General features: G+C 52.4%; 53 protein-coding genes (2 of these 53 running past the window's edge). 22 read left to right on the top strand and 31 right to left on the bottom strand.

The features are described 5' to 3' along the window. On the top strand, positions 1-1574 hold the 3' portion of the coding sequence (locus BN8_RS12275; protein ID WP_229367940.1) for a PAS domain-containing sensor histidine kinase. Its footprint begins 988 nt before the window's first position; only the last 1574 of its 2562 coding nucleotides appear in the window; the start codon falls outside the window, past its left edge; the stop codon is at positions 1572-1574. Between the two features lie 35 nt (positions 1575-1609). Here the strand turns inward: BN8_RS12275 and BN8_RS12270 are convergent, their stop codons facing one another. Continuing rightward, on the bottom strand, positions 1610-3409 hold the full coding sequence (locus BN8_RS12270; protein ID WP_009282192.1) for an IPT/TIG domain-containing protein: 1800 nt from the start codon (positions 3407-3409) through the stop codon (positions 1610-1612). Positions 3410-3593: 184 nt separating this feature from the next. Here BN8_RS12270 and BN8_RS12265 point away from each other — a divergent pair, with 184 nt between their 5' ends. Together BN8_RS12265 and hisS are read left to right on the top strand one after the other, a co-directional pair. After that, positions 3594-5123, top strand: coding sequence for a P-loop NTPase family protein (locus tag BN8_RS12265; RefSeq protein WP_009282191.1), 1530 nt, complete (start codon positions 3594-3596; stop codon positions 5121-5123). Between the two features lie 687 nt (positions 5124-5810). Beyond that, the gene (hisS, locus tag BN8_RS12260; RefSeq protein ID WP_009282190.1) at positions 5811-7172 is read left to right on the top strand and encodes a histidine--tRNA ligase; all 1362 of its coding nucleotides are present in this window, start codon (positions 5811-5813) and stop codon (positions 7170-7172) included. 107 nt (positions 7173-7279) lie between these two features. Here the strand turns inward: hisS and BN8_RS12255 are convergent, their stop codons facing one another. The 4 genes from BN8_RS12255 to BN8_RS12240 all read right to left on the bottom strand — a co-directional run bounded on the left by BN8_RS12255 (position 7280) and on the right by BN8_RS12240 (position 10887). Next, a complete protein-coding gene (locus BN8_RS12255; protein WP_009282189.1) occupies positions 7280-8041 on the bottom strand; it encodes an FkbM family methyltransferase in 762 nt (253 codons plus the stop codon). 323 nt (positions 8042-8364) lie between these two features. Next, positions 8365-9327: an NAD(P)-dependent alcohol dehydrogenase gene (locus BN8_RS12250; protein ID WP_009282188.1), complete on the bottom strand. Its 963-nt coding sequence runs from the start codon at positions 9325-9327 to the stop codon at positions 8365-8367. Between the two features lie 3 nt (positions 9328-9330). Continuing rightward, the gene (locus BN8_RS12245) at positions 9331-9852 is read right to left on the bottom strand and encodes a GNAT family N-acetyltransferase (RefSeq protein ID WP_009282187.1); all 522 of its coding nucleotides are present in this window, start codon (positions 9850-9852) and stop codon (positions 9331-9333) included. A gap of 111 nt (positions 9853-9963) precedes the next feature. Beyond that, complete coding sequence (locus BN8_RS12240; RefSeq protein WP_009282186.1) at positions 9964-10887, bottom strand: LysR family transcriptional regulator; 924 nt, start codon at positions 10885-10887, stop codon at positions 9964-9966. Positions 10888-10979: 92 nt separating this feature from the next. Here BN8_RS12240 and BN8_RS12235 point away from each other — a divergent pair, with 92 nt between their 5' ends. The 4 genes from BN8_RS12235 (at position 10980) to BN8_RS12220 (ending at position 14182) form a co-directional block, all read left to right on the top strand. Continuing rightward, positions 10980-12416 carry an NADP-dependent isocitrate dehydrogenase gene (locus BN8_RS12235; protein WP_009282185.1) on the top strand — a complete coding sequence of 479 codons (1437 nt, stop codon included), beginning with the start codon at positions 10980-10982 and terminating at the stop codon, positions 12414-12416. 187 nt (positions 12417-12603) lie between these two features. After that, positions 12604-12876, top strand: coding sequence for a hypothetical protein (locus BN8_RS12230; protein ID WP_009282183.1), 273 nt, complete (start codon positions 12604-12606; stop codon positions 12874-12876). A gap of 11 nt (positions 12877-12887) precedes the next feature. Next, a complete protein-coding gene (locus tag BN8_RS12225; protein WP_009282182.1) occupies positions 12888-13733 on the top strand; it encodes a DUF6671 family protein in 846 nt (281 codons plus the stop codon). A gap of 95 nt (positions 13734-13828) precedes the next feature. Next, positions 13829-14182, top strand: a complete 354-nt coding sequence (locus BN8_RS12220) for a tellurite resistance TerB family protein (protein ID WP_009282181.1) — start codon at positions 13829-13831, stop codon at positions 14180-14182. Between the two features lie 14 nt (positions 14183-14196). Here the strand turns inward: BN8_RS12220 and BN8_RS12215 are convergent, their stop codons facing one another. The 15 genes from BN8_RS12215 to BN8_RS12145 all read right to left on the bottom strand — a co-directional run bounded on the left by BN8_RS12215 (position 14197) and on the right by BN8_RS12145 (position 28875). Then, complete coding sequence (locus tag BN8_RS12215) at positions 14197-14469, bottom strand: hypothetical protein (RefSeq protein ID WP_009282180.1); 273 nt, start codon at positions 14467-14469, stop codon at positions 14197-14199. Positions 14470-14486: 17 nt separating this feature from the next. Beyond that, a complete protein-coding gene (locus BN8_RS12210) occupies positions 14487-15449 on the bottom strand; it encodes an ATP-grasp domain-containing protein (protein ID WP_009282179.1) in 963 nt (320 codons plus the stop codon). Further along, entirely contained in the window at positions 15394-16164 is a 771-nt protein-coding gene (locus tag BN8_RS12205; RefSeq protein ID WP_009282178.1) for a hypothetical protein, read from the bottom strand. The genes BN8_RS12210 and BN8_RS12205 overlap by 56 nt, the downstream gene beginning before the upstream one ends. Positions 16165-16221: 57 nt before the next feature. Next, entirely contained in the window at positions 16222-18009 is a 1788-nt protein-coding gene (locus BN8_RS12200) for a S8 family peptidase (RefSeq protein WP_009282177.1), read from the bottom strand. A gap of 315 nt (positions 18010-18324) precedes the next feature. Next, on the bottom strand, positions 18325-19323 hold the full coding sequence (locus BN8_RS31695) for an alpha/beta hydrolase (RefSeq protein ID WP_009282176.1): 999 nt from the start codon (positions 19321-19323) through the stop codon (positions 18325-18327). 70 nt (positions 19324-19393) lie between these two features. Then, on the bottom strand, positions 19394-20236 hold the full coding sequence (locus tag BN8_RS12190; protein ID WP_009282175.1) for a helix-turn-helix domain-containing protein: 843 nt from the start codon (positions 20234-20236) through the stop codon (positions 19394-19396). Positions 20237-20332: 96 nt separating this feature from the next. Beyond that, positions 20333-20731: a ribosomal maturation YjgA family protein gene (locus tag BN8_RS12185; RefSeq protein WP_009282174.1), complete on the bottom strand. Its 399-nt coding sequence runs from the start codon at positions 20729-20731 to the stop codon at positions 20333-20335. Positions 20732-20795: 64 nt separating this feature from the next. Further along, positions 20796-21887: a glycoside hydrolase family 43 protein gene (locus tag BN8_RS12180; RefSeq protein WP_009282173.1), complete on the bottom strand. Its 1092-nt coding sequence runs from the start codon at positions 21885-21887 to the stop codon at positions 20796-20798. Positions 21888-22049: 162 nt separating this feature from the next. Further along, positions 22050-22787, bottom strand: coding sequence for an SDR family oxidoreductase (locus tag BN8_RS12175; protein ID WP_009282172.1), 738 nt, complete (start codon positions 22785-22787; stop codon positions 22050-22052). Between the two features lie 78 nt (positions 22788-22865). Continuing rightward, positions 22866-23423, bottom strand: coding sequence for a Crp/Fnr family transcriptional regulator (locus BN8_RS12170; protein WP_009282171.1), 558 nt, complete (start codon positions 23421-23423; stop codon positions 22866-22868). 153 nt (positions 23424-23576) lie between these two features. Next, entirely contained in the window at positions 23577-26210 is a 2634-nt protein-coding gene (ppsA, locus tag BN8_RS12165) for a phosphoenolpyruvate synthase (RefSeq protein ID WP_009282170.1), read from the bottom strand. A gap of 8 nt (positions 26211-26218) precedes the next feature. After that, the gene (locus BN8_RS12160) at positions 26219-26674 is read right to left on the bottom strand and encodes a MarR family winged helix-turn-helix transcriptional regulator (RefSeq protein ID WP_009282169.1); all 456 of its coding nucleotides are present in this window, start codon (positions 26672-26674) and stop codon (positions 26219-26221) included. A 229-nt stretch (positions 26675-26903) separates the two neighbouring features. Further along, complete coding sequence (locus tag BN8_RS12155; RefSeq protein ID WP_009282168.1) at positions 26904-27251, bottom strand: nuclear transport factor 2 family protein; 348 nt, start codon at positions 27249-27251, stop codon at positions 26904-26906. A 155-nt stretch (positions 27252-27406) separates the two neighbouring features. Beyond that, positions 27407-28264: a DUF5694 domain-containing protein gene (locus tag BN8_RS12150; RefSeq protein ID WP_040005766.1), complete on the bottom strand. Its 858-nt coding sequence runs from the start codon at positions 28262-28264 to the stop codon at positions 27407-27409. A gap of 245 nt (positions 28265-28509) precedes the next feature. Continuing rightward, the gene (locus tag BN8_RS12145) at positions 28510-28875 is read right to left on the bottom strand and encodes a DUF2200 domain-containing protein (RefSeq protein ID WP_009282166.1); all 366 of its coding nucleotides are present in this window, start codon (positions 28873-28875) and stop codon (positions 28510-28512) included. 425 nt (positions 28876-29300) lie between these two features. Between BN8_RS12145 and BN8_RS12140 the strand changes: the two genes are divergently transcribed. Next, entirely contained in the window at positions 29301-30347 is a 1047-nt protein-coding gene (locus tag BN8_RS12140) for an LLM class flavin-dependent oxidoreductase (protein WP_040005765.1), read from the top strand. 44 nt (positions 30348-30391) lie between these two features. Here BN8_RS12140 and BN8_RS12135 read toward each other — a convergent pair whose 3' ends face one another. Both BN8_RS12135 and BN8_RS33265 read right to left on the bottom strand, forming a co-directional pair. Further along, positions 30392-31312: an NmrA family NAD(P)-binding protein gene (locus BN8_RS12135; protein WP_009282164.1), complete on the bottom strand. Its 921-nt coding sequence runs from the start codon at positions 31310-31312 to the stop codon at positions 30392-30394. A gap of 27 nt (positions 31313-31339) precedes the next feature. Beyond that, positions 31340-31501 (bottom strand): hypothetical protein, encoded by a 162-nt coding sequence (locus tag BN8_RS33265; RefSeq protein ID WP_009282163.1) that lies wholly within the window; start codon positions 31499-31501, stop codon positions 31340-31342. A 35-nt stretch (positions 31502-31536) separates the two neighbouring features. Here BN8_RS33265 and BN8_RS12130 point away from each other — a divergent pair, with 35 nt between their 5' ends. Next, on the top strand, positions 31537-33951 hold the full coding sequence (locus BN8_RS12130; RefSeq protein ID WP_009282162.1) for an outer membrane beta-barrel protein: 2415 nt from the start codon (positions 31537-31539) through the stop codon (positions 33949-33951). Positions 33952-33969: 18 nt separating this feature from the next. Here the strand turns inward: BN8_RS12130 and BN8_RS12125 are convergent, their stop codons facing one another. The 4 genes from BN8_RS12125 to BN8_RS12110 are packed head-to-tail and all read right to left on the bottom strand — an operon-like array spanning position 33970 to position 36639. Continuing rightward, positions 33970-34644 (bottom strand): putative outer membrane beta-barrel protein, encoded by a 675-nt coding sequence (locus BN8_RS12125; protein ID WP_009282161.1) that lies wholly within the window; start codon positions 34642-34644, stop codon positions 33970-33972. A 54-nt stretch (positions 34645-34698) separates the two neighbouring features. Next, entirely contained in the window at positions 34699-35466 is a 768-nt protein-coding gene (locus BN8_RS12120) for an endonuclease III domain-containing protein (protein ID WP_009282160.1), read from the bottom strand. 55 nt (positions 35467-35521) lie between these two features. Next, entirely contained in the window at positions 35522-35935 is a 414-nt protein-coding gene (locus BN8_RS12115; protein WP_009282159.1) for a rhodanese-like domain-containing protein, read from the bottom strand. Beyond that, on the bottom strand, positions 35932-36639 hold the full coding sequence (locus BN8_RS12110) for an SIR2 family NAD-dependent protein deacylase (protein ID WP_009282158.1): 708 nt from the start codon (positions 36637-36639) through the stop codon (positions 35932-35934). The genes BN8_RS12115 and BN8_RS12110 overlap by 4 nt, the downstream gene beginning before the upstream one ends. Before the next feature lie 241 nt (positions 36640-36880). Between BN8_RS12110 and BN8_RS12105 the strand changes: the two genes are divergently transcribed. Further along, on the top strand, positions 36881-38704 hold the full coding sequence (locus BN8_RS12105) for an AMP-dependent synthetase/ligase (RefSeq protein WP_009282157.1): 1824 nt from the start codon (positions 36881-36883) through the stop codon (positions 38702-38704). 99 nt (positions 38705-38803) lie between these two features. Here the strand turns inward: BN8_RS12105 and BN8_RS12100 are convergent, their stop codons facing one another. Further along, positions 38804-39349, bottom strand: a complete 546-nt coding sequence (locus BN8_RS12100; protein ID WP_040005764.1) for a hypothetical protein — start codon at positions 39347-39349, stop codon at positions 38804-38806. 276 nt (positions 39350-39625) lie between these two features. On the opposite strand from BN8_RS12100, the gene BN8_RS12095 reads away from it, so the two are divergent. The 6 genes from BN8_RS12095 (at position 39626) to BN8_RS12070 (ending at position 47191) form a co-directional block, all read left to right on the top strand. After that, a complete protein-coding gene (locus tag BN8_RS12095; protein WP_009282155.1) occupies positions 39626-40453 on the top strand; it encodes an alpha/beta fold hydrolase in 828 nt (275 codons plus the stop codon). A 133-nt stretch (positions 40454-40586) separates the two neighbouring features. Beyond that, complete coding sequence (locus tag BN8_RS12090) at positions 40587-41375, top strand: alpha/beta hydrolase (RefSeq protein ID WP_009282154.1); 789 nt, start codon at positions 40587-40589, stop codon at positions 41373-41375. Positions 41376-41734: 359 nt separating this feature from the next. Further along, positions 41735-42676, top strand: coding sequence for a ring-cleaving dioxygenase (locus BN8_RS12085; RefSeq protein WP_009282153.1), 942 nt, complete (start codon positions 41735-41737; stop codon positions 42674-42676). Between the two features lie 148 nt (positions 42677-42824). After that, on the top strand, positions 42825-45194 hold the full coding sequence (locus tag BN8_RS12080) for a tetratricopeptide repeat-containing sensor histidine kinase (protein WP_009282152.1): 2370 nt from the start codon (positions 42825-42827) through the stop codon (positions 45192-45194). Positions 45195-45409: 215 nt separating this feature from the next. Next, positions 45410-46399 (top strand): helix-turn-helix domain-containing protein, encoded by a 990-nt coding sequence (locus tag BN8_RS12075; protein ID WP_009282151.1) that lies wholly within the window; start codon positions 45410-45412, stop codon positions 46397-46399. A gap of 39 nt (positions 46400-46438) precedes the next feature. Beyond that, positions 46439-47191 carry an SDR family NAD(P)-dependent oxidoreductase gene (locus BN8_RS12070; RefSeq protein ID WP_040005763.1) on the top strand — a complete coding sequence of 251 codons (753 nt, stop codon included), beginning with the start codon at positions 46439-46441 and terminating at the stop codon, positions 47189-47191. A 63-nt stretch (positions 47192-47254) separates the two neighbouring features. On the opposite strand, the gene BN8_RS12065 is transcribed toward BN8_RS12070, so the two are convergent. After that, positions 47255-49822: a sigma 54-interacting transcriptional regulator gene (locus tag BN8_RS12065; RefSeq protein ID WP_229367934.1), complete on the bottom strand. Its 2568-nt coding sequence runs from the start codon at positions 49820-49822 to the stop codon at positions 47255-47257. A 206-nt stretch (positions 49823-50028) separates the two neighbouring features. Between BN8_RS12065 and BN8_RS12060 the strand changes: the two genes are divergently transcribed. Further along, the gene (locus BN8_RS12060) at positions 50029-50883 is read left to right on the top strand and encodes an AraC family transcriptional regulator (RefSeq protein ID WP_009282148.1); all 855 of its coding nucleotides are present in this window, start codon (positions 50029-50031) and stop codon (positions 50881-50883) included. A gap of 32 nt (positions 50884-50915) precedes the next feature. On the opposite strand, the gene BN8_RS12055 is transcribed toward BN8_RS12060, so the two are convergent. Continuing rightward, entirely contained in the window at positions 50916-51923 is a 1008-nt protein-coding gene (locus BN8_RS12055) for a cation diffusion facilitator family transporter (protein WP_009282147.1), read from the bottom strand. Positions 51924-52092: 169 nt separating this feature from the next. On the opposite strand from BN8_RS12055, the gene BN8_RS12050 reads away from it, so the two are divergent. Then, positions 52093-52641: an NUDIX domain-containing protein gene (locus tag BN8_RS12050; RefSeq protein ID WP_009282146.1), complete on the top strand. Its 549-nt coding sequence runs from the start codon at positions 52093-52095 to the stop codon at positions 52639-52641. A gap of 64 nt (positions 52642-52705) precedes the next feature. Then, entirely contained in the window at positions 52706-53344 is a 639-nt protein-coding gene (locus tag BN8_RS12045) for a LysE family translocator (RefSeq protein WP_040006017.1), read from the top strand. Between the two features lie 28 nt (positions 53345-53372). Here BN8_RS12045 and BN8_RS12040 read toward each other — a convergent pair whose 3' ends face one another. Both BN8_RS12040 and surE read right to left on the bottom strand, forming a co-directional pair. Then, positions 53373-54938, bottom strand: coding sequence for a GH3 auxin-responsive promoter family protein (locus BN8_RS12040; RefSeq protein ID WP_009282144.1), 1566 nt, complete (start codon positions 54936-54938; stop codon positions 53373-53375). Positions 54939-55016: 78 nt separating this feature from the next. Next, on the bottom strand, positions 55017-55793 hold the full coding sequence (gene surE / locus BN8_RS12035; protein ID WP_009282143.1) for a 5'/3'-nucleotidase SurE: 777 nt from the start codon (positions 55791-55793) through the stop codon (positions 55017-55019). Between the two features lie 54 nt (positions 55794-55847). On the opposite strand from surE, the gene BN8_RS12030 reads away from it, so the two are divergent. The 3 genes from BN8_RS12030 to BN8_RS12020 all read left to right on the top strand — a co-directional run. Further along, positions 55848-56354 (top strand): GNAT family N-acetyltransferase, encoded by a 507-nt coding sequence (locus tag BN8_RS12030; RefSeq protein WP_009282142.1) that lies wholly within the window; start codon positions 55848-55850, stop codon positions 56352-56354. Between the two features lie 200 nt (positions 56355-56554). After that, complete coding sequence (locus BN8_RS12025; protein ID WP_040005761.1) at positions 56555-56998, top strand: cold shock domain-containing protein; 444 nt, start codon at positions 56555-56557, stop codon at positions 56996-56998. Positions 56999-57189: 191 nt separating this feature from the next. Next, a protein-coding gene (locus BN8_RS12020; RefSeq protein ID WP_009282140.1) for a glycosyltransferase family 2 protein crosses the window boundary here: on the top strand, positions 57190-57553 show its start. Its footprint extends 731 nt past the window's final position; 364 of the gene's 1095 nt are visible here — the first part of the coding sequence; its start codon is at positions 57190-57192; its stop codon lies beyond the right edge, outside the window.

Raw genomic sequence — 57553 nt, 5'->3', positions numbered from 1 at the left:
CACGCACAGTTGCCGAGCAGTCGTTGCGGGAACGTGAAATTTTTCTGGCCAACATAAGCCACGACGTCCGGACACCCCTGAATGCTATTTTAGGGTTCAGCGAATTGATAAGCCAGAAGCAACTGCCCCCCGAAGAACAGGAGTACCTGGATAACATTAAGCTGTCGGGGAATAACGTACTGGCCCTTATCAACGAGCTGCTTGATATTTCCAGTCTTGAATCGGGTCAGTTAACCCTACAGCCCGAACCGATCAACATCAATGAACTCATACAGGCCGTTGAGGTCGATCTGGGGGCAAAGGCGACCGGAAAGGGCCTTCGGTACGAGGTACAGGTGGCCCCGGCCGTTCCGGTCGTGTTGGTGGCCGATCCCATCCGACTGGTTCAAATTCTGCTGAATCTGGGTAGCAATGCCGTGAAGTTCACGAAAGAAGGCTTTGTAAAGTTAACTGTCTACGCTGAAGCCTCGAACCGCCCCGGGCATGTGAACCTTGTGTTCAGGATGGAGGATTCGGGCGTGGGTTTCCCCGAAAATGATCTCGACCGGATCTTCAACCGGTTTAGTCAGATTTCGTCGGATACGCTGTTCCGATCGGCAGGTACAGGCTTGGGGTTAAACATTGCCAAGAGCCTGGTTGCGTTGATGAACGGGACGATCGATGTGCAAAGCCGCGTGGGACAAGGGACTACGTTTACCGTTACGATTCCGTTTGGTGTTCCGGATTCGGGGGCTGTGCCGGTTCGGTCGGGTAACCCATTGGTATTTCTCAACCCGTCGATACCCGCTCCCGAGGCCACGCCGGATCGTTCCTTAATGCGAATTCTGATTGTTGAAGACAATGAAATGAACCAGAAGGTGCTGGAAGGGTTTCTGATGCGCTTTAAGCTGAAGCCAACCAAGGCCAATAACGGGCTGGAGGCCGTGGAAATTCTGAAGCAGCAGCAGTTTGACCTGATCCTGATGGATATTCAGATGCCCGAGATGGATGGATATACGGCCACGCAGACCATTCGCCAGCAATTGTCAATAACCACGCCCATTGTCGCCATGACCGCCTACACCATGCCTGGTGAGCGTGAGCGCTGTCTGGCTGTGGGCATGAACGAGTACCTAACTAAACCGCTCCGGATCGAGCAGATTGGCGAAGTTATCTCCCGATTTGCGCCGGTCCAGTTGGCACAGGTGGTTCATAACAAGCTGTCGGCTGAGGTCGAAAGTGAACAGGAACTGGTGAATCTGAAATACCTGACAGAGGTAACCGACGATGACGCCGAGTTACTGGCTGAGCTTGTGGCGTTGTTTGTCGGGGATCTGCCTCAATTCCGAGAGAAGTTATTCGTTGCCGTTGACGAAAACGATCGACCCGCCTTTAACCAGGCTACCCACAAATTTCGATCGTCGCTCAATTCACTGGCTATGTTGAGCATAGCCGCTCGCCTTAAAGCATTTGAGGGTGAGAGCGTACCGTTCGACAGCACCATGAAAGACAAGCTGACCGCCTTGTTCGACGACATCAACCGTAGTCTGTCCATTCTGGAGAAAAAGCTCGACGGTAACGTAACAGACTTGTGATTTTCCCAGATTAGCGGCTATTGCTCTGCTGACGGTCACTTAGTCACCGTAAACGTGGCGGTACTACAATACGTCCCCAGATCATTAACAAGACATATGGACCCAGTGGTAACACCCGCAGGGACAGTAACTTTTAACGAGTTACCGTCTATAACGAATGTCCCCAGTTCGCCTAGTCCGTTCCCAAAAATTACCTTTGTAACTGTAGTGAGGTTCTGTCCGGTGATGACAATTTCGCTACCTGCTTTACCCATTTTGGGGGTAAAATCTATGTTAGCAATGGGGCGTTGTACGGTGAAAGGCTCTGTAGATGTATCTTGGCCAGACGCATTCGTTATCCGAATCGGACCGGTTTGCGCGTCATTAGGAATGGTTATCCACCGTTCAGTGTCCTCGTTTTTACCGGCATCAGGAGCGAACGTAGCAGCACCCGTAAAGAAAATTTGTGCATTCAGCAGAAAATCGCCTTTCAGAACGACTCTATCCCCAGGTTTGCCCTTGCGGGGGGTGACATCGGTGACGACGGGTTTTTGCACAACTGTTAATGGCCGGGTGGATGTATTTGCCCCGGCTCGGTTTGTGACCGTGATGGTACCCGATACAGCGTCGTTAGGGACAAGGATTCGGAGTTCTGAACCTTCCGTGCGGCTACTAATGGGGGCGGGGCGGTCGCCAATGCGTGCTTCAGTGATGCGGAATAGATTCTGACCCGTAACGCTCACCTCCTGACCACGTACCTGCCGGGGTGGACTAAAGGTTATATTGCTGGGAGCCTGATAAAATAGAAACGATCGGGGGCTGTTGGCATTACCACCAATACCACTCACCGAAACGATCACCTCACCGGATTGAGCAATGGCGGGAACCGTGACATCGATCTGTGTATTACTTATAATTTGAAAGGATGCTGCGATGTTGCCAAATAATACACTGGATACGTCGCGAAAGTTTTGTCCGGCCAGCGTGAGCCTATCTCCTCTGATCCCCTCTGCACTACTAATAGCCGTAACGACTGGAGCCTGAGCAATGTACAGGCTATCCGCACTGATCGTCGTTAAGCGGTCGAACACCGTAACGCTGACCGGCCCTGACGTACTCATTGCCGGTATAATCGTTCTAATTTCGGTGTCCTGCACCCGGGTCTGGTTTCGGTCGGTCAACTGGCCGTTGATGCGCACTACGCCGTCGAGGAGGTTCACGCCCTGGATAACCAGTTCGGTACCGGCCCGGGCTCGCTTGGGCGAAATACCCGTAATCTGGGGAGTACCCGCTACCAGAAAATCGCCTGTCAGGCTACCGCCCTGGGTCTCGACGGTTATGAGTTGCGGACCACGTGGTACGTTGTTGGGCACAATGACCGTAACCTGCTGCGCCGTGCTGTCGCGGATGATGGCCGTAGCCTGCCCAAACCGGACGCTTTTAAGCTGGTCCAGAAAATCTCCCTTTAAAACGACTGACGTACCGGGCAGGCCGTTGGTCGGGGCAACGGTAGTGAGCGTCGGGGCGGGTTGCAGGATGAGAAAGGGCAGCGGATCAGACGTTCCTTCTGCCGTAACGACTCGTACCTGAGTTCGGCCGGTTGTCATGCGCGGTACAATAGCCTTGATGGCTTCTTCCGTGCTATTGGTAATGGTGGCCGTTACGAACGTGCCCGAATGCCCGAAACTGACGATGGGTTCCGGGCCGAACTGATAGCCGGTCAGCGTAATTTCCTGCCCGATAAAGCCCTGCGGAGGCAGCGTATTTGACAGTTCCGGCGGGGAATTTTTGATTCGGCAACCCGAAATAGTGATAAGCAGGAAAAAACTAACGTAACGGAGTAATATTGATTTCATACACGGCAGAGAACGGCTGCACCCTCGGTCAGACTGGTAAAATTAACCATTTTCAGTATCGAAAAACCATTTGTTCCAAAAGCCTGTTATCCGGATGGTGAATACTATATAGCAAACGGCGTACCATCCAAACGCTTCTTGCTGGCCGGGATAGGTATTCACAATGTATTATTAATCACTGCCAATGAACTACCGCAACCTGAAATCAAAGGACTTACTAAAAATTACAACGCTCGGTGACCTAAAAGCCGCCGGGTATGAACCACGCTCTATCAAACAGGAACTTCGGGACAACCTGATTGAGCGTATCAAAGAAAAGGAAGTGGTTTTTCCAGGCATCTGGGGCTATGAAGACACCGTAATTCCGGAAGTAGAGCGGGCTATTCTGTCCATGCACCACATCAACCTGCTGGGGTTGCGTGGTCAGGCAAAAACCCGGATCGCCCGACTGATGATCAATCTGCTCGACGAGTACATTCCGGTCGTGGCCGGTTCTGAACTGAACGATGATCCACTGCAGCCCCTGTCGCGGTATGCCCTTGACCTGATTCAGGAAAAAGGCGATCAGACGCCCATCGGCTGGATGCACCGCAGCGATCGGTATACCGAGAAGCTGGCAACGCCCGACGTATCGGTGGCTGACCTGATCGGCGATGTGGACCCGATTAAAGCCGCTACGTTGAAACTGCCGTATTCCGACGAACGGACTATTCACTTCGGGCTGATTCCCCGGTCGCACCGGTGCATTTTCGTCATCAACGAATTACCCGATTTGCAGGCGCGTATTCAGGTGTCGCTGTTCAATATTCTGCAGGAAGGCGACATTCAGATTCGGGGTTTTAAGCTGCGTCTGCCGCTCGATATTCAGTTTGTGTTCACGGCCAACCCCGAGGACTATACAAACCGGGGCAGCATCGTGACCCCGCTGAAAGACCGGATCGACAGCCAGATTGTGACGCACTACCCGAAATCAATTGAGATCGGGAAGAAAATCACCATGCAGGAGGCCATCGTCAAGACGGAGCAGAAGGGGATGGTGAAAACCAACGACCTGATCGCCGACCTGATTGAACAGATTGCGATCGAAGCCCGCGAAAGCGAGTACGTTGACTCAAAAAGTGGTGTATCGGCCCGGATGACTATTTCGGCCTACGAAAACCTGCTGTCGGCGGCTGAACGACGGGTGCTGCTGAACGGTGAGAAAGAAACGTACGTCCGCATTGCCGATCTGTACGGGGTGGTTCCGGCGATCTGCGGCAAGGTGGAGCTGGTGTACGAAGGCGAGGTCGAAGGGCCGGTCATTGTGGCCCAGAACCTGATCGGTAAAGCCGTCCGTAACCAGTTTTTGCAGTATTTTCCAAATCCGGAAAAGGCCAAGAAAGACAAGCGCGGTAACCCGTATAAGAAGATAACGGACTGGTTCGGGGAGAACAACGTCATGGAGATTCTGAACGACCTGAGCAACCGTGACTACGAAGCCCGGCTCCGGACCATCGACGGTCTGGATGATCTGGTCGATCAGTACCACCCCCGACTCGGCCGTCAGGAGAAGCTGTTCATGATGGAGTTTGCGCTCCACGGCCTGGCCGAACACTCGCTTATCGGCAAGAAAGCCCTCGACACCGGCCAGCAGTTTAAGGACCTGCTGGGATCGATGTTCAGCCCCGGCACCCGCTTTGAGGAAGAAGAGGACGATGACGACGACCGCTTCTAAGCAACCGTATTAAGTATAAAACAAACCCCGGACGACTGTTCGTCCGGGGTTTGTTTTTGTATAACTGGTTAGTTTGATACGGAGCGAATACTGATCTGGGCCGTGTCATCTTCGCCGTTGTCGGGTGTGGAATCAACTGCCCTTTAACAGTAAAAGATGTTATTTCCACCCATAATATGCATAGAGCGTGTTATAGCCGATACGTTGATAGCACTGACCGACTGTTTTTAGAATGATTGTACCACTCATATGATGGCCTCGATGCTAAAATGGACAATATTCGCAACATCTGCGCCGTAAACAGTGAAGAATGTATGCGATAAGTTTGACTCAATCAGAACGGCGTTTGAAGGTAATTATAGAAGAAAACTAGCCTTTATGTCAGTGACGGTGATTCGTGGCGAACCAAACTACGGGCCTGCGGGCTACTGTCAATTGAATGCGGACAATACCTTATTTCTGCGTCGATCCAGTGGCGATCAGGGAGATATGTGGTGCGGATAGCGATTGCGTATAATTTGGATAAGGCAGAGTAGCAGCGTTTTACCACTAACTCTGATCAGATCTGTTACCATAATGATTAGAGAAAAGAGAATGATGCAGTGTCTCCATTGTCAAGGGCATTGGATAATTTCACATATTTTAGTGTTGCGCTAATTCTACCCGCCCGTGCATTAATTTTGCAGCATGCAGAAACCATCGTTGCCGAAAGGCACCCGTGATTTTGGGCCGGACCAGATGCAGAAACGGCTCTTTATTTTCGACACCATCCGCCGGACATTCCAGCGGTTTGGTTTTCAGCCGCTCGAAACCCCCGCCATGGAAAACCTGTCGGTGCTGATGGGGAAATACGGCGAGGAAGGCGATCAGCTTCTTTTTAAAATCCTGAACTCGGGCGATTTTGCCAATGGCCTGACCGACGCTAACCTACAGGAAGGCAGTAAAAAACTAACCCATAAGATTTCCGAAAAAGGCCTGCGCTACGACCTGACGGTGCCGTTTGCCCGCTACGTGGTCATGAACCGGCACGCCCTGGCCATGCCGTTTAAACGGTACCAGATGCAGCCCGTCTGGCGGGCCGACCGACCACAGAAAGGCCGCTACCGGGAGTTCTATCAGTGCGACGCTGATGTAGTGGGTACCGACTCGCTGCTGTGCGAAGCAGAGATCGTACTGATGGTACATGAAGTGTTTCGTAACCTCGGGATCGACAATTTTACATTGAAGATCAACAACCGGAAGGTATTGGCCGGTATTGCCGAAGCGATTGGGGCGGCCGGTCAGGAGGGACCGCTGGCCGTAGCTATCGATAAGCTCGATAAGATTGGTAAAGACAAGGTGCTGGACGAACTGCGTGAGCGGGGTTTTTCAGAGGAGGCCATTGCGAATCTGGAGCCGATGTTCAGCATCAGCGGCCGCCCTACCGATGTACTGCAACAGTTAAAAACCTGGCTGATGGCCTCCGAAACGGCGCAGAAAGGCATTGCCGAACTGGAAGAGGTCTGGCAACTGGTAGATCAATACGGCCTGACCGACTCGCGTTTAGAGTTAGACGTTACGCTCGCACGAGGACTTTCGTATTACACAGGAGCCATCTTTGAAGTGAAAGCTACTAATGTACAGATTGGCAGCGTCAGCGGGGGTGGCCGTTACGATAACCTGACGGGGGCGTTCGGGCAGCCGGGACTCTCGGGGGTGGGTATCTCCTTTGGTGTGGACCGTATCTATGACGTGATGGAGGAACTGAACCTGTTTCCGGAATCGGCGGGGCAGGGGACCCGTGTACTGATCGTGCCGTTTGACCTGGAAGCCCGGGCGGTAGCCTTGCCGTTGCTGACCCAGCTCCGCCAGGCCAACGTAGCTGCCGAAGTGTATCCCGATCTGGCGAAGGTGAAGAAAATGCTGGATTACGCCAATGCTAAAAATATCCCGTACGTCGTGCTGATCGGCTCGGAAGAAGTACAGACCGGGCAGCTTTCGGTAAAAAACATGGTGACCGGCGAACAGCAGAAGCTGAACGCAGAAGAGGTCATCGGGCTGGTACGCTAATGAGCACTCGATCCGGCGAAGTAATACGTACTTCGCCGGATCGAGCCACAATATCAGACCACTTGTGGTCGGAGCATAGTGAAAAAACGTAAAGCCCTGATCGTGTTTCAGGCTCTTGAAAAATCCAGGTCCTTATTTTCGATGATGGTGTTTTCTCCCTTCATATAGTACTTATACCGGGCGAACGTCTGGTTAATAGCCGAAAAAAAAGGTTTTGAGCAATCCTCCTCAAGCCAGTCGTGCAGTTCAATGACGATTGTTTTAACCTTCGGTAACCAGCTTTTGAAATTATCGCGGAAAACGTATTTTTCGCTGGTTTCGATGTCGAGTTTCAGGATGTCGACCTGCCGGATGGCGTACTTTTCGAGTACGGTATTCAGCGTAATGGCAGGAACGTTTCCGTGCTGGCTGTCCTCTTCAACAATCATTTGCCATTTCCCGCCATTGTACTTATCGAAGACCTTCAACACCGTTTCTTTATTCCAGATACCACAGTTCTCGCAGTAAATATCGTCGTAGGCGGCCGTGTTGGCTTGTAGTATACTGAAGTTTTCCTGATCGGGCTCGATGCAGATGATCTTGGCGTCCGGGTATTTATTCTTCATCAATACGGCAAATAGCCCTATGTTGGCACCGCCGTCGATGATGACTTTGGGGGCTGAGACATGCAGGTCATATTCGTTTTGCAGAAACACCTGATTGAACGTCGGCACATCAGATGTGTTAGGCCGCAGGTAAAGAGGATGTTTGATGCGGGGAAGCCGAATCTGGTTAACGTTACCAAACTTAAAAGTGAGATAAAGCTGGAGGCCGCTGAACAACCCAAAATTGGAGCAAAACCGAAAAATCAGAACGAGATCTCTTCTCATAACAAGACGTATAATGTGACATATACTTTGTGTTGTTTTTAGAGAGCGTAGCTGAGATTGGGCTTAAAGATAGCGGTAATATGACCACACTAAAAATTAGAATTTTTTAATGTCTATTTAATCTCAGATTAAATAGACATTAAAAAAAGGTTTATTTACAACGGCTTCGCAAAAAAGAAATCCTCTTCAAATTGATTGCATCCTGATCATTCGGAGGATGAGCAGTCGATCTGATAGAGTTGAGAAATACGTAGTGGGTCAGCTGCGGAAGCTGTCGGCAATAGGTCGAAGAGAACTGTGGAAGTTGGCAGTGGTTTCAGCGCTTACGCCATCGTTATCACGACGTTACCCATCTTCTGGCCGGTTTCCACGTAGCGATAGGCCTCAACGATCTGGTCGAGCGGATACCGCCGGTCGATGACGGGTCGGAACGCTCCGGTTTCCACCAGTTTTTTCAGGAACAGCATATCAGCCTTATTGATGGATGGTATGGGAAACAGCACGTTGGGGCCGCTGGTCAGCGGGGCCGCGATGGCCAGGAATACGTTCTCGCCGTTTTTGCCAAGTTCGGTAGAAATGTATACCCCTGTTTTTTTGAGCACTTGTTTGGCCTGACCGAAGGAACTTTTGCCAACCGCATCAAATACGAAGTCGAAGGTCTGGCCGGTTTGGGTATAGTCCTCGCGGCTATAATCAATCACCCGATCAGCCCCGAGCGACTTTACCAGAGCAACACCATTGGTGGCACAAACAGCCGTCACCGTGGCTCCCAGGTGTTTGAGCAGTTGCACGGCGGCCGAGCCGATTGCACCGGTAGCTCCATAGACCAGTACGGTATGGCCCTGCTGTACCCTGGCCGCACGAATGTCACACAGCGCATAATGACTGCCTTCAACAATCGGTGCCGCTTCCTCGTAGGTCAGCGAATCAGGTATGGTGGCAATGGCGTCACGCTCCGTCATTACCGTATACTCAGCATGACCGCCAAACCGGTAGTCATTATACCCAAACACCCTGTCCCCAATGCTGAACGAGGTTACGTCTTTGCCGATGGCTTCAACTTGGCCGGCAAACTCACAGCCAAGTATCGGAAACTTGGGTTTGAATAACCCACTCCAGAACCTGGAAACGAAGTAGTTTGCGCTGCGGAAGCCACAGTCCGTTCGGTTTACCGTCGACGCGTAGACCTTAATCAGCAGTTCGTTGTCTTTCGGGACGGGCTTGTCGACTTCCCGGACTCTGACCACATCCGGCGGGCCGTATTGGGTATAGATCGCTGCTTTCATGGGCTAACTAAGGGACGTCAGATCGTTCCAGAGGTAGCGGCAGATCCTTGCCTCCGATCCGTCTTCGTTTGTTTTCAGTACTGTCTCCCCCCTGGTGCCTGCCAGTCGTTCGTACGCGTTTATGGCGTTTTGATTGGCCTCAAATACCCACAGATACAGCGTCTTAACCAAGGCTTTTTCCGCCACCAAGCGCATACAGTCTGTCATCAGTAACCGACCAATGCCCGACTTCTGGAAACTGGCCGATACGTGAAGGTTGTCGAGCAATGTGCCAAAAGCCGGGTCGTCGTCCAGATAGAGACACGCGAAACCAATCAGTTTCTCCTGCTCGACGGCCAGCGTTACGTGCTGATTGGCGGCCGGAGCGCTTAACCGCCCCTGCCAGAGAGCCGACCGATTGCGGTCAAGATCATGGTCCAGGAACGTATCGCTGTAAATGCCCCGGTACGTTCGTCGCCAACTGTCGGCGTGAAGGGCTGCGATGGCTGAATAGTCGGTGAGTTGGGCGGGTCGTAGCTCAATCATAGGAAAATGGCTGCTCCATCGGCCTCCTTTCTACTGCCTTGAAGGTACCCGGAGCGGATGGGCGAAAGTTAGGCGTTTGACTGCTTTACTTCAAAACCACTCATACACTGCTTAATACCGTTCGTACCAGCCGAACTGCTGCTGAATGATGTTGTCTTTTTCCTGCCGGATATAATCAAGGTAAGCCTGAGCAACGGGCGAGAACTGCTTGTTTTTCAGCCAGATCAAGTTCCACATACTCGCCATTGGTAAACTCTCGACGGGAATGATCTGCAAGTCCTGGTTGATCATCTCGTTACGCAGGCCGATCAGGGGCATAATGGAATACCCCAGCCGGGCAATCAGCGCCTGTTTCACGGCTTCGTTGGAGGTTAGTTCCATCTTCTTCCGTACGATGATCTGGTTACGGTCGATGAACTGCTCCATCATGTACCGCGTACCGGAACCGGTTTCCCGGTAGATCAACGGCAGGTCTTTCAGCAGGGAAGGCGTATACACTTTGCCGGGTTCCTGCTCAAACCCACGGCCAACCAGATAGAGCTTGTTCGGCATCAGCCCGACGTGGTTGATCTTCAGGTTGTCGGGCAGGATCGATACCAGCGCAAAATCAACTTCATTGCTATCCAGGCTTTCGAGCACCTTCTGGCGGTTGGTTACGTCCATCATCAGGTCAATGCCTTCGTGCTGCCCAATGAACCCCGACAAAAAGTAGGGCATTACGTACTTACCCGTCGATACCACCGAGATCTTCAGCTTACCGGTGAGTAAGCCCTTGTGCGCCAGCGTCCGGTAGTTGATAGCGTAGACCTCATTCAGAATTTTCTCGGCTGCTTCGGCAATTTCCCGCCCAAAATCAGTCAGGTGAATTCGACGGCTGATGACCTCCGTGAGCGGAATGTCAAACTGATCCTGAAAGTTTTTCAACTGAATCGATACCGCCGGCTGTGTCAGATACAGCTCTTCGGCGGCTTTGGTGATGCTCTGCGTCTGTGCGATCTTGTAAAATACCTGTAATTGATGGAGCGTGTAATTCATAAAATAGGCTTATGTATATTATCAAAAGTATAAATTTTTACTTATGAAAACGCCTGCTGATTTTTGCAACGAACAAAAAACACTCACTTATTATGACAAGAATCACTGTTGCAAAAGGCGATGGCATTGGCCCCGAAATTATGGACGCTACCCTGGATATTATTCTGGCTGCGGGCGCTCAACTTGATATTGATGAAATTGAGGTGGGCGAAAAAGTATACCTGGCCGGCAACACGTCGGGTATTTCCAAAGAATCGTGGGACAGCCTCCGGCGCAACAAAGTGTTTCTGAAAGCGCCCATCACTACACCCCAGGGCGGAGGCTATAAGAGCCTGAACGTAACCACCCGTAAAATGCTCGGTCTGTACGCCAACGTGCGGCCGTGCACCAGTCTGCATCCGTTCGTAAAAACCAAGCATCCGGTGATGGATGTGGTGATCATCCGCGAAAACGAGGAGGATCTGTACGCGGGGATTGAACACCAGCAAACCGATGAGGTAGTGCAGTGCCTGAAGCTGATCAGCCGACCCGGTTGCGAGAAGATTGTTCGCTACGCTTTTGAATACGCCCGCCAGTATGGTCGTAAGAAAGTGACCTGCTTCACCAAGGATAACATCATGAAGCAGACCGATGGGATGTTCCACCAGGTGTTTGAAGAAGTGGCAAAAGAATACCCCGACATTGAAAACGAACACTGGATTGTTGATATCGGCGCGGCTAAGCTGGCCGATACGCCCGAAGCGTTCGACGTAATTGTGATGCCGAACCTCTACGGCGATGTGCTATCGGACGTAGCGGCTCAGATTGCGGGGTCGGTGGGACTGGCTGGGTCGGCAAACATCGGCGAAGAATGTGCCATGTTCGAGGCTATTCACGGGTCGGCTCCCCGACGCGCCGGGCAGAATCTGGCTAATCCGTCGGGACTGTTACAAGGGGCCATTATGATGCTCAACCACATCGGGCAGACCGACGTAGCCGAGCGCGTGCAGAATGCCTGGCTCAAAACCATCGAAGACGGTATCCACACCTACGACATCTACAAAGAGGGCGTCAGCAAGCAGAAGGTTGGTACTAAGGAGTTTGCGCAGGCCGTGATCGCCAACCTCGGCCAGCAACCGTCGACACTGAAGCCGGTTTCCTACGCCAAAGGCACTACGCTGAAACTGCCGAAATACCAGCGTAAATCCAATGGGACCAAGGAACTGGTGGGAGTGGATGTGTTCGTACACTGGAAAGGGACTAAGGCCGACGAACTGGCGACCTTGCTCAATCCGGTCAATACGCCCGATCTGAAGCTGAGTATGATCACTAACCGCGGTATCAAAGTGTGGCCCGACGGCTTCGACGAAACGTTCTGCACCGACCACTGGCGCTGCCGGTTTCTACCGGCCAATGGCCACCCGGTCAACAGCCGCCATATCATCGACGTTCTGTCGAAGGCAATTGACGAGCAGATCGATACGATCAAAACGGAAAATCTGTACGCCTTTAACGGCAAACCCGCCTTCTCGATGGGGCAGGGGCAATAGTCAATCCTGTTTGTACCTCACTTATAGATGTTAAAGGGTTTGGGGTTTGTAGTTCGTGGTTTGTGGGTTAAAGTCTACCGATTGTGATTCTGTGCTCTGACTATGAGGAGATCACCTCAAATTCGGACCTGAACAACAAACCACCAACTACAAACAACAAACCACCAACCAATCCAGCTAACTCCGTATGAATATTCAGTTGCTCAATGGTCAGTTCAGCGCCCAGGATGCGCTCAATTTGCTGACCCAGATGGTGTACGTGAAGATACAGTTTCACGAAAGCAAGATCAGCCAGTCCGATAACGAGGAGGATATCAAAGTCCGCGAGAAACGAATCAAGGACCTGCAACGGGAATTATACGACGTTCGGCAGTACATTGAGCGGAATGGTCACGACGGAATCGGTCTGCATGCGGCCGTCTCCGTGACCGTCCCCACTGAATCTGCCGTGGTGTTCTGATCGACGGAAGTATGTCACACTGGTTCGCAGGTCGGCGGTTGGTGGTGGCGACCAAACATCAGAAAGAACGGGTGCTTGCTCCACTGGTCGAATCCGGGTTGGGCGTTCGGTGTCTGCTCGCCGATGCGCTGGATACCGATCAACTGGGTACGTTTACTGGTGAAGTAGAGCGAACACTTGACCCGCTGGGGGCAGCCCGTCAGAAGTGCCGGATGGCGATGGATCTGACGGGCTGCGACCTGGCTATTGCGAGTGAAGGGTCATTTGGGCCGCATCCGCACCTGTTTTTTACCCCTGCCGACGATGAGGTCCTGCTGCTGATGGATCGACAACATGACCTGGAGATTTACGTCCGGGTAATCAGTACGCAGACCAATTTCGCGGGTGCAGCGGTCAACACGGAAGACGAACTGCTACGGTTTGCAGCCATGGCGCGGTTTCCGTCGCACGCGTTGATTTTGCGGAGCGATGCTGGCCAGACAACCGGTCTGCTGAAAGGTATCACTACGTACCGCCAGTTGCTGCCCGCTTTTCACGCGTTGCTGGCTACGTTCGGGTCGGCCTATGTCGAAACGGACATGCGGGCGATGTACAACCCGATGCGAATGCAGGTGATCGAAGCCGCTGCGCAGAAGCTGATCGATCGGGCATTGAGCCATTGCCCTACCTGCAACACGCCGGGCTTTGGCCGGACAGACGTAAAAACCGGATTGCCCTGTGGCCTGTGTGGCCTGCCGACGCGGTCGGTCCTGGCCGATGTGTACCGTTGTCAGCGATGCGGTCATGCCGAAGAGCGGTCGTTTCCGCGCGGTCTGGAAGTGGAAGATCCCATGTACTGTGATTTCTGCAATCCGTAGCGGTTGATAATAAATGATTGATCGGCCATGTGATTTGCACAACTGGCCCTAAAGTTGCTCTGATACGTTACAAAAAACTAACCCACCCAACTATCATGTACTCACCAGATGTATCACTAGGTATCGGCAGTGTTGTCTACGCGCTGACTAAGGTTGACGGTCGTCTGCAACGGGAAGAGATGCAGACTGTTAAGGAAGTGTTTGTTGATGAACCCCATGGCGATCTGGCGCTGTATTCTTTTTTTCTGCGGGAAAACGTAAACGAATCGGTCGAAGACGCGTATACCTTTGGCATGCGCCGGCTGCTTGATAAGCGGGCTGAACTCAACGAACCGCTTAAGAAACGCTTCATTGACATATTGATTCGGGTGGCCCGCGCGCATGATACCGTTTCCAGAGAAGAACGGGAGCTGATCCAGCGTTTTACGGACCAGATCCAGCGGCTCTGAGGTGGCATCCGCTCCTACGACAGCTTACTCATCAGTTCGTTTATGATGGGAGCGTACTTTGCCGGGAAAAATTGCGGTTTAAAAGCAATGTCCTCGTTCTTAACGTGAAGCGAATAGGTTTCCGGGGCGACGTAGATAGTGGCAAATTCCCCGAAATCCGGTGATCCATGCGCTTTGAGGTCGTCGAGGAGTTCGTTCAGTTCCGGCTGGCTCAGATCGACCGTCGTTTCGGAGCGGAGCGTTTGGCCGCCTTCTTTTTTTGTCAGGGTCAGCGTTGTTTGTGCCATGATTATAGTCGATTAACTTATAGTTGCCAGATACGTCGATAGTACTGGTCGTGGCCGCTCAGGTACTCCGCGAGCCGGGCCGCAATCGGCTGATCGGTATGCGACTCGTAGTAAGAATAAGCTGGACACGGGTTAACCTCAAAACAATAAACGGCACCATCTGGCTGTATCCGCAGATCAATTCCCGAAAAATCAAGGCCGAGCGCCTGCGACAGAGCAACGCAGTTGGCCGCTACGTCAGGGTCGAGGTCGTATGGCGTCAGAGTGGCAGCTTCGCCCGTTTGCTGAATAGCGTAGCGGTAGTCGGTAGCGTGGGCCGTAATCCGGGTTGCAATGGCCAGCTCCCCAATGACGTGTACCCGAACATCAAACCCTTCGACCTGCTCCTGAAACTGCACCGGACAATGGCGAATCAGGGCCAGCTTTTCGGCATCGGCAACCGGGTCCCACTGCTGAACGATGGACCGAACCCCACTGATCGATTTATAGATCACGCGGTTGTTGTACTGCCGACAAAAATCCTGGGCCAAATCCGGCTCGTTCGTAATCAGCGTATTGGGTATCCGAAACCCATGTTGCCGGATAAACTGTGCCTGGTAGGGCTTGGAATTATTGGACGTCATCGCCGACATCCGATTCACGACCCGGCTGCCCGACCATTCTGTCCAGAGTGTCAGGTGCTGGATCAGCCGGCGGGCGTGGGTGCGAAGCGGATCGGCCGGAGCCAGGTGCTGAAATTCGGGCAGTACTTCATCATCAACAAGCCGCAGGTAAACGCCCGTCAGCCCGGATAGCGGATACGTCTGACCCTGGTACGTCAGGGTTCCGTCCAGATTCCCGACCGCATCAATGGTGAGGTGCAGGTCCGTTTGGGCAAACTGGCGCTGGCTGACCATGACGTAAGGTTCGCCGAGCTGGTCGAGTTCATCCAGCAACCGCCGGATGGGCGGCTCGCTGGGTATGCCCCAGATTAATATCATGGCTTGTCAGGGTAAGGAGGTGTTGAACAAGTGCGTCGCCGTAGTGGGGGAGGGAGGCAAAGACCGTAGCGCCCACGAACTCAAAACCACCGGCGTATTCGCCGGAGCGTTGGTTAAAGTGCAATTCCAGCAGGTTGGTGCCGCTCACCTGAGCAAGCCGACAGCAGGCGTCAGCGTCGATGCCGGGGGGGCGGGCACCCAGTAGTTCACCCGCCAGGACAAGCAACCGGGCGTCGGGCGGATTGATGACCAACGTTTCCGGCGGGGGCCAGTTCGGAGCAATCGGCAGCCCTACCCGCAGGGCCAGCAACTGCCACTCAGCGGAGGACAGATGACGACCACCCAGCGAAACAGGCGATGGTGGGTTAAAGAGCCGGTCCGGACCAACCGAATGAAGCAGGCTTAGAAACAGCGCGTTAAGTTCCTGCCCAACGTACTGGTACTGCTTCTCACTGACCGATTTCCAGACGATCGGATCGAGGTGATACAGGCGGTTAATCACCACCGAAATCTCGTCGTTCCGGATACAACGTCCGTTTTGCAGTCGGATCAGAAACGTATCGTCGTCGCCCAGGAGCGTTTGCCGGATGCTTTGGGCATAGATCAGTTCGTCGGCGGTGGCGATCAGCAGGGGTTGCTCGGGAGCGGCCTGATGCAGCCGTTCGTAGAGCCAGGCCGCTTCCACGTCGTGCGGATGGCAGAGAATCAGAATCATACAGGAAGGTAGTTAAGCCGGAAACCGAATCCGGTCTCCGGCCGTGACCAAACCGGCTCAGCGGGGCGAGTTGTCGTAGTTCATCTTATTCATCATCGCATCATTGGCCTCTTTTGTCAGTTGCTCGGCCGTACCCTGGCCCGATGGCAGATCGCCTTCGTTCGCCAGCGCCCCCTGGCTCAGATCAGGACGCATATCGGTGCTGATGAACGTATCGAGGGCCTGGATGTACGCTTCGAGCTGGGCCAGCCGACTCTCCAGACTGTTTCCCGCCGACTCGACCGTTTGCCCGGGCTGAATGGGGTTGCGGATGGGCTCCGGAATCGGGATGGGTAGCTCCGGCACCCGCTTGGTCACGTCGCGGAGGTCCTTCAGGCGTTTGCCCTCCAGAATTTCCAGCTTCTGCTCCTTGATTTCAATTTTTTCCTGCTTCTGTTCCTTGATCTCGTTCTTCTCAATCTTGATTTCCTTAATCTCGGATTTCTCGATTTTTTCAACTTTCTCAATTTTAGCTTCCTTGATCAGCAGTTTGGTGAGTCGGTCGTAAGCGCGTTTGCCCTGCACGATCCCTGCGCCGGAATGTTGATCCCAACCCGCCGGACCGATGTTTTTTGCCGTAGCGATGAGCGCGTCCTTGATGCTGTTGTGTGTCGCCGACGGTTTACCCTGCTTCATCAGAGCGCACACACCCGCCACGATGGGGGTTGCGGCCGACGTACCGCTGTCCGAGTTAAAATAGCCGGTGAAGTGCGTAATGCCGCAGAAATCCGGTTTATGCGGGTCCAGCGAAGCCGGGCCCTGGCTGCTGTAGCCGACAAACTGCTCGTCTTTGTTAACGGCTCCGACGGTCATCACACGCGGGTGCCCGTTGGCTCCCCAGATGCTTTGTCCCGGTCCGCTCGTTGCGCAGCGTCCGTCCGGGCAGGTATCCCCGCAGTTACCGGCCGCAAACAGTACGATGATGCCTTCGTCGATAGCCTCGACAACTTTGCGCGTGAAGGGGTGGTTTGGGTTGCTGGCGTAGTCGGGAGCCGAAGCCGTATTGAAAATTCCCCAGCTATTCGTCAGGATGTGGGGCGTACCGTTGGTTCGGTGCTGGTCGATGGCCCACTGAAACGCCTGAAGGGCATTGGAGATTACGCCCGTCGTGGAGCTGGCATCGGCAATCCGGAGGTCGTAGAGTCGGCAGTTAGGGGCCATGCCCAGTACGTCGGTGCCGCACATATTGCCGTGATAACCCCAGCCACTTCCCCGCGTTCCCCAACTGGCAACGGGCCACCCACCGATAACGTTGTTGATCGTACGGGCGGGGGCTTCGCCGGGCGCGAGCGAGCGTCCGGTGGCCGTAATGCCCCCATCAACTACGCCCACTACGATACCTTCGCCCCGTTTGCCCGCACTCCAGATCTGATTCACACCCAGGTAATTGGCAACGTCGGTGATGGTGCCATGCGGGGTGTTAGGCGAACAGTCGCAGGGGGGAATCGGGCAGGCGATGGGTTCAATAACAGCGTCTGTCCAGATTTCGACCACATCCGGATTGGCTTTAGCGGCTTCCCGCTGTTCATCGGTCAGGGTAGCCCTGACAATCACGTGCTGGTTGTCTTCATTGGCCGCCAGCATTGCCATCCGCTGCGTATTGGAAGGCTTGACCGGAACCGGGCTGAACGATGGGTCGATGGTAAAACCCTGGACGGAAGCCACCGTAGTAGCCCGGACCGTAGCGGCCAGCAGCGGTTCGGCCTGGGGCACTCTGATTTCCAGTAGATAGCTCTCACCAGCCGGTGAATCGGCTGCCGCTGCGGCTTGGTCTTCCTTGGGCGCCGGCTTGTTTTGCTTTTTCATAAAAGTTTGGTGTTAAGGGGTTTACGAACAATTACGCTCAGGCTGTTGCCCGACAAAAAGTCGTAATGTTATTGGCGAATGGTAACAGAGTTTGAGCGAACGGTCGTGTCGCAGCGGAGATTTGAGGAAACGGCAGAAGGTTGACGTTGTATAATGTCCTGATAGTCAATTATATGAACGCATGTTGAGAGCGGGAGGATGATGGGTAGCCGACGATCCTAAAGGCAAAAAACTGAACGATGCAGTGTAAGGCGGGAAACTTGGTCGGTAAGGAAGAATAGCAGACTTTCGGTTGCGTTACCGTACTGGCTTTGGTTACTTTTTCTTTTTGACAACTATCGTGTTCATAGCGTTCAACACCAGCGTATCCACCTCGTTTAGCTGTTCCGCGTCGGGCGGGAGACCCAACAGGCAGTGAATCTGCCCGGGAAAGCATGTGTACTGTACGGGCACCCCGGCTTTACGTAGCCGTTCGGCATAGGCATGACCTTCGTCGCGAAGCGGATCGAATTCAGCCGTGATGATGAGCGCGGGTGGTAAGCCCGCTACGTTCTCACTGTGTAAGGGCGCAATCTCAGGGTTAGTCGTCGCGGCATCAGGCGCATACATCTGGATGTAATACTGGCAAAATGCTTTTGTCAGAAAGTAGCCCGACGCGTATTGCTGATAGGAAGGATGTTGCGCAGCATTTCGGGGATCGTCGGTCGACGGACAGTTCAGAATCTGCAATTTGATCGCTTTGGCGATTCCCTCTTTTTTAGCTTTCTGGCAAACGACGGCCGCTAAATTCCCTCCCGCACTTAATCCCAGTACAGCGATGCGGCTGGTATCACCCCCGTATCGGTGGCCGTTGGCCACTACCCACCTGAAGGCATTATAGGCGTCATTGACGGCGGCCGGAAACGGATGCTCCGGCGCTACCCGGTAGTCAACGGCGAACACGATGGCGTTGTAGGTTTTGGCCTGTCGCCAGAACTCGTACTCCATAAACGGGAGAATAGGGGTTACAAAACCGCCCGGGTGGTAGCCGATAATGATGGGCAGGCCTGTCGCGTGGGCGGGGTTGTAGATCTGTATGGGAATACGATCCGCCGTGATCGACTGGTACTGAACATCCGATTTCGGGAAAGCCGGTGTTTTGATTTTTACATCCCTGATCTGCTCCACCGATGCGGTCTGCGAGGAGGGAAGATCAGTCAGTACGTCGCGTAACGCTGCGGCTACTCGTGGGTCGAGTCGGCCCGTCTGACAAGGTTGCGCTGTGGCAACCAGGCTGGTAACGCTGAAAAGAATTACTCCGACAACAAGTTTCATGGTGCTCCAAGGTTGATGAACAAAGTTGAAGCGATTCCTTTTGTCGGAGGTGGTAAAAAAGCGACAATAGTCAGGCGTAGGACGAATCGCTCAGGCCAAAGAGCCGTTCGGGCGCGTTGTTGTCCTCGGCTGCATACGTGGTTGGGGTGACTCCTGCAAAGCGCTGAAAATCCTTAACCAGGTGCTGGTAGTCATGATATCCACAGGCAAGCGCAATGCTTAACCAATCGTTTTGGGGTCGGTTGTACTTACTGCGATACGCGTTGTGCAGTCGGGCAATGCGCGAAAAAAGCTTAGGGTTTACGCCCATTCGTTCGTTGAACTTCCGCTCGAACTGGCGCGGGCATAAACAGGCATCCGCAGCAAGCTGACGTATCAAAGGGCTCTCAGGACGTTCGATGATCAGCCTGGCGATCGTGTCGATAGGGTGGCTGTCTCGTTTTAAGGTTCGTACCAGTTGGTGTAAAAACGTTTCGACGATCGTAATCATCTCCGGATAGTTGTCGGTACTGTTCAGTCGTTCGTTGACCAACCGCATCTCTTTCGAAAAGATGGCTTCGGCATCGACAAAGGTATTCGTCAGTTCATAGTATGGAATGCCGGTAATCCGGTACAGCACGCCCGGGTAAAATTCAACCAGAAACACGATGAACTCCGAGCCGCTCAGATGGCGATTGGTGCGCTCAACGTATTGCCCCATCAGCATGGAACGCGGCCTTTCGATTCGTCTGTGACTACCAATGTGTTCGACAAGTTCGCGGCCTCGGGGGTAAAAGGCGAGCGTCTGTTCAGGACGCGGAGCGTATGGTTTGAACGGAATGCTTGCCATATCGGCAAATACAAAGTGCCGGAGGTGGTAGCGTTTGACGTATGGCTGCAAAGCCGGGCCGGGCAAAAAATCCTGACAAATCATCGGTTTAGCTGGATTGCGGTACGTTCTGGCAAAAAACCTGTAAGTCGGGTAGCCGATGCTGTGGTCAATCAATCCTATCAACGTACTAATTGCTATTTACGTTGGCTTGGGTATGGTTCCGGGAGCATCTTTTGGCCAAAGCGTTTCCAGAAGGAGTACGGTCGCTATGCCGAGCGTATAGGCCAGCAAGTCCCACCACTCGAATCCGTAGCCGATGACAGTTCTGGCCAGTGTGTTGTCCGACAGCCCCAGCCGATCAACGATATGAATGAATTGCAGTACCTCCAGAGCGTATGAAAACAGCAGTACGCCAATGGCTACCGGCAGCGGAGGGGCCTTGATAACCGTTTTTACCGCGCAGTACAATAGCATCACAACCAGGTAGTCGCCCCCGTACGGCCTCACAAACCTGTCGCGGACAAACAGGGCGATAAGTACCTCAACGATGAAGAGGGTCAGCGCAAACAGGAAGAACTTACGGTTAAATGTCAGCATTGGGTCCGTGGGGAAAGCCCGCGTTCAGGTATGAGAGCTGCACAAGCTTCGGAAAAGGCAAATGTCATTTGGTCGAGTTGTTACCGGGATACGTTTTAAGCAATGTCTTCGCTTCGTCAGGCGAAATTTGAGAAACACAACCGTGCCGGGCTTCCGATGGAAAGCTGACGTTCTCTTCAACCGTCCAATGAAGCAGATCCGGCGAATAAGAAACGCCAAAGCGGTTCGTCATGCAATAATCATAGAACAATAACCAGCCCGGTTTGAGAGGGTCTTTCGCTACAGATGGGCCCTCGGTAATGACCGGAACAATCTGCCCGCTGTTCAGATGGCCTTCAACAAGGCTGTAAGGTCCTTCCGGGCGCCGGGACGTAGCTACCCGAATGGCCCTGCGTTCGCCGGTTTTGGCCCCAAATTCTTCTTCCTTATGGAAAAGGTAATAGGTGCCGTTGTGTTCCTGCAAGGTTCCGTCAATCACGGAATAGGAAGGAGCGAAAAGCACTTTTGCCGGGGAAAATGTTTTCCAGTCGCGTGTTTTGGCGTACCAGAGCCGACTTTCTTTCCAGCCGGCATCTTTAAATGATGACGACCAGAGTAAAATGTACTCCTGTGTGGCCTCATCGTAGAACCATTCGGGTGCCCAGATATTGCCGGCTAAAGCGCCTGACTCATCCCGTACATCTTTCATGAGGGGTAAAGGACCTTCGACCTGCCAGTGAATCAGATCTCTGGACGTTACGTAAAGGCAGCTTGGCCCTACCTTCGCCCGGTCGAGCCCTTTTCCGCCCCCGGTTGACAGGATACGCCAGAGTCCATCAGGTCCCCGACGAACGTAAGGATCGCGGATGTGATGATCCCAGACCGGGTTGTTGTCGTTCAAGGGTGTCCAATGGCGGCCGTCGGTAGATAAGGCGATGTGCAGTTTATTAATCAGCATGGGGTCGGGCAAGGGTACCTCAACCGTGTTTCCCTTCGCGTCAATCTCAATACGGGTAGGGTACCGCTGGCGAAAATAAGTCAGCATCCAGACCGGTTTATCGTTGTCGATTCTGAGCGGCTCGTGTGCACGTGCATCGGCAGATGATGATTCGTTTTTAGACTGTGCCAGCGCTGCCGAGCAGGCAAGAAACAAACCAAAAAATAACGTGAATTTCATAGTGATCCCGTACGATTAAACGTAGCTGATGCTGTTCAATTCGGTTGTTGAGTATGACTTGCGATACGTGTACGCCCGATAGTAGCGTAAATGTAAAAAAAGGACTGACGTAGAATGAACCACGTCAGTCCTCATTGTCGTACTACCGGCTCAGACGATGTTTTACCAGGGAATTTCTTCTGTTTCCGGATTGTATTCCTCGCTGAAATATTTTCCGGTTGGGCCATCGCTGTCTATGGTGGCGTATTTTACAATACGTGCCCCAGCTTCGGCAACCGTACCCGTTCCGCGGTGATTGTTAAAATCGGTTGCGATGTAGCCTGGGTCGACTGCATTGACTTTAAAGGGGGTGTCACGCAGTTCGTAAGCCAGGTTAATGGTGTACATATTCAGTGCCGATTTGGAAGGCAGGTAAACCGCCCCCTTATGGTGGTAATACGGCCAGGTTGGGTCGCTGTGCAGGGTAAGCGAGCCCGCGCTCGAGCTTACATTCACGATACGGGGGGCGGGCGATTGTTTGAGTAAATCGATAAATGCCTGCGTTACCCGTACCACGCCAAACAGGTTGGTCTCAAATACGTTCAGGAACGTGTCGATAGGCGCACCGGTTGCTGTTTGTGGTAAACCGCCACTGATGCCGGCGTTGTTGATGAGCACATCCAGTACGTCGGTTTTCTTACCAATCTCGGCACGGGCGGCTTCTACCGATGCTGCATTAGTCACATCGATTTGTACGGCTTCCACGTTGCTCAAACCTTCGGCGTTTAACTTTTCTACGGCTTCGCGGCCATTCTCAAGATTGCGACTGCCCAGATAAACGTAATAACCTTTCTGCAAAAGCTGCCGTGCCGTTTCAAAGCCAATACTTTTGTTGGCTCCTGTGATCAATACTGATTTCATGTCCGTTGTTGTTTAAAGTAACGGCACAAAGTTGGAGCAACGGGAACGGAACGCATTTGCCAAATGGCAAAAAGCGCATCAGCGGATATTTTTTCTGATTCGGCTCAATGAAGACTGGGTAATTCCGAGATAGGAAGCAATGTACGACAGCGGAATCCGGTTGGCCAGGTTAGGATATTTCTCCATAAATTCCAGATACCTCGTCGTTGCATCCTGCGAAACCAACGGGCTGACGCGTTCCAGTTTCTGAACAAGCGCTTTGGCAATAACTTTCTGAATGATGTGCTCCCAGCCTACAATGGTGTTGGAAATTTCCTCCCAATCCCGCATGGAAAATACGATAAACCGGCAATCGGTAACGGCCTGAATGTACTCCGACGAAGGCAGGTTTCTTGCATCCAGCAGCAGATGATTCTCCTCAATAAAAATCTTGGTGATGTCCTGACCTTTGTTGTTGTAATAACAAACCCGAACAACGCCTTCGGTAAGAAAGCCAACCTGCTTTAACACGTTGCCCGCTTCGGAAAAATAGGCTTCTTTAGGGAGTTCCAGGTCCTTCGCTTTTCGGGAAACCAGGTCAATTTGCTGCTGGTTCAATTGACCAAACTGCAAAACGTAGTCAACAAATGCGTTCATAATCGCAAGTTAACCAGTGTTGTCTGCCGTTGATTTGTCATTTGGTAAAAAGTGATGACAGTTGACCAACGCCGTTTTCTGACCGGCTGCCAACTGTCATAGTAATTTCACCTCGTACCCAGGCTTGCCGGGGCGAAGACGGCGGCTTTCCGATCACAGGATTTCGACATAACCATCTGTGCCATGCACGCGGATGCGTTGCCCGTCTTTGATCAGCGTGGTTGCGTTGTCTACGCCCACAACGGCCGGCAGACCATATTCCCGGGCAATAACGGCTCCGTGGGTCATCAGACCGCCTACTTCAGTAACCAGGCCTTTTACAGCAACAAATAAGGGCGTCCAGCTCGGATCGGTAAACGTAGTAACCAGGATATCACCCTCCTCCAGATCAGCCTCTTCCATTCGTACGATGACCCGTGCCCGGCCCTCAACGACTCCGGATGAAACGGCCAGGCCGACAAGCGCATCCGCTGGAAGATTTTCCCGCTTGTACGCTCCCGTGATGATTTCACCATCCGACGTAATGACCCGTGGGGGTGTTAGCTTTTCGTATAATTTGTAGGCTTCTTTCCGTTCGCTGATAATTCCATAATCCAGTGTATGCGTGCGCACGACCTCCCGCAGTTCGTCAAACGTGAGGTAGTACATATCGTCGATTGACTGAAGAACGTTTGCTTGCAGGAGGTTTTCGGCTTCCTTCATCAGAGCCTGCTTATAGACGTAGTAACGACTAACGATGCTGTATTTTGGGTACTCGCGGTAACCAGCGAAATGCCGGATCAGGCTGATCATTCGCTTTGTTTCTTCGGCTTTCTGTTCACCATCCGGTAGTTGCCTCACGAGCTCTATCAATTCCTGTTCTTTATGTAGTGCCTCCTGTAGCCCCTGCTCAAATCTTCGTTTGCTTTCACCCGGTTCAAAGTTTTTAATGTTGCTAAGAATCAGAGGAACGAGTATTGCCGGGTTCTCGCTCCAACGGGTTCTCGTTATGTCGATTTCTCCGGCACATCGCATGCCGTATTTGTCCAGAAAATCGTAGATGGCGTCCCGGGTTTCTGGTCCGCCTTCCAACTGCATCAGTTCATCCAGAAAGTGACCCTCTTTTACCCCTTTTAAATACTGGATTACGTCTGGATACGGGCGAATCACATCGGCCACATCCAGTAGTGCCAGGCCCATTTCTGAGGTGATATTGTTAGGCACGGATTGAGAAAGCGTGTCGGCTACGTTTTTTTCGCCCAGCCACTCCTGCATCGTTGAGTTAAGCCATGAGGACGCATTCATGCCCGTCATGATCAGCGCAAAATGCTGTGGGTCAGAAATATGCTGCTTTATCCGCCCCAGATCTTCCAAAATAAAATCAAACAGACCCGGTCCGGACTGCGCCTGAATGGTTTGTTTTAACTCGTCTATCGCTGTTTGACTACGGCGGATGAGATCAGGAACGATGGTCGACGGGTCGATGGCCGGATCGTATTCGATTACGGCAGCATAGTTCGGCATACGTTTATGGCTTTTACCCGTCGGCTGGTCTTGGGTATCATCGGGTAGCGATTTTATAAAATCCCCCCGCTCAAGTACCGTGGTGAGTGCGTCTTTCACGAGCAGATCGGCTTTTCCGAGGACATCGACTATCGTTTTTCGGTTGGCGGGCGAAGCCAGCATAGGCGTAGCATCAACAAACGGTCGTCCACCGGCCGCACGCATGGAGGCAATGTTCATGATCATGAAAAAAGACAACCCCAACGGTTTCATCGGATCAGTCATCATTTGCTGATGACCGACCGAGATGTACACATGGTTTTCCTGGTCATCCGCTTCCGGAATGGGATATAACGTGGTGATGGGCCGGCTCTGGACAATATAAAATGTATCGTCAGCCAAACACCATTCAATGTCCTGGGGGCTGCCGAAGTGGGCTTCTATCTGTCTGCCTATGTGCGCGAGCTGTACAATCTGTTCATCCGTCAGCGCCTGGCTGGTCTGCTGCTCCGGGCAGATGGCCTGTTCATACGTACCGCCATTGTGTGACGCATAGATGGCGATCTTTTTGGCGGCTATATGCTTCCCGATGATCTGGCCGTTACGAACTTTGTAATTATCCGCATTGACCAGGCCGCTGACCAGAGCCTCGCCCAGCCCGAAACCGGCGTCGATGGAGACTACCTTCCGGTTGCCTGTAACGGGATCGGCCGTAAACATAATCCCAGACACCTGGGGGAAGATCATCTTTTGAACAACCACAGCCAGATGGACGCTTTGATGAGCGAAGCTATGCTGAAGACGGTAGGTTACGGCCCGCTCGGTGAAGAGCGATGCCCAGCACCGGCTGATGTGCTGCAGGATGGCCTCCGTTCCAACAACGTTCAGGTACGTATCCTGCTGTCCGGCAAAGGAGGCTGTCGGCAGGTCTTCGGCCGTAGCACTGGACCGTACGGCATAGGTTGCCTTTTCGCCAAGTTCAGCGAGCTGGCGGGTAATCGCTTCCTGAATGTCGGCCGGGATGGCTGCTGATTCGATTACCCGACGGATTTCACCGCTCAGCTCACCAATTTTAGGCCGGTCCTCCGTTGTCAGTAGCGATAGTTCATTAAGTAATTCGTCGATCGACGGCGTTGCCTCTATGACTCGTTTGTAGGCTTCTGTCGAAATACAAAAGCCGTCCGGTACGCAGATGCCCTCAATCCGGGTCAGTTCTCCAAGGTTTGCGCCTTTGCCCCCGGCAAGCTTCAACGATGTACGGCTAATGTCCTGGAAGCTAAGTAGGTAAGGGCTCGTAGGTTGCATTGTCACGGCTATTTGGCGTTGAGTGTGCTGGACGTTTCTTTCATTATCTCGATTGCCTTCAGAAAGTAGGTTTCAATGGTTTGAATTTCTTCGTCTGAAAATGAAGCGAACAGTTGCGCTGACTTATTCCGAAAATCTTTGTAGAGCGGTTCCAGAAGGGCCATTATGGCTGAGGTGTCTGGCTCAATGATAACTTTCCGACGGTCGTCTTCCGCGAACCGTCTCTTTACCAGGTTTTTCTTCTCAAATCGATCGATCAAACCGGTAACGGCGCCTGTCGTTAAGCCGGTTAAGCTGGAAAGCTCACCGGCTGTCAGTCGGCCTTTTTCCAGGAAGAAACCCAGGTACTTATGATCCGTCCCTGATAGTCCTGCTGTTCGGGCAACGGTCTCGTGCATCTGAATGGAGGTGTAGGCGAACTGCTGACTTAGCTTCCTCACTCGGTTTAATTCGTCTGCTCTCATTTATCTTTGTTGCTAAGATATTTAGTGACAAAGATAAATGAGAGCCGTAATGACTCCAAGTAAATGCGGTAAAAAGTAGTACGGCGATTTGTCGGAAGATTGAGTGAAGGATGAACCGGTGTTGTTGGAATGGAATTTTTGGATTGGCTTCGTTCGTAGATACCGGTACTCCGAATAAACAATGGTTAGGTCAGCTTACAATTGCTGCTTTCTAAAACTCTAATCTTGGCTAGGCTTTGATGACGAAAGCTTTTAACGCGGCCATTTTACCATCGCGGAACTGCCATACATCGCAGTATTGATAGTCGGCTATTTGTCCGTTTTCGTCCTCCAGGCTGATTATGCCAAGGGCGGTAACGAAATCGCCCTCAGCAATTAAGTTGTCAACCATGAATGTTGGCGGCTCTACATACGTCGTTTCCATCCACTGCCGAACCGCTTCCTTCCCATGCAGGGTTCTATCGCCCACAAATACCCATTCGGTATCGTCCGTACAATGTACTAGAAACCCCTCATTATCGCCCGCAGAAATAGCCGCGTTAGCCTTTATCAGTGTTTCTTTATTCGTTTCGCTCATGTGCCTATTCCTTATTTGATGGTCGACGTACTCAGTCCGGATAAAAGTACTGATAATGAAAACGAAAAAGTTCTACCCATTTGATTCGCTGAAACGGCTGCCTGATAGCGAATAGAAGCCAATATGCTTATTCGCCATCCTGCCGTAACAGGGAGTTACTTCTGCAAGAATTTATTTGTGTCCACTAAATTATATTCATCATCATCACGAAAAATGCTTTTTAGCGAACCGATATGCGCAGCGCCAATAATCAATAAAACTCGTTTAGCCTTTGTTCGCATTTGAGAGGTAACAATGTTGGAATATATTTTGTAGTCTCTGTTTTTAAAAATCGACGTGAGTTCTGCTCCAATATAGGTAGGGTTAATAAATGCGGTGTCAACCATTGCATCCGGGTTTTTGAATGTCCCGTTTGTTACTCGTGACGGCGTCAAATATCGTAATCGATAAACCTTATTGTAGGTGGCAGGTTGATTTATAAAAAATAAATAGTCCTTCAAGGATAACTTGTTTTCCTGGAGCGCTTTCATCTTTTCCATCACCATTGCTCTTACAGCGCGGCCCTCGTCTTTGTACAGGTTTATGTTTTCACCGTTATCCAAAATGCTCTGGGAAGTTCCACCGGGGGCATTCACGCAATATATTTTGGGTAACCTCAATTGCTTGGCCATGCGAAACGCTAATTGATAGACTTCGCTTCTGCCATCTTCTAAATCCTCGAGTTTTATTTTGTCTGATACGTAGAGTGCATATAAACTGTCAATTTTCTGCTGGTTTTCAGGCAAGACTTCAACCAGTATCAGGTCAGGGTTGTAAGGTATAACTGAAGCTATAAACTCTTTAATTTCTTTTTGGCGCTGAGGACGTAAAACATCCGTATTCGGATTATTGCTATTGTAGATTTGAGCCAAGTGATCCGAACCCAATATCATGATATCCGTTTTTTGACTTTGCGCTGAGCAGGTAAAAACGAAAGAAAACAGCACTATAAAAAAGGTAAACGTAACGTTCATTCTAATTTTTAAAGTTTGAAAAGACTGATTAGACACAACATTAAAGCATTTACGATGTTGACGTTATTTGAAAATCGTATGCCGCAACTGTTGCTGATTAAAGCTGCAAACAAATGTGTTGAGAACGGCAGGCTTACTTTATTTGTGAGCTAAAAATGAAGTTGATTAGCGAACAATAAGTTGATTATGGATTTGTCTCTCCGCCGGAATGGCAAACCGCCTGTTGTGGACATCGTTAACTCATTTTAGGCAGTTCGTAAAATCGTTTCCATCTTCCGTCCTTTTGCCAGTTCATCGACCAGTTTGTCCAGATATCTTACTTGTTGTGTCAGTGGATTAGTGATTTCTTCAACTCTGTAACCACAAATTGTGCCTCTTATGAGATGGGCATTTCTATTCAATTCAGCACCCTGAAAAAATTGTTTAAAAGTTACCTTCTCTTCAAGTAGCTTCTGAATGGCTTCCTCGTTGTATCCAGTCAGCCACTCAACGAGTTGATGTAATTCCTCTTTTGTTCTGCCTTTCTTCTCAACCTTTGTTACATAATGTGGATATACTGATGCAAAAGTCATCCGTGCAATTCGTTCATCGTGCTGGTTCGTGCTGTTCATATTCTGCCTATTTTTATAATCACCCCGGTTTCGTCAAATTGTTCGCTAGTAAGTGGCACTAGTAACTTTATAAACTGTCTGGTTGATCACCCAATAACCCCGTAGCGCCAGGGGTATAGGCTCTTCTGGCGTCAAAGATTGGGAATTTTATCTATAAATCGACTTGCACAATCCAACAGTGTTTCCAGATGTGGTTGCCGGTGAGTCGGTCAAATGTGGACGCTCGGTTGGCATACCACGCCAAAGCAACAGCCGTAGTTACGTAAGATTCTGCTGTGGAGAAGGATGCCTGCGAAACACTTTGCAGATATAGGCTGCTGGATTGCAGAACGGAAAATGGATCACCGTGCCCATTTATGCAACGTTTTGCCCTTGTTATCGTGTTATGGCAGAAAGATGTAGCTACATTAAATACAGATCTACTCATGGAACTTGGCATCACAACATTTGTCGAAAATACGCCTGATCCCATTACGGGCAAACTATTGAGTCCGCACCAGCGGATGATGAACCTTCTGGAAGAAGTTGAACTGGCCGACCAGGTCGGGCTGGATGTGTTCGCTATCGGTGAGCACCACCGTCCCGATTTTATCGTGTCATCCCCGGCCGTTGTGCTGGCGGCAGCAGCGGTTAAAACCAAACAGATCCGCCTGTCGAGCGCCGTTACGGTGCTCAGTTCCGACGATCCGGTGCGGGTCTTTCAGGACTTCGCCCATGTCGATCTGCTGTCGGGAGGACGGGCCGAAATCATCGCTGGTCGGGGTTCGTTCATCGAATCGTTTCCGCTGTTCGGCAACAACCTGAATGATTACAACGAGCTGTTTGCTGAAAAGCTGGACCTGCTGGTGAAACTGAACAAAAGCGAGAAGGTCACCTGGAAGGGGCACTTTCGACCGTCGATTGACAACCGGGGCGTATACCCGCGACCGTATCAGCCTGAACTGCCCATCTGGGTAGGGGTGGGGGGAACACCCGAATCCGTCGTACGGGCCGCGAACTACGGCTTGCCGATGGCGCTGGCCATTATTGGCGGGATGCCGGATCGGTTCGTGCCGTTCACCAAACTGTACAAAGATACCTACGCCAAAGCTGGCCACGACCCTGCGAAGTTCCAACTGGGCATTAACTCCCACGGCTACATTGCAGATGATTCGCAGCGGGCGGCCGACGAGTTTTACGGGCCGTATGCCTACGTGATGAGTCAGATCGGACGGGAGCGGGGCTGGGCACCCATGAACCGCGCCCAGTACGAATTCATGCGCTCGGCCGAAGGGTCGCTGCTGGTGGGTAGTCCACAGCAGGTGATCGACAAAATCCTGTGGGAGCATGAATTATTCGGCAACACCCGCTTCCTGCTCCATATCAGCGTCGGTACGCTGCCGCACGCCAACGTGATGCGGGCCATCGAACTGCTGGGTACCGTCGTGGCCCCGGCCGTGAAGAAAGCCGTTGAGAGCAGCGTCAGCGCGTAATCAACCCCAGGAAACAAACCATACGAAACGCCCGACTCTAGCAATTAGGTCGGGCGTTTGGCTAATACGTCGCGCACCGATGTCCACCGGATGCCGGGGTAGCGATCGTTGTCGAGCGTCTGGAATTTTGGTTGCCCGCTCAGCATATTGTGCAGGTATTGCATCCCCTGCCAGGGCGGAAACACTTCGTTGGGTTGTGGGGACAAGGTCTTGGTCACATTGATCATCGTATTGAGAACGCCCAGTCCACCGGCCCGCAGCAGACCGAACGATTGCCCAGTAGCATCACTGGCTGATTGCTGAAGGCCCCGGATTGTGCTGACTTCGCCGGCTACCCGCAGGAACCGGGGTGTAGCATCATCGAGGGCAACGGCCGCAGTGTAGGAAGCCGTATTATCGATGGTCGTAAAATCCATCGGCTGGTCAGCATCACCCCAATAAAGCACTCGTTTCAGACCGAACAAAACGACGGGAGCCTGACCAGTCAGCAGGTCGGTAAACATGCCGTTGAGGACGGACGTAGCTGCGATGGAGGCTTTATCGAGCCGTTCGGCGAAGTCCCGGCGAAAGTCGAGGTTTCGGTTGCTGCCTTTGGGCAGTCGGGCAAAATCAATGCAGTAGTCGGACGGAATGAACCGGGGTACGCCGGCGTTCACGGCGGCCTGGAGGAGCCGTGTCTGCGTATCCACAATCACCTCCCGTAAGCCCGACAGGGCCGATACCACGCAGGAGCCGCCCGAACAGGCCCTGATCAACTCCGCGTCGCTGGTGTAATCAACCTCAAAAATGGTGGCTCCCTGTTTTTGTAGCGATGAACGTGCCATTTCGGAACTGCCTTTCCGGATCAGTGCTCTGACGTCGGCCCCCTGCCCGAGCAGGTAGTGAGCAATGGACTGCCCCAATTCGCCGGTTGCCCCGGCCAGAATGATGGTACTAACTTTTGTTCGTTGGTTTGCTGACTGCATGAAGTGCGAGTAAAGACGCTGTCTTACTTAACTCTGCCCGATCCGTATAGTTTTCCGTTGGGCATAGTCGATGAGTCGTCCAGGTTGCCGACGAACGGTCATATACGCCGACGAATGGCAACGGCTTCCGTTCGGCGATGGTTTTGTCGGTTCACCGATTGCCGATGGGTTGACGGAGAGCAGGATCATAGCTTTGATCCATCAAATTTGTCAACGAAAAGGCTATGAAATCTTTACTCTCCATCAGCTTGCTATTCACCACCCACCTGCTCCTGGCCCAGACCGCTTCCATTCGGGGTTCGGTACAGGATGCACGGCGTCAGGCTGTTCCATTCGCTACAGTTATGCTGCTCAGTACTAACGACTCATCGCTTGTTAAAGCCCTGGTCAGCAGCGATTCCGGTACCTACACGTTCGCGGCTGTTCGGCCCGGTTCATACCGCATCAGCGTTACCGGCGTTGGCTATGTGCAGGGCTTCTCGGAACGGGTTGCCGTAACCGATGGCCAGACCCTAACCCTTCCTGCGCTGACGCTGGTGGATGTCAGCAATCAACTTAGTGAGGTAAAGGTCAGCGCCCGCAAGCCCCTGCTCGAAGTAACCCCCGACAAAACCGTACTGAACGTCGAGGCCAGCATCACAGCAGCCGGTAGTTCGGCCTTCGAACTGCTTCAGAAAGCGCCGGGCGTCATCGTCGATCCGGGCGATAACATCATGTTGCAGGGAAAAAACGGGGTACGTATCTACATCGACGGAAAACTGTCGCCCCTGACGCAGGCTGATCTGGCGGCTTACCTCCGCACGCTTCAGGCATCCGACATTGAAGCCATCGAGATCATCGCGCAGCCCTCGGCCCGCTACGATGCGTCGGGCAACGCGGGCATTATCAACATCCGGCTGAAGAAAAACAGGAACTACGGTACCAACGGCAGTCTGACACTGGGGCTGGCGCAAGGTCGTTTCTACCCCAAACAGAACGGGTCGCTCTCGCTCAACCACCGTACCAAAGGTGTGAACCTGTTCGCCACTTACAGCAACCGCATCGCCCGCGACTGGTCATTCATCAGCCTGTACCGCGAGCAGTCGGGTCAATACTACGATCAGCGGTCAGAAACCACAACCGAGTCGGGCTCGCACAACGTGAAAGCCGGGGCTGACTTCTTCCTGAGCCGCAGAAGCACACTAGGCGTATTGGTGAATGGCAACCTCCGCAGTAGTGAGTCACTGACCGACGGCCAGACGCCCATTGGACTGCTGAACCGTCCGGCTACGTCGATTCTGATTGCCAACAACCGGAACACGAACCGGCGGGGTAACCTGAACGCCAACCTGAATTATCAGTACACCGATACGTCTGGCCGGACGCTGAACATCGACGCCGACTACGGTCGTTACAACGGATCGAACGACAGCTACCAGCCGAACCAGTACCGCGACCCCATCGAGCAGATTGTGCTGGAGGAGCGCAATTACCGCATGAAAACGCTGACCAACATTGACCTGTACACCCTGAAAGCCGACTACGAACAGAAGCTCTGGGGGGGCAAGGTGAATGCAGGTTTCAAGCTGTCGTCGGTAACCACGGGCAATACCTTCGACTTCTTCGACGTAGTGGACGGCCGTGATCAGCTCAATCAAGACCGTACCAACGATTTTCGGTACACTGAACGAATTAATGCGGCTTACGCGTCATTCAATCGGCAGGTAGGAAAACTTCGGATGCAGGCGGGTATGCGGCTAGAACAGACGTATTCGCAGGGCGTGCTGACCAGCGCCCTGTCCCAGGCGGATGGCAACGTAACGCGTCAATACGTCAACCTGTTTCCCAGCGCCGGACTCACCTACTCGGCCAACGCAAAAAACAGCTACGCCCTGACGTTCAGTCGCCGGATTGACCGCCCGAGCTATCAGGAGCTGAACCCGTTCGAATACAAGGCCGACGAACTGACGTACCAGAAAGGCAACGCGTTTCTGCGGCCACAATACACCAATACCGTACAGGTGTCGCATACGTATGCCTACAAGCTCACAACCTCGCTGAGTGTCAGCCGCACAACGGATTTTTTCACCAGCATCACGGACACCACCGAGCGTAACCGCAACTTCATCACGACCCGCAACCTGGCCCGTCAGGATGTGATCTCGCTGGGGGTAAGCTACCCCTTCAGCGTCACCAAATGGTGGAATGTGTACGCCAACCTGACGGCTTACCACTCCCGCAACCGCGCTGATTTTGGACAGGGTAAGGTCATTAACCTGAATGCGAACGTACTGAGTTTCTACAGCCAGCACACGATCTCGCTGCCACACAAGTGGAATGTCGAAGTGTCGGGCTACTACACCTCGCCGTCGATCTGGGGCGGTACGTTCCTGAACCGCCGGTACTGGGGTTCCAGCGTCGGGGTGTCGCACAAGGTGCTGAAAGACCGTGGCTCGCTGGTCGTGACCCTGACCGACCCCTTCAACAGCCAGCGGTGGCGGGGGATCAGCCAGTTCGGCGGGTTATACATGGATGCCAGCGGAGGCTATGAGAGTCGGCAGGTCCGGTTGAACTTTACCTACAGCTTCGGCAGCGATCAGGTCAAAGCCGCCCGCCGTCGGAACGCCGGTCTGGACGACGAAAGCAAACGGATTCAGTAGTTTATCAAAATGGTTAGGTTAGCGGAGGGTGTAGAGTACCTGAGCCTGTAAGCCTACATGGTAGTTCTGATACCTGCTGAAGGATTGTTGGGGTAGGATGTACGCAAAGGTAGGCTGAGCAATCACCGATAGCTGGTTGCTCAGCCGATACGCCAAACCGGCCGCCAGCATCGGATGAACACGTATGTTTTGATTAGAGAATTTGCCTTTTGCTCCGTTCTCAAAAATGGTTACGGAAGGGAGGGCTAGTAACCCACCCGCCGACACATAAGGGGATAGACGTTTGCCAGAGGTCTGATAGTTGATGGTAACCGGAATCTGGTAGTTCCGCTGGCGAGTGGCAATCACAGTAAAAGGTACATTAACAGGGATGGTGCTGATGGTTGGGACGTTATAGCCTGCACGATTTAGTATAATGCCCGTTGAAACGGAGAAACGGGTGGTCAGGTTATAACGGGCCTGCAAACCTACGGCGTAGCCCCATGCTTTCTGCTCTGCCCGAAAATCAACGGGTTGCACGGTAGCTGATTGTCCGATAATAACCGTCGGTACCAGTATGGTTTGTTCTGTTTTACTGTATTGGAACGTTGGCGAAGCGCTTAGCGAGAGAGAAAGTTTACCCTGCCCAACGACTGAATGACCGGAGAGCAGCCCCGCTACCCCGAACAGGAACGAGCGTGTAATCAGTTTCATAAAAGGTGAGGTGTTGATGGTGCATAATAACGAGTAGGTAAAATACGTAGTTGATTATTCTTTTGCGACCCTGCTATCCGATTTTAATGCGCTGCCTACCCGCTTGCTTTTGGGTACCGGCGTACTGCTCAGCATCATTGTGCCGCCCGATTGGTAGTAGTCGCACATGTCGCGCAGCACGCACTCGTGGCATTTGGGCGTGTACCAGGTGCAGATGCGCTGGCCGTGCCAGTAAAAGTGCTTGTGAAAGTTAAACAGATCCTTCGCATCCTGGGGCAGGTACGCCAGCAGCATGGCATAGGCCTTCTCCGCGCTGACTTTCGGGCCAATCAAGCCAACCCGCTGCGTTACCCGGTGCACGTGTGTGTCGACCGGCAGCACTGGTTTCCTGAAGTTGAACAGCAACAGCAACGTAGCGGTTTTCAGGCCGATGCCCGGCAGGTCGGTGAGCCACTTCATGGCGGCTTCCGTCGATAGATCGCGTAAAAAGTCGATGCTGACGTCGCCCCGTTCGCGGATGATGTGCGCCAGGACGTTCTGGATATAAGGAGCCTTTACTTCCGGGTAATTGGCCGTTTTGATGGCGTCGATCAGGTCGGGGAGGGGGGCATCGCGAACCTGCTCCCAGGTCGGGAAACGCTCCCGCATGGTCCGGTAGGCCGTCACCTCGTTGGCGTGGGTCGTCCGGTGCGACAGGATCGTACCGATCAGTTCGTGCATGGGGTCCGCCCGGCCGTAAATTTCCTGAACGCCGTACAATTGATTCAGCAGTGCATGAGCCTCGCGGGTTTTGGTGGCTAAGTCGGTGGCAGGTGATTGCATACGAAAACAGGGACGTTGAGCGCCCCTGTTTAACCCGGAATCCAGGAAAAAGTTGTCATTTTACCAGTGGCAGACCGGCCTGCTGCCAGGCTTTTACGCCCCCGTCGAGGTGCCGGACGTTCGTGAAACCCAGTTTCTGCAAAATCGGCAGCGACTGCGTACTCCGGCCACCCACGGCGCAGTGTACCAGATACGGCTTTGTCTTATCCAGTTTAGCCACCTGCTGCTGAAAAGTCGGGCTGTTGTAGTCGACATTGACGGCCCCCTTAATGTGCCCGGTCGAAAACTCCGCCGGTGTCCGGACGTCGAGCACCACCACGCCCGGCGACTCTTTCAGGAGCTGGGCAGCCTGTTGCGGATTGAGGTTTTTAGGGCCGTCCTGGCTGACGGATTGCATGGGAGCCGTAGCGGTCGAAGGCGTTTCGGGAGCATACAGCAGGGTAAGGGTCAGAAGTAGGAGCGTTTTCATACGGTTTGCGTCTCGGCAATGAGTTGATCAGCCAGTCGGGTAAGGCCGACGGTGGCCGGTTCGGGAATCATGGTCATGTTTTTTCGTTTCGCTACGTCCGGAATGTTCGGATCGACAATGTAAATCGGAATACCCGGCCGGACAGAATAGATCAGCCCCGCAGCCGGGTAGACAGCCAGCGACGTACCGACCACGATGAATACGTCGGCCTGCTCCGTGATGTCCATCGCGACATCCATCATCGGTACGGCTTCGCCAAACCAGACAATGTGGGGGCGTAGCTGCGAGCCTTTTTCACAGCAGTCGCCCATCCTGATTTCCCAGCCTTCTATGTCATAAACCAGATCCGGGTCCTGTGTGCTGCGCGATTTGAAGAGTTCGCCGTGCAGATGAACGACATTCGACGAGCCTGCTTTTTCGTGGAGGTTATCCACGTTCTGCGTAATGACCGTTACGTCGAAATACTCTTCCAGTTTCACCAGGGCCAGGTGGCCGGCGTTGGGCTGAACGCTCAGGGCCTGTTTCCGGCGCTGGTTGTAAAAATCTTGCACCAGTACCGGGTTTCGGTACCACGCTTCCGGGGTAGCTACGTCTTCAATCCGGTGATTTTCCCACAGACCGTCCGACGCCCGAAAGGTGGGAATGCCACTTTCGGCGCTGATGCCTGCACCAGACAGGACAATAATTTTTTTGCGTGTTTCCATCGACTACAAGTTACAAAAAGATCAAAATGGCTGCCTATAACGGATCTGACTGACAGCCGTCATTTGTTGGTTTCCGACTGTATGGCTGATCGTCATGGAACACGTTGCCCGAACGTATCCATGCGTAGGTGGCAACAAAATTACAGCTCCGACAGTCTCTGTAGTGTGAATGAGGTATTGGTGAAATTCACAGAAGGGACAACAGCAGCAGGCTGGCCCCAATGTTGAAACAATTGGATTCATGGACGAGCCAAAACGACTTTTCGATTGCCTGGCGTATCAGTTGGCGCACTTTCCGCTGGCTGATATGCTGGCGGCCAAGGAAACCGGGCAATGGAAAACATACAGCACACAGCAGGTTATTGACCGGGTTAATCAGGTCAGCATGGGTTTGCTGAACCTCGGCATTGACCACGGTGACGGTACGATCGAAGGGCGGCACAAAGTAGCCATTCTGAGCCGGAATCGTCCGGAATGGATGATGATTGATCTGGCCGTTCAGCAGGTGGGTGCGGTGTCGGTGCCGGTTTACCCAACCATCAATCCGGCCGAGTTGCAGTTTGTGCTGCAGGATGCGGCCGTCCGCGTCGTGTTCGTCGACGGTGCAGACCTGTACGCGAAGGTCGCGGCTCTGCAACCCAACCTGCCGGCTCTTCAGGCCATTTTTACCTTTGACCCGGTGGCCGGTGCCCGTTCGTGGACTACCCTGTTGACTGACCTGAGTCCGGAGGATGCGCAGCGGCTCGACGTACTTCGTGAGCGCGTGCAGCCGACCGATCTGGCCACGATCCTCTACACCTCCGGAACCACCGGAACACCCAAAGGGGTGATGCTGTCGCACCATAACCTGCTCAGCAATACGTTCGATAGCGCGCTGGTGATGAACGAAATTGGGGTTAGTGGCAAGCGGGCACTTAGTTTTCTGCCGTTGAACCACGCTTTCGAGCGCATGGCGACGTACTGCTACATCTATTGTGGCACGTCGATCTACTACGCCGAAAGTATGGATACGATCGCAGCTAACCTGCGGGAGGTTCAGCCGACGGTATTTACAACTGTACCGCGCCTGCTCGAAAAAGTGTACGAAGGCATTCTGGCAAAAGGTGCCGAACTGACCGGTATTAAAAAACGGCTGTTTGCCTGGTCTCTCCGGCTGGGGGAGGAGTACGACGTCAATAAGCCGTTCAGCCTCAGCTACCGGCTCCAACTGGCCCTGGCCGACCGGCTGGTTTTCAGCAAATGGCGGGAAGCGCTGGGCGGTCAGGTCAAGGCCATTATTACGGGGGCAGCGGCCTGTCAGGTACGATTGCTGAAAGTCTTCGGTGCGGCCGGAATCGTCGTGATGGAGGGCTACGGCCTTACTGAAGCCTCTCCGATTATCAGCGGCAACCGGTTCAGCGAGAAAAACCGGATGTTCGGTACGGTCGGGCCGCTGCTACAGCATGTCGAGGTGTCGTTTGCCGACGATGGCGAGATTCTGTGCAAAGGGCCAAACGTGATGATGGGCTACTACAAACGCCCGGACCTCACGGTAGAAACTATCACCGGCGACTGGCTGCATACGGGCGACATTGGTACGTTGGTCGACGGGAAGTTCCTGAAGATTACGGACCGTAAAAAAGAGCTGTTCAAAACCAGCGGTGGTAAGTACGTAGCACCCCAGCCCATCGAGAATAAGATGGTTGAAAGCCCGTGGATTGAGCAGATAATGGTCGTCGGCGAGGGACAGAAATTTGTCGGGGCGTTGATTGTGCCGGCCTTCCGGATGCTACAGGCGTGGTTCGCCGAGCAGCAGCAGGCGTATCCCGGCGACGCGGCTGCTGCCAACGACGAACGGGTAAAGCGGCTGATTGCGGAGGCCGTCGACCACTACAATCGGGAGTTTAACCACGTTGAGCAGATCAAGCGGTTTACCCTGCTCAACCGGGAATGGACCGTCGAAGCGGGTGAGCTAACGCCCACGCTCAAGCTAAAACGCAAGGTGATTCAGGCGCGGTATAGTGAGCAGATCGCCGGATTATACGCGGGCGTTGCAACCGGGCCAGGCTCTGGCCTTGCCCGTTGATTGTGGTATCGGCTGCTGACAGCCGACCCGTTAGGTTTCAGAAACCTAACGGGTCAGGTTCCGAACCTGACCGCACGACCAACCCTAGTTAGAGTAATACTACAACGATTTTCTAGGTTCAAAACGGCCGATGTATACAGACAGGTTTAGCCCTGCAAACGAACGTTTAGCATTGAGATTACCGAAGCCAGTTACGCCAAGGCCTACGCATCTCAACGTGGTATAAAACCGGATTTCGGCGGGTATGCCAATGGTGCCATACTTCACAAATTCGTAATGTTCCCCTGAACCCCACAGTGGGTCGGGCTCAGTGTACAGGTATTTACCCCGGTCGTTTCCCCAAACTCTACTCAAACCTGCTGCCAACCGAAACTTCCCCGTTCGCAGACCGTACAAAAGACCAATTTCGCTCACTTTAAGGCCGGGCTCGACAGCCTGCAGAATTTCGGCGTTTACAGAATAACGTGCTACCAGGACGGTAGGCCTGCTTTTAGGCTCATACCCCATGGCGATCATCAGACTTGGCAAGTGGCTTTTCCCGAGGCCACCACTCAACCAATACATATCGCGCGAAGCGGCTTGTCCGTGGGTTCGGGAGCCGAAGAATACAAGCAGAGGCAGCGATAGAAATAAAACTTTGATCATGTACTTGATAATAAATGTGATCAAGTTTATGTATTGTGTATTTAAAAAAAGTTACTTCTGGTGGTGGGTTGTAAAAAAAGACAACTGATCATAAATGGAACCGGATAAGGCAACTGAAATCCATACGCACCTATTGAGGGCGAAAAACCGCTCGATGTACCGAAGAACCGTCGATTCATACCGCTATCGGTACATCCCCTTTCCCCAACTTTGTCTCGGTCAATCGGAGAGTCTTATCCCTCTCCAGAAATCGCTAAACACTAAATACCAACGCTTATGCCTACGCTAAAAGTCAAAGACGGTACCGAGATTTATTACAAAGATTGGGGAACCGGTCAGCCCCTTGTTTTTCACCACGGCTGGCCTTTGTCCGCCGATGACTGGGATGCCCAGATGATGTTTTTTCTACAACATGGCTATCGGGTCGTGGCTGCTGATCGGCGCGGACACGGGCGCTCTTCCCAACCAACCGACGGGCACGACATCGATAGCTATGCCGCCGATATCGCCGAACTGGTCGAATTGCTTGATTTGAAAGACGCTATTCACATCGGGCACTCCACGGGTGGTGGGGTCGTGGCCCGGTACGTAGCCAAACACGGACAGGGACGGGTTGCCAAAGCGGTTCTCATCAGTGCGGTTACCCCGTTGATGGTACAAACTGAGGCCAATCCTGACGGCGTACCGATGTCGGTGTTCGATGAGATTCGGGAAAACACCGCGACTCATCGGCAGCAGTATTTTAACGAGTTTACTATGCCTTTTTATGGCTACAACCGGTCGGGCGCTACGCCCCTCCAGGGCGTGCGGGATAACTGGTGGCGTCAGGGAATGATGGGAGGCATCAATGCGCATTACTACGGGATCAAAGCGTTCTCGGAAACCGATTTCACAGAAGACCTGAAGAGCATAGACGTTCCGGTACTGGTCATGCACGGCGAAGACGACCAGATTGTGCCCATCGATGTGACAGCTCATAAAGCCATTAAACTTCTTAAGAATGGCCGTCTGATTACGTATCCTGGCTTTCCGCATGGGATGCCAACAACGGAAGCAGCTACGATCAACGCAGACTTGCTGGCGTTCATAAAATCGGACGCCTAGCCTGGTTCTCAGAAAGAACTGGCGCCGTGACAACCTTATCCGTTGGTAAGGTGGATAGGTACCCATCCAGTAGACTATACCTTAAGCAGAACCAGGTAAGCCTATCTGGTTCTGCTCTAAATCTCCTTCCCGTATGAAAACCATTCACTCAAAAACCATCGTATTTGTCACCGGAGCCTTTGTAACGCACCTGGGCTGGAAGCCGTGGCAGGATTTTTTCGAAAGCAAAGGGTATAAGACGGTGGCTCCGTCCTGGCCCTTCAAAGAGGAATCGCCGGCAGAACTACGTGCTAAACATCCGGCAGGAAACCCAGGCTTGGCCAATTTAACCCTGGAGGAACTGGTTAACCACTACGCCGATATTGTAAAAGCGCAACCCGAAAAACCCATCGTCATCGGCCATTCGCTGGGTGGGTTGGTCACCCAGATCATCGTCAACCGGGATTTGGCGGCTGCCGGAGTGGCTATTCACCCGGTGCCGCCCCAGGGCGTCATTCCGTATGAGTTTTCCTTTCTGAAGGCAGGCTGGAAGGCACTGGGGTTGTTTACCGATGTGCACGAAACGTACCTGATGTCCCTGGAAGATTGGCAGTACGCGTTCGTCAATGAGATGAGCCTGGCTGATCAACAGGCAACCTACGAAGCGAATACCATTCCGGAGTCAAAACGGGTTACGCGGGACGGATTAACGAGTGCCGCTCACGTCGATTTTGAGAAGCCGCATCCCCCCTTGCTGATTACTGCGGGGGATATTGACAATATCATGCCTGCCCACCTGAGCAAGCGCATCTTCGAAGCGTATAAACAAAACGGCTCGGTGCTGGAATACAAAGAGTTTGCAGGCCGCAATCACTATGTGTTAGGACAACCGACCTGGACCGAAGACGCGGAGTATATCCTGGATTGGCTGGAAACCCACTGACATCTTTTTACCCAAACACGAACATCGTTGGTGAGCAGATTTGTGTTTCTCCTGGCAAGTCAGTCCCTAGGGGTGAACTGTCAAATTGATATTGATGATCAGTGAAAATAGATTTTAGTCATGCTGACCGGTACGCCGGAGCGTAAGGAAGCATGACTAAAATCGCACCTATAGAATACCCTCAACTAGTTGTACCTGGGCACTTAGGTAAAAGAGCGTTTGTTTACCGATTAACAGGTCGTGCCGACGGGCACTATCGTTGATAACAGCTTAGCCATAAGTCACACAACTAATGGTTTTATTGTAGTCAATAGCTAGTGAAAATGGCTTTGGCTCATCTAATTTAACCTTTTTCTGCCATGAATAACCCTATCTTAGGTCTTCACCATATTACGGCCATTGCCAACAACGCGCAGCGGAATTATGATTTTTACACCCACGTCATGGGTCTGCGAATGGTGAAGAAGACCGTCAACTTCGATGATCCGGGCACGTATCATTTTTACTACGGCAATGAAGAAGGAACGCCCGGAACCATCCTGACCTTTTTTCCGTGGGAAGGCATAGGGCCGGGCCGCAACGGAGTTGGCATGGCCACTGAGATCGGTTATGCGGTTCCGACCGATAGCCTGGATAAGTGGGCGGGTCGATTTCAGGCGCTTGGCGTATCGGCTGGTGAACAGGCAGAACGGTTTGGCGAACGCTACCTGCCCTTTACCGACCCGGATGGCCTGGCTTTTACCCTCATCGTTCCGAAACAACCCGACAACCGCACTGCCTGGGAAACCGAGGATATAAAACGGGACATGGCTACGCAGGGATTCCATAGCATTACGCTCACACTGCAACGTATTGAACCTACAGCCCGCATACTGACCGACATATTTGGGTACCGGCTGCTGGCCCAGGAAGGCAATCGCTATCGGTTTCAGACGGATGCTGTACCTACGGCATCCACCGTTGATTTGCTGGAAGAGCCCGAGGGGCATGTCGGTCGCAATGCCGCCGGCACCAATCACCACGTAGCGTTCCGGGTGGCCAACGACGCCATTCAGATGGAGTACCGGGACAAAATTCTGAGCAGCGGTTTACAGATAACCCCCAAAATCGATCGCGACTATTTTTTCTCGCTTTACTTCCGCGAACCGGGTGGCGTGTTATTTGAAATTGCTACCGACAATCCCGGTTTTACGGTCGATGAGCCGCTGGCTGAGTTAGGGAGCCATCTGAAATTGCCGAAGCAATACGAAGCGTCGCGGGCGAAGATTGAGCGAGCACTGCCCGTTTTAACCACTTTGTGAGCGAAGCGTCGGCTTCATCGGGCGGATGATAGTGCGAACGGGTTATACGATCACGTTTGTATAGAGCTATTTTTAGATCTCAAACGAAGGTACGCAGTCCACGTACCTTCGTTGAGGTATTCCATCTACGCTCTTAAACGAACGGACTATGCAGCTTTTTCGGTGGATCTGGGTGGCACAACGGTCGCTAAGCTCTCTGGTCATTGGTTGTTACCAGCTACTGACCATCGGTTTCGGGCTAACTATACTGACTCATCAGGCGACCGGCCAAAACATAAACCGGCAGCAGGTCAGGCAACTGCTCAGTCAACTGCAACACAGCAAAACGGCTGAAAAGCAACTGCCTATTTTAGTTGAATTAGGAAAATTCCATATCTACAAACCAGGTGAGGCCAACGTTGATTTAGACAGCGGCAGGGCCTATCTCAACCAGGCAAAACGACTAAGCGACTCCCTGCACTTACTGACCTGGCAGCACGAAATCGAAAGCATGCTGATTGTGGCCGCCATGGAGGGGGGCAACAGCCAGCTTGGTCGGCTTCGATTCGCGCAATTGATTGACGATTGCCGGAAAACGGGCGATAGAGCCGCCGAAGCCAACGTACGGGTCCGGTTAGGCATCTGGCTGCGAAACGTTGACAACGATTATCGTGAGGTCTTTGCAAATTTTCGTCAGGCGGCCGCTATCTACAAATCCCTGAGAGACCAGCAAAAAGAGATTAATGCCTTCAAGGAAGTTGGCATCACTTACTTGTATCAGGGTAAACTGGACAGTGCTCAGGCGGTTCTGACGGACGTACTGGCGCAATACAAGGCCATCGGATACCCTAAACTACATTATACGTATAACCTACTAGCCACCGTCAACACGTTAAAAGGCGATTTTGACAAAGGGCTTTCGTATGCGCTGTTATGCATCGACAGCATGGATAAAACGAAGGATACAGTATCGGCAGCGTCGTTTTACGGGGATCTGGCGCGGATTTATGAAGAAATAGGCAATCACTCGAAAGGAGTCGAATGGCACAGAAAATCACTTCAGGCATGGAGGCAGGAGAGGCTGCCAAACTTTGCCATGTATAATACCGCGAGCTTTATCGCGAAGGATCTGATTCATCAACAGAAACCACGCGAAGCCCTCCAGGTAATCAAAACGTTGGTCAATGAAATACCGACGAATACGATCATTCAAAAAGCATCTGTGGCGCAAAGCCTGGCCTATTGCTACGACGCTCTGCACAACGATCGGCTTGCCGAGCGCTATTACCTGGAAACGCTCGACTGGTATGCAAAAAATAAAATGGATTTTGAGGCTTCACAGCAGGCCGAGATCGATATTGGCGGCTTTTACGTGCAACAGAAAAACTTCCGAAAAGCTGCGGTTCATTTAACGAAGGCACTGAGTTTTTATCCGCAGAAGAACTCGTTATCAACCATAAAAGATCTGCATTTTCTCTTGTTTAAGGTTGATTCAGCGCAGGGGAATTACCTGTCTGCCATGCGGCATTTTCGGCAGCATAAAGCCCTGAACGACTCGCTGTTTAATGAAACAAAGAGTAAACAGATTGCGAGTCTTCAGATACGATACGACACCCGTAAAAAAGAGCAGGACATTGCTTTGCTCACTAAGCAAAGTGAGCTGCAACAAAGCGAACTGAAGTATGCGCAGGCAAGTCGGAACTACATTATTGCCGGTACTATTTTGCTGGCTGGATTACTGGGCGTAAGCTACAATCGCTACCGGCTCAAGAAACGGAGTAATGAACAGCTTCAGACCCAGCAGCAACAACTCCAGGCCCAGCACGAAGAGCTGCAAACCCAGCAGGACGCTCTGCAGGGGCAACAGCAGGAGATCAACCAGAAGAATGAATACTTGCAGCGGCTGCTGGAGGAAAAAGAGTGGATGTTGAAGGAGATTCACCACCGTGTCAAAAATAACCTGCAGGTGGTGTCCAGCCTGCTTAATGCGCAGTCGGATTATTTGAATGACCCTCAGGCGCTCACCGCCATTCAGGATAGCCGGAATCGGGTTCACGCGATGGCGCTCATCCACCAGAAACTGTATCAGTCTAATAGCCTTGCCCTGGTCGATATGCGCGAATACATCGACGAGATTGTTGATTACCTCATGGAATCATTTGACCGCCGGGAATCCGTAAGCGCCGTATTAAACGTAGCAGCTTTACAGTTTGACGTTAGCCTGGCAACGCCTATTGGCTTGATCATCAACGAAGCCGTGACCAACTCGCTTAAGTACGCTTTTCCGCATGGCTCTGGTCTTATTACCATTGAACTCCGTGGGATTCAGGATCAGGCGTACGGGCTAACCATCAGCGATAACGGCGTAGGGATGCCGCCGGAGTTTGACCTCGAACGTAGTGACACGCTGGGCCTGACCATGATTCGTGGCCTGAGCCGGCAGATCGGTGGCCAGTTGGATATTAGCCAGCAGTCCGGCGTTCATATACATCTGGAGTTTAGCCCAGTGAAACAGGCCGACAAAACCATATGGGCGTAGGGCTAACCGCCCGGTTCAGGACGTTTTTCTGTACGTCCCCATTCCGCTATGCAGATTCATTTTCAATCTGGCTCTTACGGTGAAACGTCGTTGCCGCGTAGCCAGAAGAAGTCCCGGGTTTATATGCAATGACTACACGCAGGATCATGGATTTATTGTAGCAGATAATTGGTTTATCAGGCTACTACCATTGATTTATACAAATTAGGTGAGTCATGTCGATTACCTCGTTAGAAGAGCTTTGCCACCGGTTAACGGCTGGTACCTCCACTGAATTGCATGCACTACTTCCTGGTGGTATCCAGCAGGAAATTGGTCATTTTAACGTGTTCGATCTGGACGATCTGGATCAGGACGACCGCGAAAAACCAGCGACGGTCTACCCCTGTCGGACGTACTACAAGATAAGTCTGCTACGTGGGCAGAGTCGAATCGAATACGGTAGCAAAGCAATCACTATCAACCGGAATGCCCTTGTTTTCTCGACCCCTAAAGTGCTTCACCACTGGCTGCCTATGGGTTTGCAAAGCGGTCCTTTCTGCGTCTTCACGGCGGAGTTTATGCTGCCTACCAGGAGCGGGGTTATTCTAGATGAAATGCCTGTTTTTAAGAACAACCCATACCCTGTTTTCACCCTGACCGACGAAGAGTTCAGCCAGGTTCAGTCTATTTTTGGGCGTATTAAGGCGGAAATTGCATCTGATTATGCCTACAAATATGACTTGCTGCGGGCCTATGTCTTAGAGCTGATTCATTTCGGGCAGAAACTACAGCCATCCTCCTCGTTACATCCCAGCCACTCGGCTTCAGCACGAATGACCTCCATGTTTATCGAACTGCTGGAACGGCAGTTTCCCATCGAAACCCCACAGCAAACGTTACGTCTTCGCACAGCGAAAGACTATGCCGATCATCTGGCTGTGCATATCAATCACCTGAATAAAACACTCAAGGAAACAACGGGTCTCACTACGACCAACCTCATAGAAGGACGTATTGCGCAGGAAGCGAAAGGGTTGCTACAGCAAACAGACTGGAGTGTCTCTGATATCGCGTATTGCCTGGGGTTTGCTGATGTAGCGCACTTCTCCAACTTCTTCAAGCGGCAGACGTCCCTTTCGCCCAGTACGTATCGCGGGCAGGAAAAAAGTGTGAATTATACAACCAATCCATTGACGTACACAAACACCTCACTGGCGATGTAATGGACCTTTGCAGGGTCATTTTTTCTATTAATCGACCAGATGAAAACCAATAAAATTGCATTAGTTACTGGCGGTAGCCGGGGCCTGGGTAAAAGTATGGCCTTACATTTAGCCAAACAGGGAATCGGTGTTATACTAACGTACCACAGCAACGAGGTCGAAGCCGCAGCTACTGTGGCTGAAGTTGAAGCCCTCGGCCAGCACGCAGTAGCGCTGCCACTCAATACGGCTGATAGTTCCAGTTTCGATGCCTTCTTTGAACGGGTAAACCTTGCTTTGCTGAATACATTCGGTACTGACCGGTTTGATTTCTTGATCAACAATGCCGGCACCAGCCTTTCCGCTCTTATTGCTGAAACGACAGAAGCTCAGTTTGATGAAATGATGAATATTCATCTGAAAGGCGTCTACTTTTTAACCCAGAAGTCGCTGCCCTTGCTGGCAGACGGCGGCCGAATCATCAACATCTCATCGGGCGTAACCCGGTATTCTTATTCAGGTGTCTCCGCCTACGGGATCATGAAAGGTGCTGTAGATGTCTTCACCCGCTATTTGGCTCTTGAACTGGGGGCGCGAGGTATTACGGCGAACGTAGTCGCTCCCGGCGCTGTATTTGGGGGTGGTACTATGCCGGACTCGCCCGAGATGCGGACGTATGTGGCTGCTAACACGGCGCTGGGTCGGGTTGCTCTGCCCGACGACATCGGTGGTGTGGTAGCGTTTCTTTGTACAGAAGAAGCCAGATGGATCAATGGGCAGCGCATTGAGCTGACCGGCGGCATGCATCTGTAGGGCTATCGTAATCATTGGCTCGCAGGCCGATGAAACCATGTGGGCGACAAGTCAACCGCCGTTTCAGGGAGCGAGGGGCCTGGGGTTCGCACTGATATTTAATTTCTTCATGCGGGCTTCCAGCGTAGTGGGCTTCAGGTTGAGCAGTTCAGCCGCGCCACCCGCCCCCCGAATGCGGTTTCCTGATTTGGCCAGAGCCGCCAGGATCGCGGCCCGCATGGTTTCTTCAATAGGCTGGATGGTATCTTCAGGTTGACCGGCAATAAGTGGGACGTGCGTACGTGGACTTGCCAGTAACGGTTCGGCCAATGCCAACGTAGTGGTTTGCGACAGGATAGCCGCCCGTTCCAGTACGTGTTCCAGTTCGCGGATATTACCCGGCCAATCGTAGTTCAGCAGTTGGTGGAGCGACGTATTGGCAATGCTCGTCAACGGTTTGCCGAGTTTTTTGCTGATCCGTTTCAGGAAATACTGGGCCAGCGGCTGAATATCATCGCGACGTTCCCGTAGGGGGGGCACCGTTATCGGAAATACGTTGAGTCGGTAGTACAAATCCGAACGGAATCGGCCACTGGTAACCTCCTGTTGCAGGTTCCGGTTGGTGGCCGCAATGATTCGGACATCGATCAGGATGGGGCCTTTTCCGCCAATACGCTCAATCTCTTTTTCCTGAATCGCCCGCAGCAGTTTGGGTTGTAATTCAAGGGGTAGCTCTCCAATTTCGTCCAGGAACAGCGTACCGCCATTGGCCAGTTCAAATTTGCCAATCCGTTTCTCGGTTGCTCCGGTAAAACTCCCCCGCTCATGCCCAAAGAGTTCCGACTCAATCAACTGGGCGGGCAGGGCTGCACAGTTGATTTTTACGATAGCCCGGTTCTTCCGATCCGATCGGTTATGAATCGCCCGGGCAACGAGTTCTTTCCCGGTTCCGGTTTCGCCCGTTATCAGTACGGTATAATCAGTTGGCGCTACCTGGCTGATGCTGGTAAAGACGGTCTGAAGCGCCGGGCTGATGCCGATAATTTCCTCAACGTTGTGGCTTGTTTTTATCTCTTCGGTCAGGTACGTTTTTTCCAGCTGGAGTTGTTCGCTCAACGTTTTGATCTGCTCGAAAGCCAGTAAGTTTTCCAGCGCCAGCGCCAACTGAATGCTGATGTCCTGCAACGTACTGAGGTCTTTGTAGGTAAACGCATACGGGGCTTTACTACCCAGTATCAGCGACGCTACGGGTTGGTTTTTAACAAAAATGGGGGCGTACATGGACGATTGCAGCCCCAGTTTAGTATGATACAACGCCCCGACGACATTATCAGTCAGCTCTTTCGTAAACTGGCTTCCCACGTGAAGCGTTGGTTTGACCAGGCTGGCTTTCAGATCGGCCAACGTCTTCTGCCACTCGTCTGCATCGACCTGGTAGTGGTGAACAATAGTCTGCCTGGTTAGGGGGGTAAAAACAACGCCGTCTTTACGCACGATACTATCTATGGCCGCAGTTTCCGATGGCCTGCCAACTTGATAAAGCGCAACCAGATCGACGGGCAATAACTCATTGATGGCGCCGGCCACCTGCGATAAAATCGCGTCGATGTTGCTGCCGTTGCGGAAGGCGTTGACAATCGCGAGTTCAATTGCTTTTATTTGTCGGCGGGCGTCGAGTTCTTCATACGCCAGCAGATTATCCAGTGCGAGGGCAATCTGAGGGGTAATCAGACTAACCGCTTCGTAGTCTTTCTGAGTAAACCCTTCGGCCAGGGTACTGGACAGAATGATGGTCGTCAGTGAGTTTCGTTTTAACTGAATGGGAAACAGCATCAGCGACTGAACACCAAAGTTGTCCCGGCACGACCGGGCTGTTACGTACGTATCGCACAGTTGATCAAAGGTTTCCCCCGTAAATATCCCCGCCTTTTCGCCCAAACGATCGGGTGCTTCCCGATCCAGTCGTTCAAGGAGAAGCTCATCGGCTTCGTTTTGCAACAGGGTCGCCAGGTTAACGCGCTCAAAGGTGTTCATCCTGGTCTTTTCCAGCATCAGCCAGTAGAAAGAGGATTCGTCGGGCAGACCAATGCGAATGTTCAGATACGAGAACGAAACAAGCTGATGAATCTGCGTGGCTATTGCCAGGCACAGTTGCTCGCGATCCTGAATACTGACGATGGCGTTGTTGACCGCAATCTGGATGGTCTGCTGTCGGCGGAGTTTGGCTTCTTCGCTGTGGGCGTGCCGATAGCGGGCAATCTCCAGCGTAGTAAGCACATCTTTCTCCCGAAAAGGCTTCGTCAGAAACCCAAATGGCTGCGTTATCTTGGCCGCTTCCATCAGGCCATCCGTCAGGTTCGCCGACAGAAAAACGAACGGAATCGACCGGTCATTTAGCCAGTGAGCTAAATCAATACCGGTCTGGTCGCCGTTCAGGAAAATATCCAGCAACACGATGTCCGGCGTTTGATCGGCTACAACTGTTTTCGCTTCATCGACTGAGCCAGCCAGGCCAATAACCTGGTAGCCGGCTTTTATCAGAATACGGCGCAGATCATTGGCAATCAAAAACTCATCCTCTACAATGAGCAGGGAAGGCAAATGAATCAGTTCATCAGAGAAGGCCATGACGACAAGGTAAGGCAAGTGCATGGTAAAGATACAATGGAATAAAGACTCCATTTCGTACCTCCAATATATTGGAGCCTCTATTATTTTGGGTGAAAGAGTCTGGTAATAGCTGTCTGCTATACGTTTGATAGTCAGTGTTTTGATAGCGAATGTTTCATTGGTGGACCGGATTGGCATTGCATTGGCAACAGTGGGTATTGTGATCTTGCCAACCTCTTCTCTCAACCATGAAACGCTTCATTCAATCCGACCCCCTGCTTATTCAGCGATTAGATATTGAAACCTGGTCGCTCCCGGTTCATACGCACAATCATTTTGAACTTATTCTTATTCAGGCGGGTAGTGGACAGCATGTTGTCAATGATAATCGAGTTGGGTATCAGCCCGGTGATGTGTTTTTACTCAGCCCTTCAGACAGGCATACGTTCATTGTCAGCAACAGGACGTCCCTGTATAGTCTTTCCTTTACAGCACTCTATGTGGCCAGTCTGATGACGTCCGAAGCTACGTTATGGGGCCATTTTAAGGAGTACAGCACATCTGTCGCTCATCTCTTGCAGGGGGATAGCCGTAAACGGCGGACAGAGCAGCAAAGTCTGCTGGCACTGGTAGACGTTATCTGGGCGGAACAGCAGAGCCCCGGGCCGTTATTTTCTAACCCGGTTGTTGAATCGCTGATGCGGGCTATTCTGACGTTGCTGGACCGGGAACTGGCTCAGTATTCACTTGAGCCTACCTTGCCGAAAACTACCGCATCGGGGGTGATCCAGCGTATCGCTGCTTACATATGCCGCCACATAACGGAACCAGACGAACTGCGGATGGAAAAACTGGCGGATGTTTTTAATTACTCGCCCAGCCACCTGGGGGCGCTTTTCAAGCAGCACATGGGCGAATCCATTCAACAGTACATTATTCGGTACAAACTCCGGCTGGTCGAAACACGATTGAGCGTAAGCACGATGACCATCTCGCAGATCGCCGACGAATTTGGGTTCTCGGACGTGTGCCACCTCAACAAGCTATTCAAACGGTACTACCATCACACGCCCACCAGTTATCGCCGTGGCTTGTGCAATTAACCAGCCATAGTCTTTATAAAATTGACGCTTGTCTACACATTGGGCGGGGCCAACGCCACGAAATGTTTCTGATTGAGGGGGAGGTTTTCGGCTGTCCAGTCCACGTCGCGTACGAACGGAAAACCACGCACGGGGCAATCCGCGACGCGGCAGTAATGGCAGCACTCCTGTTCACAGGGGTCGGTGTGCACAAAAATTTCGACCTCGCTCCGAAAGCCGTCTTTTAGCGTATCTTCAAAATGATGGACCTCATCGTGAACCTGGTTCAGATCCCAGTAATACGGCAGCGTCAGGTGACAGTCGATGTGCAGGTCGGCTCCGTATTTCTGAACGCGCAGATTATGCACGTCGATCCAGTTGCGGTCTTTGTGGCTGTTGAGCAGACTCACCACTCGCTCGATGGTCGGTACGTCGGCTTCGTCCATGAGCCGGGCCACCGATTGCCGAATGAGCTGGAACCCATTGTAGATGATGATCAGCGACAATATCAGCGACAGCACACTGTCCAGCCAGAGCTGGTTGGTGAGCCAGACCAGGGCCACGCCAGCCAGCACTACCAGGCTGCTGACGCTGTCGGTCAGCAGGTGCCGTCCGTCGGCCGTCAGGGCTAGTGAGTCGGTACGCCGGCCTGTCCGGACCAGCATCAGGCCCGTTCCGGCGTTGGCGGCCGTAGTCAGCGCTATCAGCCCCAGCCCCCAGTCCAGGTTCGTCAGCGTTTTGGTGATGAAGAAGCTATAAACAGCCTGAATGAGGATGAAGATACCTGCCGACGTAATCAGCGCGCCTTCAAAGCCCGACGACAGAAACTCAATCTTGCCGTGACCGTACGGGTGGTTCAGGTCACGGGGCTGGCCCGATAGGTACACGCTGTACAAGGCAAACCCACTCGCCACGACGTTGACGATAGATTCCAGCGCGTCGGTCAGGATGGCTGTTGACGAGGTGAGGTAATAAGCCGTCAGTTTGATTAGCAGCAGAACAATACTCAGCCCTACCGAAAAGGTCATCCAGCGGTATTTAGTTTGTTGGGGAGTTGCCATTTTTCAGAAAGGACGCTGGATGCGCAACGCGGTCCGCCGTTACGGTTGAATAGTAGATGGATTAACTGGTTTATTATCAACGTTTACTAGTCAACACCCAGCGTTGTGGATCTGGCGTCTTGCCGCAAATTTAGCCATTCGTAGCCGAAAAGTTTGTACTTTCGTTGCCATGAATGCAACCGAAAATCCCTGGAAAACGCTCAACTCGTCGGTTCGCTACGAGAATAATTGGTTAAGCATCAGGCACGAAGAGGTAGTGACCCCCGCTGGAACCCCAGGCATATACGGAGTCGTTAGTTTCAAGAACAAAGCGATCGGTGTTGTCCCTATTGACGCCGATGGCAATACGTACCTGGTTGGGCAATACCGGTATCCGCTCGATGAATATTCCTGGGAAATTCCGGAAGGTGGTTCTCCGCTGGGTACCGATCCGCTGGAGTCGGCCAAACGTGAACTAAAAGAAGAAACCGGCCTCGAAGCGCGAACGTGGACTAAAATCGCCCGGATTCATACATCTAATTCCGCCACCGACGAGGAGGGCTTTTTATACATTGCCGAAGACCTGATTCAGGGTGAGCATGCTCCCGAGGAAACTGAACAGTTGCAGGTACGGAAGCTGCCCCTGGCCGATGCCGTAGAGATGGTCATGACGAGTCAGATCACCGATTCGCTCAGTATGGCCGGCTTGCTGATGGTAGCCCGGTTGCGGGGTCTTTAAATTGCTGTTTCGGGTTAGTAACGGGTTCGTTGCTTACCCCCAGCCTATAAACAAAAAATCAATTGTGTTTTTACCAATTCTGTACGGTTTCCTGGTCGGTATTGCACTTTGCCTGACCTTCGGAACGGTTTTCTTTGCGCTCATTCAGAACAGTGTCGACAACGGGTTTCGCTCGGGCATGAAAATCGTGCTGGGCGTCATTATCGGCGACATTCTGTTCGTGCTCGCGGCTTTACTTGGTACGTCGTTTATTCCGAAGGTGGATGGAATCGAGCACATTCTGGCTCTTGTGGGCGTGGTGTTCCTGACAGCCATGGGGCTGGTCAACATCCTGAAAGGAACACCCAGACTGGCTTATCCGCAGACGCGGTTCGGCAACTACCTGTATTACGTTTCGACGGGCTTTTTCCTGAATGCGCTGAACCCGGTTAACTTCATCTCCTGGGTGACAATCGTGGCCTACATCCGGTCGCACCTCCACTACACAGTCGCTGAGCAGTACGGGTTTATGGGTGCCAGTCTGCTTGGGGTGTTTGCCACCGAATCGGCGCTGGCTTACTACGCCAACCGGCTTAAGCGACTCTTTACGCCCCGGGTAATCACCATCTTTAACCGAACCACCGGTTTCGTATTTCTGGCCGTAGCGGTGCAGATTGCCTACACCCGCCTGTACGAGCCGATGATGAAGGCAATGAACTGGTAAGCGGTAATTACCACTTACCAGTTCATCCTCACTGATTAACGGGCTTGCCCAGCGATTTACTCAGAAAATCTTCCCAGTCGGCAATCAGGTTTTTCTTCAGCACGCGCGGGAATTTGTGCTGTCCGCCCATCTTGCCCTTTGACTCCATCCAGCGGTAGAACGTAGCCGTAGGTAAGGCCGTTACGGTAATTTCCTTCAGCGCATGTTTGCGTTCCACGGCGTAGTCGTCGTTCAGTTCTTTCAACGTTGCGTCGATACGGTCGCGCAGTACGTTGGTATCGACGGGGTCGTCAGTGCCGATGTACCAATGGTGAGCAAACATTGTATCGTGTGTAACCCCTGCTACGGTAAACTCCCGTACATCGAGGCCCATCTCTTCCGAGACCAACTCAACGGCCTTGTTCATGTTATCGACCGAGAGGTGTTCGCCACACAGGCTCAGGAAGTGTTTGGTGCGGCCTGTGATTACGATTTCGGCCCGTTTCTTGGACACAAACCGGATCGTATCGCCGATCAGGTAACGCCACGCACCCGAGCAGGTCGACAGCAGCAGGGCATACTCCTTGCCTTCCTCTACCTCGTCGATCATCAACGTTTCTGGATTGGCGGTCAGCTCGCCATCGGGCGTAAAATTCCGGTCGTTGAACGGGATAAATTCAAAGAAAAGGCCGTTGTTCAGCACCAACTGCATACCGTCGGCATTAGGGTGCGACTGGTACGCAATGAAGCCCTCCGACGCCAGGTACGTTTCGATGTAGGTAATGGGGTGCGCCAGTAGCTTTTCAAAGCCTTTCCGGTACGGCTCAAACGATACCCCACCGTGGCAGAATACCATCAGATTCGGCCAGATGTCATGGATGGTTTTGACCTTATAACGGGCAATGATCTTCTCCATCAACAGTTGAATCCAGGCCGGTACGCCCACCACGTAGCCAATGTCCCAGTCGGCGGCCTGTTCGGTGATCTCGTCCAGCTTCAGCGCCCAGTCTCGTTCCTGCGCGATTTCCTTACCAGGTTTGTAGAACCGCTGGAACCAGAATGGAATCTGGCTGGCCGTAATGCCGCTGAGGTCACCTTCGAAGTGGCCTTCGCGGGCGTTGAGGTTGGTGCTGCCACCCAGCATGAGGTAACCCTTTTCGTACAGCGTGGAGGGCAGGTTCTGGTAGCGGCCCAGGGTCAGAATCTGCCGGATGCTGGTGCGCTGGATAGCCCGCGACATCGATTTCGTGACCGGAATGTACTTGGAAGACGCTTCTGACGTACCGGAACTGAGCGCGAAGTATTTGACCCGACCCGGCCAGGTGACGTTCTTCTCGCCCTCCAGCGCCCGGCTCCACCATTCGTTGAAGATCCGGTTGTAGTCGTAAATGGGGACGTATTGTTTATATTTTTCGTAAAACTCCCGATCCGTTCCAAATTCGGCCGCGTTGAGCAACTCGTCAAATTTGTATTTTTCACCGAAAGCCGTATGCTGGGCTTTCCGGACTAGCTTGCGAAACACCCTGCGTTGCAGTTTGAACGCGTTGATGCGTTTACGCTGAACGACATTCGTCAGACGAATCCCGTTCTTCAGCATTCTCCCTAATAGTGGCATGTTATGTTGATGCTTTTATGTAGAATGTATGATATACGACGTGTAAGCAATCGTCAGTAAGTCATATACCATATACTCTTACAGGTTCCAGTTCTTCAGTTCATCCACCATCGCATAGGCGGTCAGGTCGTACTGACACGGTACTACGGAGGTGTAATTGTTGGCCAGCGCATACTCGTCGGTATCTTCGGCGTGCGTGTCGTAGTTCACAAATTCGCCCGCCAGCCAGAAATACCGGCGACCATGGGGGTCGCGCCGTTCGTCGAACACTTCCTGCCATTTGGCATTGGCCTGCCGGCAGATTCGGATGCCTTTCAGGGGCTCGCTGCCCCGGGGCGGAAAATTTACGTTCAGGGCCGTACCTTTGGTCATGCCCCGTTCCAGCACGTTGCGCGTGATGGACAGGATATGTTCGTGCGTATGCGAGAAGTCGGGCTGTCGGGTAAAATCTCCTAACGAAAAACCAATGGCCGGAATTCCCTCGATGGCCGCTTCAATGGCCGCCGACATGGTCCCGGAATACAAAACGCTGATGGACGTATTGCCGCCGTGGTTGACGCCACTCACGACGAGATCGGGGGCGCGGTCCTTCAAAACATGGTGTTTCGCCAGTTTAACACAGTCGGCCGGTGTGCCCGAACATTCGTACGCGATTACATCGGCAAAGATGTCGGTTGGGTATAAACGGAGGGGGTTGGCAATGGTGATAGCATGACCCATGCCCGACTGCGGGCTGTTGGGTGCCACGACGACCACTGTGCCTAATTGCTGCATCAGTTCAACCAGGGTACGAATCCCGTGCGACGTAATGCCGTCATCATTCGTTACTAAAATCAGGGGCTTTTGCTCCGCCATGTAAAGTGGGTTGTGGTAATATTGTGGGGTAAAAATACAAAATAACCCCCGAACGTGCCGACGAAACTTCGCACTGCAACCCCCGATGATATCCCCGCCATCATCGAATTACAGACAAAAATCTGGGAACCAACCTACCGCCCGATCCTGAGCCAGGAGCAGATTGCCTATATGTTTGACCGGATGTATTCGCCCGACGCGCTGAACCGGCAGATGACCGAGCAGGGGCATGAATTTATCCTCGCCGAAACCTCGCCCGACGATCGGCTGCTGGGGTTTGCTTCCTTCAGTGTCATTGAAGACAATCGCGAGTTATGTAAGCTGCACAAGATTTATGTGCTACCCGAAACCCAGGGTACCGGGCTGGGGCGGCAGTTGCTGACGGCGGTGGAAGATCGATGCCGCGAGCAGGGTGGACGCGAACTGCTGCTGAATGTTAACCGGCATAACAAAGCCAGGGCATTTTACGAGAAGCAGGGATTTCAGGTGCGCTACGAAGAAGACATCCCCATTGGACCCTACTGGATGAATGACTACGTAATGGGGAAGCTATTGGTATGATGCAAACCAAAAATGAGTAATAACAGAAAGTTTACAAGCAAAATCGTGGTTAATCAACTAATTCTTGCTATATTCAGTTCGATAAGTGGTGGCATGATCGATTTCTACCTATTACGTCACCAAACTTCACCAGGGCATCACTTCCGAATTAAAATCATGATCCGACAGGCATGATAAGCCCGGCGGAACAAACACAAATTATGGATACATTCAGTAAAAAAGAGAAAGAGAAACAGCGGCAGAAAAAGAAGAAGGACAAGCAGGAAAAACGAGAGGATCGGAAGGCGAATGCGCAGAAAGGGCAATCGCTCGATCAGATGTTGGCTTATGTAGACGAGAACGGCAACATCACAACGACTCCTCCTGATCCTAACCGAAAGCGGGAAGTTAATCAGGAAGAAATCCAGATCGGCGTTCCCCGGCAGGATGCCATGGCTACGGAGGAGGTAACTCGTCGCGGAATCGTAACGTCGTTCAATACCTCGAAAGGCTACGGGTTTATTCGGGATCAGCAGACGCAGGAGAGTATTTTCGTGCATGTGAATGCACTGAAAGAGCCAATCAGCGAACGGGATAAGGTGACTTTTTCCGTAGAGATGACGCCCAAGGGGCTTAATGCCATTAACGTGAAAAAAGCGGTCTGAGCAGTCAGCCAACGTTTGCTGGTTGCCGGCTTTCCAATACTTGAAAAAATAGTGATACAGTAAACAAAGCCTGGCTCGGAAAGCCGGGCTTTTTTGCGGCCACGTCTTTATTGTCTACCTTGGTCAGTAAAAAGAAGGGTTGGTAACAACCGACGCGCCTGTCTGGGCAGTCGGAACCGGGACCAATCATTTTGTCGCACGACGAATGCCAGCCGGCATTGCCAAGCCTGTTTCCGGCTCGAAACCGGTTCGATGATGGAAGCAAGCCGCCCACCGGGACAACGACCGTTGAATGGCGGCTGACTCCCGTGCTGACACACGGTCACTCTATGGAAAACGATGCACTTATTTCACTGGTCATACCGCTTTACAACGAAGCTGATAACGTCAGGCCACTGCTCGACCGCATCCGGACGGCATTGGCTGGCCATGCGTACGAAGTGATTCTGGTCGACGACGGCTCCCGCGATGCTACCGTACGGAACGTACGGCAGTGGGCCGACGAACACCTGCGGTTGCTGGTGTTGTACCGCAACTACGGCCAGACTACTGCTA

This window comes from Fibrisoma limi BUZ 3, assembly GCF_000296815.2.
Lineage (GTDB): Bacteria > Bacteroidota > Bacteroidia > Cytophagales > Spirosomataceae > Fibrisoma > Fibrisoma limi.
This window is presented reverse-complemented; position numbering and strand designations above follow the sequence as displayed.

Excerpts from the sequence above, each read along its gene's own strand:
- BN8_RS12270 (WP_009282192.1), bottom strand. The coding sequence starts at position 3,409 with ATGAAATCAATATTACTCCGTTACGTTAGTTTTTTCCTGCTTATCACT.
- BN8_RS12265 (WP_009282191.1), top strand. The coding sequence starts at position 3,594 with ATGAACTACCGCAACCTGAAATCAAAGGACTTACTAAAAATTACAACG.
- hisS (WP_009282190.1), top strand. The coding sequence starts at position 5,811 with ATGCAGAAACCATCGTTGCCGAAAGGCACCCGTGATTTTGGGCCGGAC.
- BN8_RS12255 (WP_009282189.1), bottom strand. The coding sequence starts at position 8,041 with ATGAGAAGAGATCTCGTTCTGATTTTTCGGTTTTGCTCCAATTTTGGG.
- BN8_RS12250 (WP_009282188.1), bottom strand. The coding sequence starts at position 9,327 with ATGAAAGCAGCGATCTATACCCAATACGGCCCGCCGGATGTGGTCAGA.
- BN8_RS12245 (WP_009282187.1), bottom strand. The coding sequence starts at position 9,852 with ATGATTGAGCTACGACCCGCCCAACTCACCGACTATTCAGCCATCGCA.
- BN8_RS12240 (WP_009282186.1), bottom strand. The coding sequence starts at position 10,887 with ATGAATTACACGCTCCATCAATTACAGGTATTTTACAAGATCGCACAG.
- BN8_RS12235 (WP_009282185.1), top strand. The coding sequence starts at position 10,980 with ATGACAAGAATCACTGTTGCAAAAGGCGATGGCATTGGCCCCGAAATT.
- BN8_RS12230 (WP_009282183.1), top strand. The coding sequence starts at position 12,604 with ATGAATATTCAGTTGCTCAATGGTCAGTTCAGCGCCCAGGATGCGCTC.
- BN8_RS12225 (WP_009282182.1), top strand. The coding sequence starts at position 12,888 with ATGTCACACTGGTTCGCAGGTCGGCGGTTGGTGGTGGCGACCAAACAT.
- BN8_RS12220 (WP_009282181.1), top strand. The coding sequence starts at position 13,829 with ATGTACTCACCAGATGTATCACTAGGTATCGGCAGTGTTGTCTACGCG.
- BN8_RS12215 (WP_009282180.1), bottom strand. The coding sequence starts at position 14,469 with ATGGCACAAACAACGCTGACCCTGACAAAAAAAGAAGGCGGCCAAACG.
- BN8_RS12210 (WP_009282179.1), bottom strand. The coding sequence starts at position 15,449 with ATGATATTAATCTGGGGCATACCCAGCGAGCCGCCCATCCGGCGGTTG.
- BN8_RS12205 (WP_009282178.1), bottom strand. The coding sequence starts at position 16,164 with ATGATTCTGATTCTCTGCCATCCGCACGACGTGGAAGCGGCCTGGCTC.
- BN8_RS12200 (WP_009282177.1), bottom strand. The coding sequence starts at position 18,009 with ATGAAAAAGCAAAACAAGCCGGCGCCCAAGGAAGACCAAGCCGCAGCG.
- BN8_RS31695 (WP_009282176.1), bottom strand. The coding sequence starts at position 19,323 with ATGAAACTTGTTGTCGGAGTAATTCTTTTCAGCGTTACCAGCCTGGTT.
- BN8_RS12190 (WP_009282175.1), bottom strand. The coding sequence starts at position 20,236 with ATGATTTGTCAGGATTTTTTGCCCGGCCCGGCTTTGCAGCCATACGTC.
- BN8_RS12185 (WP_009282174.1), bottom strand. The coding sequence starts at position 20,731 with ATGCTGACATTTAACCGTAAGTTCTTCCTGTTTGCGCTGACCCTCTTC.
- BN8_RS12180 (WP_009282173.1), bottom strand. The coding sequence starts at position 21,887 with ATGAAATTCACGTTATTTTTTGGTTTGTTTCTTGCCTGCTCGGCAGCG.
- BN8_RS12175 (WP_009282172.1), bottom strand. The coding sequence starts at position 22,787 with ATGAAATCAGTATTGATCACAGGAGCCAACAAAAGTATTGGCTTTGAA.
- BN8_RS12170 (WP_009282171.1), bottom strand. The coding sequence starts at position 23,423 with ATGAACGCATTTGTTGACTACGTTTTGCAGTTTGGTCAATTGAACCAG.
- ppsA (WP_009282170.1), bottom strand. The coding sequence starts at position 26,210 with ATGCAACCTACGAGCCCTTACCTACTTAGCTTCCAGGACATTAGCCGT.
- BN8_RS12160 (WP_009282169.1), bottom strand. The coding sequence starts at position 26,674 with ATGAGAGCAGACGAATTAAACCGAGTGAGGAAGCTAAGTCAGCAGTTC.
- BN8_RS12155 (WP_009282168.1), bottom strand. The coding sequence starts at position 27,251 with ATGAGCGAAACGAATAAAGAAACACTGATAAAGGCTAACGCGGCTATT.
- BN8_RS12150 (WP_040005766.1), bottom strand. The coding sequence starts at position 28,264 with ATGAACGTTACGTTTACCTTTTTTATAGTGCTGTTTTCTTTCGTTTTT.
- BN8_RS12145 (WP_009282166.1), bottom strand. The coding sequence starts at position 28,875 with ATGAACAGCACGAACCAGCACGATGAACGAATTGCACGGATGACTTTT.
- BN8_RS12140 (WP_040005765.1), top strand. The coding sequence starts at position 29,301 with ATGGAACTTGGCATCACAACATTTGTCGAAAATACGCCTGATCCCATT.
- BN8_RS12135 (WP_009282164.1), bottom strand. The coding sequence starts at position 31,312 with ATGCAGTCAGCAAACCAACGAACAAAAGTTAGTACCATCATTCTGGCC.
- BN8_RS33265 (WP_009282163.1), bottom strand. The coding sequence starts at position 31,501 with ATGATCCTGCTCTCCGTCAACCCATCGGCAATCGGTGAACCGACAAAA.
- BN8_RS12130 (WP_009282162.1), top strand. The coding sequence starts at position 31,537 with ATGAAATCTTTACTCTCCATCAGCTTGCTATTCACCACCCACCTGCTC.
- BN8_RS12125 (WP_009282161.1), bottom strand. The coding sequence starts at position 34,644 with ATGAAACTGATTACACGCTCGTTCCTGTTCGGGGTAGCGGGGCTGCTC.
- BN8_RS12120 (WP_009282160.1), bottom strand. The coding sequence starts at position 35,466 with ATGCAATCACCTGCCACCGACTTAGCCACCAAAACCCGCGAGGCTCAT.
- BN8_RS12115 (WP_009282159.1), bottom strand. The coding sequence starts at position 35,935 with ATGAAAACGCTCCTACTTCTGACCCTTACCCTGCTGTATGCTCCCGAA.
- BN8_RS12110 (WP_009282158.1), bottom strand. The coding sequence starts at position 36,639 with ATGGAAACACGCAAAAAAATTATTGTCCTGTCTGGTGCAGGCATCAGC.
- BN8_RS12105 (WP_009282157.1), top strand. The coding sequence starts at position 36,881 with ATGGACGAGCCAAAACGACTTTTCGATTGCCTGGCGTATCAGTTGGCG.
- BN8_RS12100 (WP_040005764.1), bottom strand. The coding sequence starts at position 39,349 with ATGATCAAAGTTTTATTTCTATCGCTGCCTCTGCTTGTATTCTTCGGC.
- BN8_RS12095 (WP_009282155.1), top strand. The coding sequence starts at position 39,626 with ATGCCTACGCTAAAAGTCAAAGACGGTACCGAGATTTATTACAAAGAT.
- BN8_RS12090 (WP_009282154.1), top strand. The coding sequence starts at position 40,587 with ATGAAAACCATTCACTCAAAAACCATCGTATTTGTCACCGGAGCCTTT.
- BN8_RS12085 (WP_009282153.1), top strand. The coding sequence starts at position 41,735 with ATGAATAACCCTATCTTAGGTCTTCACCATATTACGGCCATTGCCAAC.
- BN8_RS12080 (WP_009282152.1), top strand. The coding sequence starts at position 42,825 with ATGCAGCTTTTTCGGTGGATCTGGGTGGCACAACGGTCGCTAAGCTCT.
- BN8_RS12075 (WP_009282151.1), top strand. The coding sequence starts at position 45,410 with ATGTCGATTACCTCGTTAGAAGAGCTTTGCCACCGGTTAACGGCTGGT.
- BN8_RS12070 (WP_040005763.1), top strand. The coding sequence starts at position 46,439 with ATGAAAACCAATAAAATTGCATTAGTTACTGGCGGTAGCCGGGGCCTG.
- BN8_RS12065 (WP_229367934.1), bottom strand. The coding sequence starts at position 49,822 with ATGCACTTGCCTTACCTTGTCGTCATGGCCTTCTCTGATGAACTGATT.
- BN8_RS12060 (WP_009282148.1), top strand. The coding sequence starts at position 50,029 with ATGAAACGCTTCATTCAATCCGACCCCCTGCTTATTCAGCGATTAGAT.
- BN8_RS12055 (WP_009282147.1), bottom strand. The coding sequence starts at position 51,923 with ATGGCAACTCCCCAACAAACTAAATACCGCTGGATGACCTTTTCGGTA.
- BN8_RS12050 (WP_009282146.1), top strand. The coding sequence starts at position 52,093 with ATGAATGCAACCGAAAATCCCTGGAAAACGCTCAACTCGTCGGTTCGC.
- BN8_RS12040 (WP_009282144.1), bottom strand. The coding sequence starts at position 54,938 with ATGCCACTATTAGGGAGAATGCTGAAGAACGGGATTCGTCTGACGAAT.
- surE (WP_009282143.1), bottom strand. The coding sequence starts at position 55,793 with ATGGCGGAGCAAAAGCCCCTGATTTTAGTAACGAATGATGACGGCATT.
- BN8_RS12025 (WP_040005761.1), top strand. The coding sequence starts at position 56,555 with ATGGATACATTCAGTAAAAAAGAGAAAGAGAAACAGCGGCAGAAAAAG.